This window comes from Pseudomonas sp. P39-UII1, from assembly GCF_039672635.1.
Taxonomy (GTDB): Bacteria; Pseudomonadota; Gammaproteobacteria; order Pseudomonadales; family Pseudomonadaceae; genus Aquipseudomonas.
The window spans coordinates 1-56,416 of record NZ_JBDFPP010000007.1; the positions used below are offsets into that span (position 1 = coordinate 1).

50 protein-coding genes and 7 tRNA genes (1 of these 57 cut by a window edge) are annotated in these 56,416 nt (G+C 62.0%); 45 read left to right on the forward strand and 12 right to left on the reverse strand.

Annotated elements, in window-relative coordinates:
- From ABEH27_RS11465 to ABEH27_RS11480, 4 genes are all read left to right on the forward strand, one after another.
- The coding region (locus tag ABEH27_RS11465) for a sugar-binding protein (RefSeq protein WP_346613698.1) at positions 1-3,043 on the forward strand (3,043 nt) is incomplete at its 5' end.
- A gap of 174 nt (positions 3,044-3,217) precedes the next feature.
- A complete protein-coding gene (locus tag ABEH27_RS11470; protein ID WP_346613699.1) occupies positions 3,218-5,170 on the forward strand; it encodes a hypothetical protein in 1,953 nt (650 codons plus the stop codon).
- A 185-nt stretch (positions 5,171-5,355) separates the two neighbouring features.
- Positions 5,356-7,491 (forward strand): autotransporter outer membrane beta-barrel domain-containing protein, encoded by a 2,136-nt coding sequence (locus ABEH27_RS11475; protein WP_346613700.1) that lies wholly within the window; start codon positions 5,356-5,358, stop codon positions 7,489-7,491.
- A gap of 63 nt (positions 7,492-7,554) precedes the next feature.
- On the forward strand, positions 7,555-9,006 hold the full coding sequence (locus ABEH27_RS11480; protein WP_346613701.1) for a hypothetical protein: 1,452 nt from the start codon (positions 7,555-7,557) through the stop codon (positions 9,004-9,006).
- An 8-nt stretch (positions 9,007-9,014) separates the two neighbouring features.
- On the opposite strand, the gene ABEH27_RS11485 is transcribed toward ABEH27_RS11480, so the two are convergent.
- From ABEH27_RS11485 to ABEH27_RS11500, 4 genes are all read right to left on the reverse strand, one after another.
- Positions 9,015-9,755: a molecular chaperone gene (locus tag ABEH27_RS11485; RefSeq protein WP_346613702.1), complete on the reverse strand. Its 741-nt coding sequence runs from the start codon at positions 9,753-9,755 to the stop codon at positions 9,015-9,017.
- A 59-nt stretch (positions 9,756-9,814) separates the two neighbouring features.
- Positions 9,815-10,363, reverse strand: a complete 549-nt coding sequence (locus ABEH27_RS11490; RefSeq protein WP_346613703.1) for a fimbrial protein — start codon at positions 10,361-10,363, stop codon at positions 9,815-9,817.
- 168 nt (positions 10,364-10,531) lie between these two features.
- The gene (locus ABEH27_RS11495) at positions 10,532-10,942 is read right to left on the reverse strand and encodes a PA2817 family protein (RefSeq protein ID WP_346613704.1); all 411 of its coding nucleotides are present in this window, start codon (positions 10,940-10,942) and stop codon (positions 10,532-10,534) included.
- Between the two features lie 78 nt (positions 10,943-11,020).
- Positions 11,021-13,468 carry an acyl-CoA dehydrogenase gene (locus tag ABEH27_RS11500; protein ID WP_346613705.1) on the reverse strand — a complete coding sequence of 816 codons (2,448 nt, stop codon included), beginning with the start codon at positions 13,466-13,468 and terminating at the stop codon, positions 11,021-11,023.
- Positions 13,469-13,731: 263 nt separating this feature from the next.
- On the opposite strand from ABEH27_RS11500, the gene ABEH27_RS11505 reads away from it, so the two are divergent.
- The 3 genes from ABEH27_RS11505 (at position 13,732) to ABEH27_RS11515 (ending at position 16,198) form a co-directional block, all read left to right on the forward strand.
- Entirely contained in the window at positions 13,732-14,355 is a 624-nt protein-coding gene (locus ABEH27_RS11505) for a glutathione S-transferase (RefSeq protein WP_346613706.1), read from the forward strand.
- Positions 14,356-14,489: 134 nt separating this feature from the next.
- Positions 14,490-15,422, forward strand: coding sequence for an ABC transporter ATP-binding protein (locus ABEH27_RS11510; protein ID WP_019473812.1), 933 nt, complete (start codon positions 14,490-14,492; stop codon positions 15,420-15,422).
- A complete protein-coding gene (locus ABEH27_RS11515; protein WP_016485472.1) occupies positions 15,419-16,198 on the forward strand; it encodes an ABC transporter permease in 780 nt (259 codons plus the stop codon). The genes ABEH27_RS11510 and ABEH27_RS11515 overlap by 4 nt, the downstream gene beginning before the upstream one ends.
- Here ABEH27_RS11515 and ABEH27_RS11520 read toward each other — a convergent pair.
- Positions 16,082-16,720 carry a DUF2062 domain-containing protein gene (locus tag ABEH27_RS11520; protein ID WP_346613707.1) on the reverse strand — a complete coding sequence of 213 codons (639 nt, stop codon included), beginning with the start codon at positions 16,718-16,720 and terminating at the stop codon, positions 16,082-16,084. The two genes, ABEH27_RS11515 and ABEH27_RS11520, sit on opposite strands and share 117 nt — an antisense overlap.
- Before the next feature lie 142 nt (positions 16,721-16,862).
- Between ABEH27_RS11520 and ABEH27_RS11525 the strand changes: the two genes are divergently transcribed.
- The 8 genes from ABEH27_RS11525 to murB all read left to right on the forward strand — a co-directional run bounded on the left by ABEH27_RS11525 (position 16,863) and on the right by murB (position 23,737).
- Positions 16,863-19,076: a DNA internalization-related competence protein ComEC/Rec2 gene (locus ABEH27_RS11525; protein ID WP_346613708.1), complete on the forward strand. Its 2,214-nt coding sequence runs from the start codon at positions 16,863-16,865 to the stop codon at positions 19,074-19,076.
- Positions 19,077-19,191: 115 nt separating this feature from the next.
- On the forward strand, positions 19,192-19,827 hold the full coding sequence (locus ABEH27_RS11530) for a MotA/TolQ/ExbB proton channel family protein (protein WP_028614013.1): 636 nt from the start codon (positions 19,192-19,194) through the stop codon (positions 19,825-19,827).
- Positions 19,824-20,258 (forward strand): biopolymer transporter ExbD, encoded by a 435-nt coding sequence (locus ABEH27_RS11535; RefSeq protein ID WP_346613709.1) that lies wholly within the window; start codon positions 19,824-19,826, stop codon positions 20,256-20,258. Before ABEH27_RS11530 ends, ABEH27_RS11535 begins: the two co-directional genes overlap by 4 nt.
- Positions 20,258-21,268 carry a tetraacyldisaccharide 4'-kinase gene (gene lpxK / locus ABEH27_RS11540; RefSeq protein WP_346613710.1) on the forward strand — a complete coding sequence of 337 codons (1,011 nt, stop codon included), beginning with the start codon at positions 20,258-20,260 and terminating at the stop codon, positions 21,266-21,268. The genes ABEH27_RS11535 and lpxK overlap by 1 nt, the downstream gene beginning before the upstream one ends.
- A 42-nt stretch (positions 21,269-21,310) precedes the next feature.
- Complete coding sequence (locus ABEH27_RS11545; protein WP_003247142.1) at positions 21,311-21,496, forward strand: Trm112 family protein; 186 nt, start codon at positions 21,311-21,313, stop codon at positions 21,494-21,496.
- The gene (gene kdsB / locus ABEH27_RS11550; RefSeq protein WP_346613711.1) at positions 21,493-22,257 is read left to right on the forward strand and encodes a 3-deoxy-manno-octulosonate cytidylyltransferase; all 765 of its coding nucleotides are present in this window, start codon (positions 21,493-21,495) and stop codon (positions 22,255-22,257) included. The genes ABEH27_RS11545 and kdsB overlap by 4 nt, the downstream gene beginning before the upstream one ends.
- Positions 22,257-22,721, forward strand: a complete 465-nt coding sequence (locus tag ABEH27_RS11555) for a low molecular weight protein-tyrosine-phosphatase (protein WP_346613712.1) — start codon at positions 22,257-22,259, stop codon at positions 22,719-22,721. The genes kdsB and ABEH27_RS11555 overlap by 1 nt, the downstream gene beginning before the upstream one ends.
- A complete protein-coding gene (gene murB, locus ABEH27_RS11560; RefSeq protein WP_346613713.1) occupies positions 22,718-23,737 on the forward strand; it encodes a UDP-N-acetylmuramate dehydrogenase in 1,020 nt (339 codons plus the stop codon). The genes ABEH27_RS11555 and murB overlap by 4 nt, the downstream gene beginning before the upstream one ends.
- Before the next feature lie 99 nt (positions 23,738-23,836).
- Here murB and rne read toward each other — a convergent pair whose 3' ends face one another.
- A complete protein-coding gene (rne, locus tag ABEH27_RS11565; protein WP_346613714.1) occupies positions 23,837-27,127 on the reverse strand; it encodes a ribonuclease E in 3,291 nt (1,096 codons plus the stop codon).
- A gap of 811 nt (positions 27,128-27,938) precedes the next feature.
- Here rne and rluC point away from each other — a divergent pair.
- Genes rluC through ABEH27_RS11580 form a run of 3 tightly spaced genes read left to right on the forward strand, consistent with a single transcriptional unit; the run spans position 27,939 to position 30,571 of the window.
- Complete coding sequence (rluC, locus tag ABEH27_RS11570; RefSeq protein ID WP_346613715.1) at positions 27,939-28,895, forward strand: 23S rRNA pseudouridine(955/2504/2580) synthase RluC; 957 nt, start codon at positions 27,939-27,941, stop codon at positions 28,893-28,895.
- 3 nt (positions 28,896-28,898) lie between these two features.
- Complete coding sequence (locus ABEH27_RS11575; protein ID WP_346613716.1) at positions 28,899-29,579, forward strand: HAD family hydrolase; 681 nt, start codon at positions 28,899-28,901, stop codon at positions 29,577-29,579.
- 2 nt (positions 29,580-29,581) lie between these two features.
- Positions 29,582-30,571 carry a S49 family peptidase gene (locus ABEH27_RS11580; RefSeq protein WP_346613717.1) on the forward strand — a complete coding sequence of 330 codons (990 nt, stop codon included), beginning with the start codon at positions 29,582-29,584 and terminating at the stop codon, positions 30,569-30,571.
- A gap of 38 nt (positions 30,572-30,609) precedes the next feature.
- On the opposite strand, the gene ABEH27_RS11585 is transcribed toward ABEH27_RS11580, so the two are convergent.
- Positions 30,610-31,188, reverse strand: a complete 579-nt coding sequence (locus ABEH27_RS11585; protein WP_346613718.1) for a nucleoside triphosphate pyrophosphatase — start codon at positions 31,186-31,188, stop codon at positions 30,610-30,612.
- A 96-nt stretch (positions 31,189-31,284) separates the two neighbouring features.
- Here ABEH27_RS11585 and ABEH27_RS11590 point away from each other — a divergent pair, with 96 nt between their 5' ends.
- The 12 genes from ABEH27_RS11590 (at position 31,285) to ABEH27_RS11645 (ending at position 41,121) form a co-directional block, all read left to right on the forward strand.
- A complete protein-coding gene (locus tag ABEH27_RS11590) occupies positions 31,285-31,812 on the forward strand; it encodes a YceD family protein (protein WP_346613719.1) in 528 nt (175 codons plus the stop codon).
- A 13-nt stretch (positions 31,813-31,825) separates the two neighbouring features.
- Positions 31,826-32,008 carry a 50S ribosomal protein L32 gene (rpmF, locus tag ABEH27_RS11595; protein WP_346613720.1) on the forward strand — a complete coding sequence of 61 codons (183 nt, stop codon included), beginning with the start codon at positions 31,826-31,828 and terminating at the stop codon, positions 32,006-32,008.
- A gap of 3 nt (positions 32,009-32,011) precedes the next feature.
- Positions 32,012-33,022: a phosphate acyltransferase PlsX gene (gene plsX, locus ABEH27_RS11600; protein WP_346613721.1), complete on the forward strand. Its 1,011-nt coding sequence runs from the start codon at positions 32,012-32,014 to the stop codon at positions 33,020-33,022.
- A gap of 127 nt (positions 33,023-33,149) precedes the next feature.
- A complete protein-coding gene (fabD, locus tag ABEH27_RS11605) occupies positions 33,150-34,088 on the forward strand; it encodes an ACP S-malonyltransferase (RefSeq protein WP_346613722.1) in 939 nt (312 codons plus the stop codon).
- Between the two features lie 16 nt (positions 34,089-34,104).
- Complete coding sequence (gene fabG / locus ABEH27_RS11610; protein ID WP_346613723.1) at positions 34,105-34,845, forward strand: 3-oxoacyl-ACP reductase FabG; 741 nt, start codon at positions 34,105-34,107, stop codon at positions 34,843-34,845.
- 203 nt (positions 34,846-35,048) lie between these two features.
- Entirely contained in the window at positions 35,049-35,285 is a 237-nt protein-coding gene (gene acpP / locus ABEH27_RS11615; protein ID WP_346613724.1) for an acyl carrier protein, read from the forward strand.
- A 173-nt stretch (positions 35,286-35,458) separates the two neighbouring features.
- Positions 35,459-36,703, forward strand: coding sequence for a beta-ketoacyl-ACP synthase II (gene fabF / locus ABEH27_RS11620; RefSeq protein WP_346613725.1), 1,245 nt, complete (start codon positions 35,459-35,461; stop codon positions 36,701-36,703).
- Entirely contained in the window at positions 36,703-37,518 is an 816-nt protein-coding gene (gene pabC / locus ABEH27_RS11625; RefSeq protein WP_346613726.1) for an aminodeoxychorismate lyase, read from the forward strand. Before fabF ends, pabC begins: the two co-directional genes overlap by 1 nt.
- 4 nt (positions 37,519-37,522) lie before the next feature.
- On the forward strand, positions 37,523-38,686 hold the full coding sequence (gene mltG, locus ABEH27_RS11630; protein WP_346613727.1) for an endolytic transglycosylase MltG: 1,164 nt from the start codon (positions 37,523-37,525) through the stop codon (positions 38,684-38,686).
- Between the two features lie 9 nt (positions 38,687-38,695).
- The gene (tmk, locus tag ABEH27_RS11635; protein WP_346613728.1) at positions 38,696-39,328 is read left to right on the forward strand and encodes a dTMP kinase; all 633 of its coding nucleotides are present in this window, start codon (positions 38,696-38,698) and stop codon (positions 39,326-39,328) included.
- A complete protein-coding gene (locus tag ABEH27_RS11640) occupies positions 39,321-40,307 on the forward strand; it encodes a DNA polymerase III subunit delta' (protein WP_346613729.1) in 987 nt (328 codons plus the stop codon). The genes tmk and ABEH27_RS11640 overlap by 8 nt, the downstream gene beginning before the upstream one ends.
- A 31-nt stretch (positions 40,308-40,338) precedes the next feature.
- The gene (locus tag ABEH27_RS11645; protein WP_346613730.1) at positions 40,339-41,121 is read left to right on the forward strand and encodes a TatD family hydrolase; all 783 of its coding nucleotides are present in this window, start codon (positions 40,339-40,341) and stop codon (positions 41,119-41,121) included.
- A 237-nt stretch (positions 41,122-41,358) separates the two neighbouring features.
- Here ABEH27_RS11645 and ABEH27_RS11650 read toward each other — a convergent pair whose 3' ends face one another.
- Positions 41,359-42,492 (reverse strand): aminotransferase class V-fold PLP-dependent enzyme, encoded by a 1,134-nt coding sequence (locus ABEH27_RS11650; RefSeq protein ID WP_346613731.1) that lies wholly within the window; start codon positions 42,490-42,492, stop codon positions 41,359-41,361.
- A 71-nt stretch (positions 42,493-42,563) separates the two neighbouring features.
- On the opposite strand from ABEH27_RS11650, the gene ABEH27_RS11655 reads away from it, so the two are divergent.
- From ABEH27_RS11655 to ABEH27_RS11675, 5 genes are all read left to right on the forward strand, one after another.
- Positions 42,564-43,199 (forward strand): TetR/AcrR family transcriptional regulator, encoded by a 636-nt coding sequence (locus tag ABEH27_RS11655; RefSeq protein ID WP_346613732.1) that lies wholly within the window; start codon positions 42,564-42,566, stop codon positions 43,197-43,199.
- Between the two features lie 106 nt (positions 43,200-43,305).
- On the forward strand, positions 43,306-44,274 hold the full coding sequence (locus ABEH27_RS11660; protein ID WP_346613733.1) for a radical SAM protein: 969 nt from the start codon (positions 43,306-43,308) through the stop codon (positions 44,272-44,274).
- A gap of 65 nt (positions 44,275-44,339) precedes the next feature.
- Positions 44,340-44,945, forward strand: a complete 606-nt coding sequence (locus ABEH27_RS11665) for a DUF4823 domain-containing protein (RefSeq protein ID WP_346613734.1) — start codon at positions 44,340-44,342, stop codon at positions 44,943-44,945.
- Between the two features lie 10 nt (positions 44,946-44,955).
- Positions 44,956-45,516, forward strand: coding sequence for a DUF1285 domain-containing protein (locus ABEH27_RS11670; protein ID WP_346613735.1), 561 nt, complete (start codon positions 44,956-44,958; stop codon positions 45,514-45,516).
- 108 nt (positions 45,517-45,624) lie between these two features.
- Positions 45,625-46,041 (forward strand): cupin domain-containing protein, encoded by a 417-nt coding sequence (locus ABEH27_RS11675; protein WP_346613736.1) that lies wholly within the window; start codon positions 45,625-45,627, stop codon positions 46,039-46,041.
- A gap of 57 nt (positions 46,042-46,098) precedes the next feature.
- Here ABEH27_RS11675 and ABEH27_RS11680 read toward each other — a convergent pair.
- A tRNA-Asn gene (locus ABEH27_RS11680) sits at positions 46,099-46,174 on the reverse strand.
- A 75-nt stretch (positions 46,175-46,249) separates the two neighbouring features.
- Positions 46,250-47,446 (reverse strand): amino acid aminotransferase, encoded by a 1,197-nt coding sequence (locus ABEH27_RS11685; RefSeq protein ID WP_346613737.1) that lies wholly within the window; start codon positions 47,444-47,446, stop codon positions 46,250-46,252.
- A gap of 287 nt (positions 47,447-47,733) precedes the next feature.
- Here ABEH27_RS11685 and uvrB point away from each other — a divergent pair, with 287 nt between their 5' ends.
- Positions 47,734-49,749, forward strand: a complete 2,016-nt coding sequence (gene uvrB, locus ABEH27_RS11690; protein ID WP_346613738.1) for an excinuclease ABC subunit UvrB — start codon at positions 47,734-47,736, stop codon at positions 49,747-49,749.
- A 125-nt stretch (positions 49,750-49,874) separates the two neighbouring features.
- Here uvrB and ABEH27_RS11695 read toward each other — a convergent pair whose 3' ends face one another.
- Both ABEH27_RS11695 and ABEH27_RS11700 read right to left on the reverse strand, forming a co-directional pair.
- Positions 49,875-51,365 (reverse strand): MDR family MFS transporter, encoded by a 1,491-nt coding sequence (locus ABEH27_RS11695; protein WP_346613866.1) that lies wholly within the window; start codon positions 51,363-51,365, stop codon positions 49,875-49,877.
- Positions 51,366-51,414: 49 nt separating this feature from the next.
- Positions 51,415-52,470 (reverse strand): HlyD family secretion protein, encoded by a 1,056-nt coding sequence (locus tag ABEH27_RS11700; protein ID WP_346613739.1) that lies wholly within the window; start codon positions 52,468-52,470, stop codon positions 51,415-51,417.
- A 143-nt stretch (positions 52,471-52,613) separates the two neighbouring features.
- Here ABEH27_RS11700 and gltX point away from each other — a divergent pair, with 143 nt between their 5' ends.
- The 9 genes from gltX to ABEH27_RS11745 form a co-directional block, all read left to right on the forward strand.
- Positions 52,614-54,095: a glutamate--tRNA ligase gene (gene gltX / locus ABEH27_RS11705; RefSeq protein WP_346613740.1), complete on the forward strand. Its 1,482-nt coding sequence runs from the start codon at positions 52,614-52,616 to the stop codon at positions 54,093-54,095.
- A gap of 236 nt (positions 54,096-54,331) precedes the next feature.
- A tRNA-Ala gene (locus tag ABEH27_RS11710) sits at positions 54,332-54,407 on the forward strand.
- Between the two features lie 72 nt (positions 54,408-54,479).
- Positions 54,480-54,555: transfer RNA gene (locus ABEH27_RS11715), tRNA-Glu, on the forward strand.
- Between the two features lie 53 nt (positions 54,556-54,608).
- Positions 54,609-54,684, forward strand: a tRNA-Ala gene (locus tag ABEH27_RS11720).
- Positions 54,685-54,726: 42 nt separating this feature from the next.
- Positions 54,727-54,802 (forward strand) — tRNA-Glu (locus ABEH27_RS11725).
- 65 nt (positions 54,803-54,867) lie between these two features.
- A tRNA-Ala gene (locus ABEH27_RS11730) sits at positions 54,868-54,943 on the forward strand.
- Between the two features lie 42 nt (positions 54,944-54,985).
- Positions 54,986-55,061: transfer RNA gene (locus ABEH27_RS11735), tRNA-Glu, on the forward strand.
- Between the two features lie 171 nt (positions 55,062-55,232).
- Positions 55,233-55,772 carry a TetR/AcrR family transcriptional regulator gene (locus ABEH27_RS11740; RefSeq protein ID WP_346613741.1) on the forward strand — a complete coding sequence of 180 codons (540 nt, stop codon included), beginning with the start codon at positions 55,233-55,235 and terminating at the stop codon, positions 55,770-55,772.
- A 23-nt stretch (positions 55,773-55,795) separates the two neighbouring features.
- A protein-coding gene (locus tag ABEH27_RS11745) for an alpha/beta fold hydrolase (RefSeq protein ID WP_346613742.1) crosses the window boundary here: on the forward strand, positions 55,796-56,416 show its 5' portion. The gene runs 213 nt beyond the window's last position; 621 of the gene's 834 nt are visible here — the first part of the coding sequence; it begins with the start codon at positions 55,796-55,798; the stop codon falls past the right edge of the window.

The following is a 56,416-nucleotide window of genomic DNA, read 5'->3' on the forward strand; positions in this document are numbered from 1 at the left end:
TGGCTCGACCGCCACTTACCTCGCTGGCGATACGCCGCTGCGCAGCATCACCCGCCGCTTCAACCGCTTCCACCTGCTGACCCTGCAAACGACCGAGCAGGCCCATGAGGTCTACGACGAACACGCCACGCAGCCACGGCGCGAAACCTGCGTCGAAGAGGTCGAGACCGTGTACCACGAAACCAGCGCCAGCTTCGAGCTGCAGCCGGCCGCCTTCCAGCTGCCCAAGCACCAGCTCAAGCGCTGGAAGATCAAGGAAGATGCCAGCCGGCTACGGGAAGAAGTGCTCATCACCCAGTACGACGAGCATGGCAACCTGGCCCTGGAGTCCCAGGCCGCAGCGCCGGTGTACCAGGGCGATGCGATCAACGAGGGCGCCACCCTGGCAACCACGATCCACACCCGGCACACCTACTACCCGCATACTGGCGAGGGCAGCGATTGCCCGCCCGACCCGCAGCTGTTCACCCGCAGCCGCAAGACCAGCACCGTGCACCCGGCCGCCAATGGCGAAGGCCAGGCGGCCACCCTGCAGACTCATTACCGTTACCAGTACCTGCAAGCCCTGAAAGAAGCAAGTGTGGGCAAGGGCTGGCTCGAGGCCCATGAGGAAGACGTGCTGGCGGTAGCAGGCGGGCAAGATGCTCCAGGCCAATACACGCTGCGTGAATATCAGGACTTACCTGAAGATGCGCTCCAGCACGGCCGCATGACCTTGCAGACGCAGATTCTGAATGGCCACCAAACGAAAACCGAGTACCGTTACGACAAGCGCCCCGAATTGGGTGCCGATGTGCTGAATGAAGTGCGCACCTTGACCGGTTTCGACCATGGTGAAAGCCTTGGTAATGGCGCGGTTCGCCATGCGCAGAAGGTCAATACCTTGCGCCATAGTGTGCTGATCAACCAGCCACTACTCAACTTCGACGAAAACGATGTGCAAATAGCTTACGCATACGATGCCTTGCGCCGCGTGACCAAGGAGACGGTCTCGCCAGATGACCCGGAGTTGAAAGCTGCACGCGAGTACACCTATACCTTGGTGAGCCAGGGCGGCGGGCAAGCTGCGCAAACGACCAAGGATGTCAAAGGCGTGACTACCCGCACACTGGTCGACGGGCTCAACCGCGTGGTCGAACAGTCACGTCAGGATGCCGACAGCCCTGATACGAACAAGCGTGCCGGCTGGCGGCCGACCTACGCTGCCCGCTACGACGAACTGGGCAACCTGGTAGCTGAAACCGATTTCGACTGGCTGGATTACCCAGGGCAGCAGCCCCGCGAGTTGGCGTTGCAGCGACAGATGGCGTTCGATGGCTGGGGCCAGCAATATTGCCAAATTGCAGTTGACCATGTACGTCATTATGACCGGTACGACCCGATCGGCACCTCGGCCTCGCAAGGGCCCACCCGAACTCATTGGCGCGAGTCCCCTGATGGCGAGCAGGCCACTGGCAAGACCGTCACCTGGCTTACGCTCTTCGATGAGCCGGCGCGTGTCGAAAGGTTCGACGCCGATGGCAAGTCGTACAGCATTAACCTGACGCTGTATGACGGTTTGCAACGCAAGGCGCGTGAGGTCAACGCTCGCGATGAAGTGAAGCGCTATGCCTATGATGTGTTCGACCGTCTGGTGGATGAAACCCTGGCCGATGATAGCGTGGTGCATCGCGACTATGCCCAGCATAGCCACGAGGACGTGCCTGTATTGATCAGCGTGAACGGCGTAGTGCTAGGGGAGCAGCGTTTCGATGGCCTGGACCGCATGGTCGAGTCGATCACCGGCGGGCGCGTGCGCGAATTCGGTTTCGAGCCAGGACAGATGAAGCCCAGCACGGTTCTGACCCCAAGCAAGCAGCTGATCGAATACCGCTATTTGCCTCAGCTGAGTGAAGAGCCGCAGCTGCGGCAGATTGCCGAGAAGGGTATCAAGGCCGACTACCAGTACGATACCCAGAATGCGCGCCTGCAGCGCTGCGAGGAGCAAGGGCTGGTAATCGCGCGCGAATATTTCAGCCACGGGGAGGTCAAAAGCGAAACCCGTGAGTATGAGGGTAAAACCTACACCATGCACTACCAGACCAGCTTGCTGGGGCGCCAGTTGGGCTACACCGACGTACTCGATGGCCAGCAATCGTACGAGTACGACCTTTACGGCAGGTTGAAGCAAACGGCCCTGGGCACAACGGTTGCCACGTTCGAATACGATGGCCTGGGGCGAATGTACAAGACCCTGACCCGGGAGGGGAGCCAATATCTGGAAACAGTACTGGCGTTCGATGAGTTCGACAGGGAAGTAAAACGTGAGTTCGATATTGGCGGTACGCTGCAGTCGCTGACGCAGGGCTACGATGTTGAAGATGCGATCGTCTGGAAGACATTGAGCGAAGGCGAGCAGGAGCTACGCCATGAAGTGTATCTATACGACCTGCGCGGCCGGCTGCGCCAGTATAACTGCAAGGGTGACCTGTGCCCTGAAGACCCATACGGTAAAGCCATACAGCAGCAGGTCTTCAGGTTTGACGCCCTGGATAATATAACCCGAGTCAGTACGGTATTTGCCGGAGGCAGCAACCAGGCCAGGTATTACTTCGAGGAGGAGGACCCCGCGCAACTGAGCCGCATCGAAAACAACCATCCGGATTACCCGAATTTAATCGAGCTCAAGTATGACCGTGATGGCAACCTCACGCTCGACGATGCCGGCCGCCAGTTGGCGTACGACGGGCTGGGGCGACTGATCAGTGTCGAGCCCCCCGCGCCGATTGGCGAGGCGTTCGACCAGCAGGGCAATCGTGTCTGGGATCAGGGCGGACGACGGTTCACTGCAGACGAGCAAGGCAAGGTGATCAGGGTCGATGTGCCGTCTGCAACGCGCTCGGTCAGTGACGTTGGGCCCATGCGTGGCCCTGGAGGAGAAGCATTGTCAGCCGTGCGTGAGACAGGTGGCAGGCTGTTGTGGTGCGTCACTTTGCACAACGCTGAAACTGCCAAGTATGGTTATGACCCCCTGGACAGATTGACCAGCCAGGAAACTGATTAGATCAATCGGGTTACTTGAGGCCCGCCGATAAAGGCGGGCTTTTTTTATGCCTGACGTTATTGTCAACCTGATAAAAATGCCAGTTGCTTGAGCGGGGAGGGGGTAGGAAGATGGACGAAGGATCCTGTTGGTTTTCGTACCTTAAAGCGGAATACTCCCTCCACGAGGTTACCTATGAATACGGTAGGCAAGTCAGGTTTCGATGGCGGCATGCGCAATGGCGGTTCACAGCCCAAGGCAATATTGGATGCCATGACTGTAAAAGATGAAGTGCTGGCGGACAAGGCCGATAATACGGTGCTTGTCAAATATCTCAGGGATGCCAACTTCCCACTGATTATCACCATTCAGAGTCCCTGGCAGCTGCCCACCTTTGCTGACGATGTCGATACATTGAAGGTTTATCATGCGGTAACAAGAACGGTGATCATGACTCAAGAAATCGTTATGGGGGATGAGGGCAAATTCCCATTTGATATTGAGGTGCCAAAAAGTCTTATTGATGTGTTGGGGGAGGGTCCTAATACTTTTATCTTTGAGGTTGATCACTACAATTTAGATTTCAGTTATTCACTTGACTTGACGCTTATTTTCGATCGTGTGGCACCCTACAACCAGACTCCACCAGTCAAAATGCCTGACATTACTCTCGTCACGGATGCCAATAAAAATACGGTCGAACTCGAGTTGCCCGAGTATTCGGACTTTCGACCTGGCGATCGAGTAGCCTACTGGTGGCAGGCGTCGATTCCGGAAGACCCGTGGAGTGTCCCGTACGTAGGTTTTGGGGAGATCACAGCACTACCCCAGAAGCTGATTGTTCCAGCTCCGGTTATTGACGGCGTTGGCGATGGTGGTGTCATGGCTGTCTACGTCTTGCTGGACAAGGCAGGCAACAACAGTCCCATGTCGGACATCACCCATATCGCAGTTGCCTTGGGCGCTCTGCCTGACAACCTCAAGGATCCTGTTGTGCCAATGGCTGCGGATGGGCTAATCAATCAGCAGGATGCTCATGATGGGGTCGTTGTGCAGGTCTTGGAGTTCGATAACTGGAAGCCCACTGACCAGCTGCGCGTCACTTGGGGTAATTACACCTCGCAATGGCGCCCGATCAGTGATACGGGCCGGTTTCCTCAGGAGTTCTCTATCCAGGCATCCATTCTGTTTGCTGAGTATGGTGCCGCCACTGCGGGAGATAAACCTACTCAGGTGACGTACGAGGTCCGGCGCGGCACCGCGCTGGTAGGTGACAAGAGCATCTCTGTGGTGGTTAACCTGGAGCGCATCGGCCCGGTAGATCCGGGTCCGGACCCGGAATGGCCAGACCCGGTAAACCCGCGACTGGAGAAAGTAACGATCACGGGTGATTCTGGTGAGGAAAACCACCTGAAAGACCCCGATGACGAATTCGAGGATGCAACGCTTGCGCTTGTCGTCAATAGTACCCTCAAAGAGAACGATGAGCTCACATTCTATTGGGGTGATGAGCATATTCAAGACATCGACCATACGGTCGCAGATGGGGAGCCCGGGGTCGAAATCACCAAGACGGTTAGCTGGGACGTTATCGAGGCGCGAGGCAATGACACCGTGCCCGTTCATTACCGGGTGCAACGCCCAGGTAATCCAAACCCGATTCGTTCGGTCAATACTGATGTGTTGGTAGAAGCTGTGGGTATTCATCCAGCTAAACCTGAATTCCTTGGGCTTGCTGCAAACGGTTGGTTGAACTGCTCATCGATTTATGAAGATGCCGCCGACCGGGAGCCAGCCGTGCGTGTGCAAATGGAAGACCTGACCCAGTATGGTCTGACGGCGGGAGACAGCGTGACCCTGCACTGGTCCGCAGTTCATGGGCGTACCGGTGAGGACCCCGTTGATGGAGCTGACCTGGATGAACCCATTGTGTTGGATGACACCACGAAAACGGGTTTTGTCTGGAAAGTGCCATTTGAAACCAATGTGAAGCAGATTTATGACCCGGTGAACGGCAAGCCTGATGGCCGCGGGCGAGTGAAGTATTCCTTTACTTTGAATAGCAGGACTTACGAGTCCGAAGTTCAGGAAACCGTCGTTTCCATGCACGATGGTAGGGACAGCTGCCCGTTGAGACCTAAGCCATGAGGTGGAATGGGACGAGATGCATAGGCAGTGTGAAGGATAAACCCTGTATAAATCAGAAATTTCCTACAGGTATTTCAGGGTTAGCCTTGTAGCCTGCTGACTTCGTCGTAACTGTTTATTTCTACGAAGGTAAATCAATGATTCTTGGATATTCAGGAATGCATCCGCTCGCCCAGGCTTTACTCTTGGCCTCGGCATTCACGGTGCCACAAGCCGCCCTGGCCCTGACGCAAGTCGATGGCGAACTGAGCATCGGTCAGGGTACGCCGGTTGACAGCTACCTGGTCAACCCAGGGGCGAAACTGATCGCCGAAAGTGCCACGACCGAAAGTATCGATGTGCGTGCCGGTGCGAGCCTGCAAATGACAGGCAGCACCGTAACGGGTAATGGTGCCGATGGCGTGGCGTTGGTCGCTGCCAATGCCAACATCTCGGGTAATTCGAGAATTGTCAGTGATCGCGCCGGCTTGCGTTTGCAGCGTAGCGACCTGGTGGGGTCCACGGCGACAGTGATCAACAGCCATGTGGAAGGCGCTCGAGGCGGGGCGCTGTTGTCGGGGAACTCGACCTTGAACCTGCAAGGCAGCACATTGGTAGGAGGGGGTACGTCCAGCGCCGCCTCGTTGTTCGGCAACGCCGTGCTGAACGCTCAGGGCAGTACCCTGACGGGGGCAGGCGCTGGCTTGCAGGTAACCGGTGACAGCGCATTCACTGACGCGGCCAAGATTACTTTGGTCGGCAGTACGGTGGAGGGCAAGGACGGGTCGGCAATCGTCGTTGGCGACTTTCCTGGCAGGCCGGCCAAGGCAGACATCCAGGTAGGGCCGGGTTCCAGCCTGATCGGCGCCAACGGCATCCTGCTGGAAGTGCTTGGCAACTCGGCCGCGACCATGGCCGTCGATGGCAGTGCTCTGGTGGGCGATGTGAAGGTGGGGGCCGGGTCCAGTGCGAGCATCAGCCTCGACAACCGGGCAAGCCTGACCGGGCGTCTGGAAAACGTCGAGGCCTTGTCCCTGGCCAACCAGGCGCGCTGGAACATGGTCGAAGACAGCAGCGTGGGCAGCCTGGCCATGAATGCGGGCTCGGTACGTTTTGGCGAGGCCGGAGAGTACCAGCGCCTGACGGTCGGAGAGCTGAGTGGCCAGGGCACCTTCATAATGGATGCCGATTTCAGCACCGGGCAAACCGACTTCCTTGAAGTGACGGGCTCTGCCACGGGCGAGCACAGCCTGCTGGTCGGCAGTAGCGGCGCGGACCCGGTGACGGAAAACCAGTTGCACCTGGTCCACACCGCCAGCGGCGATGCGCAGTTTTCGTTGCTCAACGGCCCGGTCGATCTCGGCGCGTTCTCCTATGAGCTGGTACAACGAGGCAATGACTGGTTCCTCGACGGTTCGAGAAAGATCATCAGCCCGGGCACGGCTTCGGTGTTGGCCTTGTTCAACACCGCCCCGACAGTCTGGTATGGCGAACTCACCACGCTGCGCAGCCGCATGGGTGAAGTGCGCCGGGACCAAGGGAAGTCGGGCGCCTGGGCCAGGGCCTATGGCAACAAGTTCAACGCCTCGCCTGCAGCCGGCAGTGACTACCAGCAGGTTCAGCAAGGTTTCTCTATCGGGGCCGATACGCCGTTGCCTGTCGGTGACGGGCAATGGCTTGCAGGGATCATGGCAGGCCATAGCAGTTCAGACCTGAACCTTGAGCGAGGCGCTTCGGCCGATGTGAAAAGCTACTACCTGGGCCTTTACGGTACGTGGCTCGATGCAGCGAGCGGTTATTACTTCGACGGCGTCGTCAAGCTCAACCGATTTGACAACTCATCCAATGTGACCCTCAGCGATGGCAAGCGCGCCAAGGGTGATTACGACAACCTCGGGCTGGGCGTATCTGCCGAATTTGGTCGCCATATCGAACTGGGCGATGGCTATTTCGTCGAGCCCTATACCCAGTGGTCCGCCGTCACCATCGAGGGTAAGGACTACCGTCTGGACAACGGCCTGCAGGCACGCGGTGACGATACCCGTTCGCTGCTGGGCAAGGTCGGCGCCACCGTGGGTCGTACGTATGACTTGGGTCAGGGGCGCTTCGCGCAGCCTTATGTACGCCTGGCTTACGCCCATGAGTTCGCCAGCGCCAACGACGTCAAGGTCAATGACAACCGTTTCGACAACGACCTGTCCGGTTCGCGCGGCGAGCTGGGTGCAGGGCTGGCAGTATCGCTGAACGATCGGTTGCAACTGCACGCCGATTTCGACTACAGCAATGGCGAACACATCGAGCAGCCCTGGGGGGCGAATGTCGGGGTGCGCTACAGCTGGTAGGACCTGAACATAGGGTAGGCATTGGGCCTACCCTTTTTTTTGCCCTTGGGCCGGGAGACGGTCATGCATGACACAAACGATTTTGGTGCAGGTATCACCGCCGAGTTACCCGCCCCCATCGCACCGGCTGCCTTGCCGGATATACCTGGCGGTGAGCCTAACCTGATGCCCATCAACGCATTGGCTAACCCTGTGCGAATCGAGTTCACCTTATGGGCTCATTCCCAGCCGACCCCGACTGAACCGGAGTCGGTAGATATCTACTGCAATGGCAACAAGGTAGGCGAAAAGGTATGGACGCAACCCCTGCCGGAAAGCGAGCGCTTTGTGGATATCCCAGCCACCCACTTCACCGAGGGCACATTGCAGTTCCACTATGTGGGGCATGTATACAACGCAAGCGAACTTCGCTCGGAGGAACTGACACTGACAGTCGACAAGACGCCTCCGACGCTAGGTGCCAGCAATGGGCGTTTGCAGTTTCCCGAGCTGGGCGAGGATGACCTGACGGAATATTTCCTGCTCACCCACGATGATCGCCTGCAGGCCCTGATACCCGACTATGTGGGCGCCGCGCCGGGGGATGTAATCATCTATTACTGGGACAGCAAGCTGTTCGAAAACAACGAGGTTGACCGATGGGTGCTCACCCGCGAGGACATTGGCAAACCCCTGCAGTTTCCCTATCTGGGCGATTTGATCCGTGAACGGGGGGATGGTGTGCGTTATGCGCAGTATGCCATCGAGGATCGCGCTGGCAATGCCAGCCAGGTCGCTGCACCGTTGGACCTGATGGTGGCTGCGCAACCGGCGCCACGTGTACTGCCGGCCTTGGAAATCCCTTCGCTGGGCACGCAACCGTCGGTCGACCTGAAGCTGCTGAACTTCAACGCAGCGCTTGATGTGATCGTTCCGCAGGCGGCAGTCATAAACCCTGGAGAAAGCTTCGAGCTAGTCTGGGGCGAGGAAGGCAGCTTCGCAAGCTGGCGCGAGCCTGGCCGGGATGGGCAGCGAGACTACGCGGTTCCGATGCGCAACGTTATAGCCATGAGCGGCAAGGTGGTGCAGTTGTACTACCGGGTTGTGTCACTAGGCACCACTCTGACCTCTGAGGTGCGTGAAGTGAGAGTACTGCCTATCCCTTTGGAGAATATGCAGACGCCACAGGTCAACGGGCGGACCGGAGGTGACCTCGAAGTAGCGAAATTGACGTCGGATGCTGTAGTCACCTTGGAAAAGTGGAGGCATATCGGTGTCGATCAGCGGGTATCGATACAGGCACTGGGCACATCTGATAACCAGCCAAGCCATCCCGTGCTGACCGATTACAAGTTGACCGATACAGATGTTGCCTCAGGTATCGGCAGCCAAGGGAATGTGACCATTCCTCTGTCATACCTGCGCCAGCTGTCGGTCAACCACACTCTGGAGGTCAGCGCCATGGTCAGCTATGACGACGGTGCAACCTGGCCACCTATCCCCAATTTCGGCAGGCTCACATTGACTATCAGATGAATGGCCCCTCAAGGTGTAGCGCTAAGCAGTGGTTGAGTGACCGCTGGCGTGACGCCGCCGTAATCATTGAGGGTGGTGAATGTTACTGTGAGGTTGGCCAACGCTGCGGTGCTCGCAAGCGCGTAAGTTTGACGCCCGAACGGACGCACCATTTCGCGGCCTTTCAACTGTTCTGTCTTACCGTTGCCGGTAACTTCGAGCAGGCCGAACGTGAAGTAAAACGGCGAGGGGTTGTCGACCACCAGCTGCTGTTTGCCCTCGATCCATTGCACTGACCACTTCAGGTCTTTGAGGTGGATTTGCGGGTTGCCCTTGAGCTGGCTTGGCCGGAAGAACAGTTTGATGCGTGTGCGCAACGCAATGTTCAGGGTGTTGCGCTCATTATCAGCGTCGGCCTGGGGAATTTCCTGCAGGTTGAAGAAGAACAGCGATTCGCGGTCTTGCGGCAGGTCGTTGGGCAGGCGGTTGATCTGCACCGATTGTTCATCGCCTGGCGCTAGGCGGAACAGGGCGGGCGCGGCGATCAAGGGTACGGCTGTGGTGGTGTCGTCCGCTTCGGTGTTGACCCAGGCCTGAGCCGCATAGGTTTTCTTGCTGGGATTGCCGACAGTGACTGAACTGCTGTTCTTGTCGCTTTCGTGGACGATGCGGTTGTTGCTCAGGGTAAGGGCTGCGTAGGCGGTGTTCAGGCAGCCGAGCAAGGCGAGTAGGCATGCGCCCGAGCGCATGCAGGTTGAAATGAAGGGCATGGTGTGGGCCTGGCAATGAACGGAGATGGCCCGGGTGCCTGGACACCCGGGATGCAACGTCAAGGAAGGTTGACGGTGAAATTCACGTTGGCCAGCGCAGATCCTTCGGCGACCGGTACTGCGATTGCCTCGTAATGCGCGGAAAACAGCATTCGAGTGGGGGCCAGTTCGTCCACCTGGTACTTCACCGAGTCGTCGCCTGGAGCAAGCCGAGTGTTGTCCTTGTCGAGAATCGAGACGGCCAGGTTCGCGGTAGAGCCCGGCAGTAGCTTGTATAGGTCGTTTGCCGGGCCAGTGGGCCCACCCAAGGATTCAAACGAGACATCCACTTCTGTGCCTGAAGGGATATCGCAAACGCCGGGGACAGGTGTAATTTGGAGGGCGAAAGTCCTGGCCGGAGTTTTGTCGCCTACGGTCTTGAATTGCGCTGCATACGGGAAGCCGAGCTCGACGCGGGTTGGGGCGCCCGTGGTCGGGTCGACTACCTCGATGGGGCATGGACCGGCAGCATTCACCGCACCATAGAAGTTGATGGTGCCGGTTTCCGGCGCGGCCAGGGCAGCAGTGCTGGCAAACGCCAGGGCCAGGGGGATGAAGGCTATCTTCATTGAATTACTTCCTACGCTGTTGGTTGGCGTGCGCCCTGCGCACGACACTGGACGTTTCCAGTGCGCCGCTCAGAGTAGGGATTGCGACTGCGTGTGGCTGTAAGCCGAGTCGCGCAAGTTGATGGGCATTTACCACAGTCCTCTGTCATTAAAAGAGGGCTGCCGAAGTCAGTGATTCTGGCTGTTGCCCGGCAGGCTCAGCAGCTGCTTCTGTTTGTGCCAGTCGAAAGGCTCGCCCTGCTCGCTGGCTTCAAAGCGTAGCTCTTCCAGTTGCTGGTACAGCTCGAGCTCTTCGTCGGGCATGTAGTGCAGGCAGTCGCCAGCGAAGAACCAAAGCAGGTCACGGGGTACCAGGTGTGCGATTTGTGGGTAGCGCTGGATGACCTGGCAGATCAGGTCCTGGCCCAGGTACTGGCTTTCCAGCGGGTCCTGCGGCAGCAGGGTCAGCAGTTCATCGAAGCGTTCGAGGAACAGAGCATGGCTTTCCTCCGGTACCTGCTCGGCATCACCCAAGGCCACCAGGATGGTGCGCAGGTGGTTCAGCAGTTGCAGGTGGTATTCCAGGTGGGGGGTGGCCATGGGATGGTCCTCGAGGTGGCTAAAACGGGGGCGGAGTATACGCCGGTGGGCAGGGGGCCGCAAAACGGCCCCCTGCCTTCAGCGCACCTTGCCTTGCTCAGGCAGTAATTGCTCCTTGTCGAATGCATCCACATCGATCACGGCCCTGCGTGCGTTTTCGGCTGCATGCAGCCGTTGCCCCTCTTCGACTTGCAGTGCACCACTCTGAACTGCCGCATCGATAGCCGATTGACCAGGTGCTGGCTGTACCTTGCCCTCCTTGATCGCCTGATGCAGCACTTTGTGCAGTGGCGCAGTCTCGTCCAGCAGGTTGCTAGCTCGTTGCAATGCCGCCACCGGGTCACCCTCGGCCTGTGGCCGGAAGCAGCCGGCGAGCAACTCCTCCAGCGCCGGGTCGCCCTCGCTGCGGCCGATCAGCGCCGCCACTTCGGCATCCAGTTCATCGCTCGGCCCGGTATGGCGGCGGCCGAAGGGGAATACCAGCACGCGTAGTGCGCAACCGACAAAGCGGTTGGGAAAGTTGTCGAGTAGCCGGTCCAGGGCTTTTTCCGCCTGACCCAGGCTTTCTTCCATGGCCCAGCGCAGCAGTGGCTGCATGTGCTCGGGTGACCCCAGGTCGTGGTAGCGCTTGAGTGCGGCGCTGGACAGGTACAGGTAGCTGAGCACATCGCCCAGGCGCGCGCTCAGGCGTTCGCGGCGCTTGAGCGCGCCGCCCAGCAGCATCATCGACAGGTCGGCCAGCAGGGCGAAGGCGGCGGCCTGGCGATTGAGGGCGCGGAAATAACCTTGGCTCAAGGCATCACCGGGTACTGGCTCGAAACGGCCTAGCCCCAGGTTGAAGACCAACGTGCTGGCGGCGTTGCCGGCGGCGAACATGATGTGCTTCATTAGCAGGTCGTCGAACTCCTTCAGCGCCTGGTCACGGTCCTCACGCCCGGCCAGGGCCATTTCCCTGAGCACGAACGGGTGGCAGCGGATGGCGCCCTGGCCGAAGATCATCAGGTTGCGCGAAAGGATGTTGGCGCCCTCGACCGTGATGAAGATCGGCGCCCCTTGCCAGTTGCGCCCCAGGTAGTTGTTCGGGCCCATGATGATGCCCTTGCCACCATGCACGTCCATGGCGTGCTGGATGCACTCGCGGCCGCGCTCGGTCAGGTGGTACTTGAGGATCGCCGATAGCACCGAAGGCTTCTCGCCCAGGTCCACGGCTTTGGCCGTCAACAGACGGGCGCTGTCCATCAGCCAGGCATTGCCGCCGATGCGCGCGAGCGACTCCTGGATACCCTCGAATGCCGCCAGCGGTACGTTGAATTGCTCGCGAATGTTCGCGTACTGGCCGGTCACCAGGCTGGTGTACTTGGCGGCGCCCGTGCCGACTGCCGGCAGGGAAATGGAGCGCCCCACCGACAGGCAGTTCATCAGCATCATCCAGCCCTTGCCAAGCATGGCCTGCCCGCCGATGAGGAAGTCCAGCGGCACGAACACGTCCTTGCCGCTGTTGGGGCCGTTCATGAAGGCGGCGCCCAACGGCAGGTGACGTTTGCCGATTTCAACACCGGGCGTGTCGGTGGGGATCAGGGCCAGGCTGATGCCGAGCTCCTCCTGTTCGCCCAACAGATGGTCGGGGTCGTAGGCTTTGAAGGCCAGGCCCAGCAGGGTGGCGACAGGGCCGAGGGTGATGTAGCGCTTCTCCCAGTTCAGGCGCAGGCCGACCACTTCCTCGCCGTTCCATTGGCCCCTGCAGACCACGCCGGTGTCGGGCATGGCACCGGCGTCGGAACCGGCCAGCGGGCCGGTGAGGGCGAAGCAGGGGATTTCCTCGCCACGGGCCAGGCGGGGCAGGTAATGCTTGCGTTGTTCGTCGGTGCCGTAGTGCAGCAGCAATTCGGCTGGGCCGAGGGAGTTGGGCACCATTACCGTGGAGGCCAAGTCACCGCTGCGGGTGGCGAGTTTCATCGCGACTTGGGAGTGGGCGTAGGCGGAGAAGCCCTTGCCGCCGTATTCCTTGGGAATGATCAGGGCGAAGAAGCCGTGTTCCTTGATGTGCTGCCAGGCTTCGGGCGGCAGGTCCAGGTCCTGGCCGATCTTCCAGTCGCTGACCATGGCGCACAGATCTTCGGTAGGGCCATCGATGAACGCCTGTTCTTCTTCAGTCAATTTAGGTGCCGGGTAAGCCAGCAAAGTGCGCCAGTCGGGGCGCCCGCTGAATAGTTCGCCGTCCCACCATACGGTGCCGGCGTCGATGGCTTCGCGCTCGGTTTGCGACATGGGCGGTAGGGTGCGCTGGAACCATTTGAACACCGGGCCCGTGAACACCTTGCGGCGCCACTCCGGCAGCGCGACCAGGGCGATTTTCAACGCCAGTACGATCCAGATCAGGGCCAGCAACCAGCCGGGCGCACTGCTGAAAATGCCCATCAGCAGCACATAGACCGCCATGGTGCCGAGAATCTGTAAGGGCGCCAGGCGCCGGTGCGTGAGGTACGCCGCGCCGATCACCAGCACTACCAACCACAACAGCAACATAATCGGTCCTCCTTGGAACCAGGGGGCTTGAGCCGTCCCAGACAGCTTAGACGCAATGCTGTGAACGGCAGCTTCAGAACAGTGACAGGGTGTGGCGGCGGGAGTTTCAGTTCATTGTTCGCCTGTACCGGCCTCTTCGCGGGTAAACCCGCTCCTACAGGTCGGTGGTGATCCCTGTAGGAGCGGGTTTACCCGCGAAGAGGCCGGTACAGGCGGCGAATGTCTGGAGTAGACTGGACCACCGCATTCATAAGGACGTTGTCATGCTGAAGATCTGGGGCCGCAAGAACTCAAGCAATGTGCGCAAGGCGCTTTGGATTGCCCAGGAGCTGGGCCTGGACTTCGAGTCCATCGACGCCGGGGGGGCCTTCGGCGTGGTCAACGAGCCGCACTACCGCGCCCGCAACCCCAACGGCCTGGTCCCCATGCTCGAAGACGGCGACCTGACCCTGTGGGAGTCCAACACCATCGTCCGCTACCTGTGCGCCGAGTACGGCGCCGAGCAGGGCTGGTACCTGGAGGACCCGCGCCAGCGCGCCCTGGGCGACAAATGGATGGACTGGACCACCTCGTCCTTCGCCGCACCGTTCCGTCCGCTGTTCTGGGGCCTGCTGCGCACGCCGGAAGACCAGCGCGACTGGGTGGCGATCAACGCCGCGCAGAAGCAGTGCGCCCAGCTGCTGGCCATTGCCGATGAAACCCTGGCCAAACAGCCGTACTTGTCCGGTGACCAGATCGGCATGGGCGACATCCCACTGGGTAGCTTCATCTATGCCTGGTTCGAAATGCCCATCGAGCGCCCGGCCATGTACCATCTGGAAGCCTGGTATGAACGCCTGAAACAACGCCCGGCCTATCAGGCTGCGGTGATGACCGCGCTCACTTGAACCTGCTTCGATAGTCATTATCAATAGATGTGACTGTACTTGTGCGGCCTGGCCTTGCACCATTGGCCGCACTCACTGCGCCAGTGACTTTACCTGGCGTGTCCTGCACCTTTTTCCTCGGTAAGTGACCCGCTATGAGTTCCGCCCTGTCCATCCGACAGCTCACCAAGACCTACGGCAACGGCTTCCAGGCCCTCAAAGGCATCGACCTCGATGTTGCCGAAGGCGACTTCTTCGCCTTGCTCGGCCCCAACGGCGCCGGCAAGTCCACCACCATCGGTATCCTCTCGACCCTGGTGAACAAGACCAGCGGCACGGTGAATGTATTCGGCCACGACCTCGACCGCGAGCCTTCAGCGCTCAAGCGCTGCCTGGGCGTGGTGCCGCAGGAATTCAACTTCAACCAGTTCGAGAAAACCTTCGACATCGTCGTCACCCAGGCCGGCTACTACGGCATCCCGCCGAAGCTTGCCAAGGAGCGCGCCGAGCAGTACCTGACCCAGCTGGGCCTGTGGGACAAGCGTGATGTGCAGTCTCGTTCGTTGTCTGGCGGCATGAAGCGCCGCTTGATGATTGCCCGCGCGCTGATTCACGAGCCGCGCCTGCTGATCCTCGACGAACCCACCGCAGGTGTGGACATCGAACTGCGCCGCTCGATGTGGAGCTTTCTCACCGAGCTGAACCAGAAGGGCATCACCATCATCCTCACCACCCACTACCTGGAAGAGGCTGAGCAGCTGTGCCGCAACATCGGCATCATCGACCACGGCACCATCGTCGAGAACACCAGCATGCGCCAGTTGCTGGGCAAGCTGCATGTCGAAACCTTCGTGCTTGACATCAAGCAGGACCTGGCCAGCGCGCCGGTGCTGCAAGGCTACCCGTGCCGGCTGCTGACCCCGCACACCCTTGAGGTGCAAGTGGAAAAGGACATCGGCATTACCGCGCTGTTCGGCCAGTTGGCGTTGCAGAACATCGAAGTGCAAAGCCTGCGCAACAAGACCAACCGACTCGAGGAGCTGTTTGTGTCCCTGGTGGAAAAAAACCTGTCGAAGGTGGCTGTATGAGTGTGGAATTGCGCACCAACTGGGTCGCCCTGAACACCATCGTCTACCGTGAAGTGCGGCGCTTCTTGCGCATCTGGCCGCAAACCTTGCTGCCGCCGGCGATCACCATGGTGCTGTACTTCGTGATCTTCGGTAACCTGATTGGCCGGCAGATCGGCGACATGGGTGGCTTCACCTACATGCAGTACATCGTGCCGGGGCTGATCATGATGTCAGTGATCACCAACTCCTACGGCAACGTGGTGTCGAGCTTCTTCGGCAGCAAATTCCAGCGCTCGATCGAAGAGTTGATGGTGTCACCGGTATCGCCGCACACCATTCTTGTCGGCTATGTGCTGGGTGGCGTGCTGCGCGGTCTGGCGGTCGGGGTGATCGTGACCATCCTGTCGATGTTCTTTACCGATCTGCAGGTGCACCACCTGGGCGTGACCGTGGTCGTGGTGCTGCTGACGGCCACCATCTTCTCGCTGCTGGGCTTCGTCAACGCCGTGTTTGCACGCAATTTCGACGATATCTCGATTATCCCGACCTTTGTGCTGACGCCGCTGACTTACCTGGGCGGGGTGTTCTACTCGATCAACCTGCTGCCGCCCTTCTGGCAGACTGTGTCGTTGGCCAACCCGGTGCTGCACATGGTCAACTCGTTCCGCTACGGTATTCTAGGGGTGTCGGATATCAGCATTGGTACGGCGATCACCTTTATGCTGGTCGCCACTGCGGTGCTCTACGCGTTGTGCATCCGCCTGCTGGTCAGCGGCCGCGGCATGCGTGCATGAGCCCTGTTGTGAACATCTGAGCTTGCGCCGGCGCCACTGCCGGCCAATCCACCAGCGCCAGTACAGCAGGGTGGTGAAGTAGGCGGCAATGCCCAGCACCACCCCGCACACCACCGAGCCCAGCAGGAAGGGCTGCCATACCGTCGACAGCTGGTCGGTGATCCATTCGAACGTGAGGTTGTCGGGCAACGTGCGCGGTGGTGTCTGCAATAGCCAGGCGCCGGTCATGTAGGTGACGAAGAATACCGGCGGCATGGTCAGCGGGTTGGTCAGCCAGACCAGGCTGACAGCGATTGGCAGGTTACCGCGTACCGGGATTGCCAGTGCTGCCGCCAACAGCATCTGCATGGGGATGGGGATCAACGCTGCGAACAGGCCCACACCCATGGCCCTGGCCACCGAGTGGCGGTTGAGGTGCCAGAGGTTCGGGTCGTGCAGCAGCTTGCCGAAAAAGCGTAAGGACTTGTGTTCCCGAATGCTGGTCGGGTCCGGCATGTAGCGTTTGAACAGACGGCGCGGCATGTAGGCTCCCGGAGCGTTGATCGGGGAAGTATGCCTTGATTCCAGCTCAGCCTCTTTCAGAGTTTGTGACAATTGTTGAGCGAGCCAGGCCCGGTTTTAGGCTATGCCTCTCTAAGCGATTGTGCTTCGGGAGCTCTACCTCATGCGCACAGGGATGTTTGCGCTCGCGCTCGGGCTGCTGTGCCTAGGCTTTCTCCCCGTATTGCCATCGGTCGGATGGTTGCTGGCGCTGGCGGCCTTCGCTGTCGTTAGCCTGTTTTCCCGCGCTTGGCCGTTGGGCTGCTTTCTGCTGGGCCTGTGTTGGGCCTGCTGGTCTGCTCAGAACGCCCTGGATGATCGCCTGGCTGCCGGCCTGGATGGCCGCACCTTGTGGCTGGAGGGGCGGGTGGTTGGCTTGCCAGCCCGAACGGCGCAAGGCGTGCGTTTCGAGCTGGAGGCAGCACACTCGCGGCGGGCCGAGCTGCCGCAAAGGTTGCAACTGAGTTGGTTCGACGGGCCGCCGCTGCGCGCGGGTGAGCATTGGCGGCTGGCCGTGACCTTGCAGCGTCCGGCCGGGCTGCTCAACCCACATGGGCCCGATCGGGAGGCGCAACTGCTGGCACGGCGGGTGGGCGCCACCGGTACGGTAAAAACCGGGCAGCTACTGGCGCCGGTGACCGGTGGTTGGCGCGATGCGCTGCGCCAGCGCTTGCTGGCGATCAAAGCCAATGGCCGGGAGGCCGCATTGGTGGCACTGGTGCTTGGTGACGGCGCCGGCCTGGCCCGCGAGGACTGGCAGACGCTGCAGGCCACCGGCACGGTGCACCTGCTGGTGATTTCTGGCCAGCACATTGGCCTGGTGGCCGGTTTGCTGTACGGCTTGGTCGCCGGACTGGCACGTTGGGGGCTGTGGCCTGCAAGGTTGCCGTGGCTGCCGTGGGCGTGTGGCCTGGCCATGGTGGCGGCGCTGGCTTACGGCTGGCTGGCCGGTGCTGGTGTGCCGGTGCAGCGTGCCTGCCTGATGTTGGCGGTCGTGTTGCTGTGGCGCCTGCGCTTTCGCCACCTCGGCGCAATGTTGCCGCTATTGCTGGCGCTGGTCGCGGTGCTGCTGGTCGAACCGCTGGCGGCGCTGCTGCCTGGGTTCTGGCTGTCGTTTGCCGCCGTGGCCACGCTCCTCTATTGCTTCAGTGGCCGCTTGGGTGGTTGGCGACCCTGGCAGGCCTGGACGCGTGCGCAGTGGGTCATTGCCATTGGTTTGCTACCGGTGCTGCTGGCTACAGGCTTGCCGGTGAGCCTGAGTGCGCCGCTGGCGAATCTTGTAGCGGTGCCATGGGTCAGCCTGGCGGTGTTGCCGTTAGCGTTGCTGGGCACGCTGTTGCTGCCGCTGGGCGGGATAGGGGAGGCGCTGCTGTGGCTGGCGGGCGGCCTTCTGGATGGGCTGTTCCGGCTGCTGGCGCTGGTGGCCCAGCAGCGCCCGGCTTGGGTGCCGCCGGCTCTGCCGTTGTGGGCCTGGCTGCTGGTGTGTCTGGGCGCTCTGTTGGTTTTGCTGCCCCGTGGTGTGCCGTTGCGCGGGTCGGGAGGGCTGATGCTGCTGGCCCTGTGGGTGCCCAGGGAGCCGGTGCCGCTCGGGCAGGTCGAGGTCTGGCAGCTGGACGTTGGCCAGGGCCTGGCGGTGTTGGTGCGTACCCGGCATCACAACCTGCTGTACGACGCCGGGCCAGCCAGAGGCGAAAGCGACCTGGGCGAGCGGGTGGTGCTGCCGACCCTGCGTAAGCTGGGGGTGGGCAGCCTGGACCTGATGGTGATCAGCCATGCGCATGCCGACCATGCGGGTGGTGCTGCGGCCATAGAGCGTGGTCTGCCGGTCAGGCGGCTGATCGGCGGGGAAGCGCTGGAGCATGTGCCATTGCAGCCTTGCGCCAGTGGCGAACAATGGGACTGGGATGGGGTGCGCTTTTCGCTGTGGCGCTGGGCGCAGGGACAAAGCAGCAATGATCGCTCCTGTGTGCTGTTGGTAGAGGCGCAGGGCGAGCGCTTGCTGCTGGCGGGGGATATGGAAGCTGCTGCCGAACGGGCCTGGCTGGCGGACACCGAAGCGCCGCGTATCGACTGGTTGCAGGCACCGCACCATGGCAGCCGCAGTTCGTCCACCGAAGCGTTCATCCGGGCTACCGCTGCGCGTGGGGTATTGATCTCGCGAGGGCGCAACAACAGCTTCGGGCACCCGCATGTTCAGGTGATGGAGCGTTATCAGCGGCATGGGCTGGCGGTGCATGACACGGCGGTGGAGGGGGCGTTGCGGGTGGTGCTGGGGCGGTATGGGGAGGTTGAAGGTATGAGGGGGCAGCGGCGGTTTTGGCGGGTTCGAGCTGAGTGAGGGGGATGCTGGCATGCACCTCCCAGCTCTGCACGCCAATTCCCTGACCTTCGGCAGATGAGGCCCCTGCGCGCGTATGGTAGAGTGGCGGCCTTTTTCCAAAGGGGCGTTTACTGTGTGGGAATTGGTCAAGTCCGGTGGTTGGATGATGCTGCCGATCATTCTGAGTTCCATCGCTGCCATGGCTATCGTCGTCGAGCGCCTGTGGACCCTGCGCGCCAGTCGCGTTACCCCGCCGCACCTGCTGGGCCAGGTATGGATGTGGATCAAGGACAAGCAACTTACCAGTGACAAGCTCAAGGCCTTGCGCGCCGATTCGCCGTTGGGTGAGATCCTTGCGGCGGGCCTGGCCAACTCGCGCCATGGCCGCGAAATCATGAAAGAGTGCATCGAGGAGGCCGCCTCGCGTGTCATCCACGAGCTCGAGCGCTACATCAGCACCCTCGGCACCATTGCCGCCATGGCTCCGCTGCTTGGCCTGCTGGGCACCGTGCTGGGCATGATCGACATCTTCAGTGCCTTCATGGGCTCGCAGATGACTGCCAACGCCTCGGTACTGGCCGGCGGTATCTCCAAGGCGCTGGTGACCACTGCAGCCGGCCTGATGGTGGGTATTCCGGCGGTGTTCTTCCACCGCTTCCTGCTGCGCCGCATCGATGAGCTGGTGGTGGGCATGGAGCAAGAGGCGATCAAGCTGGTGGAAGTCATCCAGGGCGACCGCGAAGTCGAAGTGGCCGGAGGCAAGGCGTGAAGTTTCGGCGCAATCGCCAGCGGGAGAACGTCGACATCAACCTCGCGTCGCTGATCGACGTGGTGTTCGTCCTGCTGCTGTTCTTCGTGGTCACCACCACCTTTACCCGCGAAACCCAGCTGCGCGTCGAGCTGCCCGAGGCCGCCAGTGCCGAGCAGCCGTCAGCCGACCAGGACAAGCTGGTGGAAGTCACCATCAGCGCCGACGGGGTGTATTCGGTGAACAACCACCTGCTGCCCAAGAGCGACCTGGCTACCCTGACCGAGGCGATCGAGCGTGAGTCCGGTGGCGACAACAAGCTGCCGCTGGCGATCAGTGCCGACGGCAAAACCCCGCACCAGGCCGTGATCACTGCAATGGATGCCGCCGGCAAGCTCGGCTTCAGCCACTTGCGCATGACCACCGTCGAGGCAGCCCAGGGGACACCTTGATGGCGCTTGCCGACCGTCTGCTTGCCGCCTGGTACGCCGGGCACCCGGCCCTGGCCCTGCTGCGCCCGCTCGAGGCACTGTACCGCCGCGTGGTGCTGCGCAAACGCGCGCGTTTTCTCAATGGTGAAAGTGCCAGCTACCGTGCCCCGGTGCCGGTCATCGTGGTGGGGAACATCACTGTCGGGGGTACCGGCAAGACACCGATGATCCTCTGGCTGATCGAGCATTGCCGCCGTCAGGGGCTGAAGGTCGGTGTGGTCAGCCGTGGTTATAGCGCCAAACCACCGCAGTTCCCCTGGCGCGTCGAGGCGCAGCAGGGTGCCGAACAGGCCGGCGATGAACCCTTGCTGATCGTCCAGCGCACGGGCGTGCCGCTGATGATCGACCCGGACCGTTCCCGCGCCGTGCAAGCCCTGCTGGCCAGTGAACCGCTGGACCTGATCCTGTGCGATGACGGCATGCAGCACTACCGCCTGGCGCGTGATCTTGAGTTGGTGCTGATCGACGCCGCCCGCGGCCTGGGCAACGGCCGTTGCCTGCCAGCCGGGCCGCTGCGCGAGCCGGCCGAGCGCCTGCAGGCGGCTGATGCGGTGCTGTTCAACGGAGCCAGCGGCGATCGCCCCGAGGGTTTTGCCTTGCGCCTGCAGCCCAGTGCCTTGGTCAACCTGCGCAGCGGTGAGCGCCGCGCGCTCGACCATTTCCCTGCAGGCCAGCGCCTGCACGCGGTTGCCGGCATCGGCAACCCGCAACGTTTCTTCAATACCCTGCTGGGGCTAAACTGGCAGCCGGTGCCGCACCCGTTTGCCGACCACGCACAGTTCAGCGCGCAAAGCCTTGCGTTCAGCCCGCCGCTGCCGCTGGTGATGACCGAGAAGGATGCGGTGAAATGCCGGGCCTTCGCCGCCGATGACTGGTGGTACCTGGCCGTTGAAGCACAGCCTGGGCCAGCCTTCAGCGCCTGGTTCGACAGCCAGCTGCAACGCTTGCTGCCAGGGCACCTAACGCCCTGAGCCCTATTCAATTTCCGGCCACCTGGCCTCAAGGAAGCTTTCATGGACACCAAACTGCTCGATATCCTCGCCTGCCCGATCACCAAGGGCCCGCTCAAGCTCAGCGCTGACAAGACCGAGCTGATCAGCAAGGGCGCAGGCCTGGCCTACCCGATCCGCGACGGCATCCCGGTGATGCTGGAAAGCGAGGCGCGTACCCTGACCGACGACGAGCGTCTGGACAAATGAGCCTGAATTTCACCGTGGTCATTCCTGCCCGGCTGCGTTCCACGCGCCTGCCAGGCAAACCGTTGCTGCTGATCGCTGGCAAGCCGATGGTCCAGCACGTCTGGGAGCAGGCGCGCAAGAGCGGCGCCAGCCGTGTGGTCATCGCCACCGACGACGCCAGTATTTTCAAGGCCTGCCAGGCCTTTGGCGGTGAAGTGCTGATGACCCGCGTCGACCATGAGTCGGGCACCGACCGCCTGGCCGAAGTGGCCGCGCAGCTCGGTTTGAGCGCCGATGAGATCGTGGTCAACGTGCAAGGTGACGAGCCGTTGATTCCGCCGGTAATCATCGACCAGGTCGCCGCCAACCTGGCCGCGCACCCGCATGCCGGTATCGCCACTCTGGCCGAGCCGATCCATGACCCGGAAACCGTGTTCAACCCCAACGCGGTCAAGGTTGTCAGCGACAAGAACGGTCTGGCCTTGACCTTCAGCCGTGCGCCACTGCCGTGGGCGCGCGATGCCTTCGCCAACAAGCGTGATCAACTGCCCGAGGGTGTGCCGTATCGTCGCCACATCGGCATGTACGCTTACCGTGTCGGCTTCCTCCAGGACTTCGTCAGCTGGGGGCCGTGCGGGCTCGAGCAGACCGAGGCACTGGAGCAGTTGCGGGCGCTGTGGCACGGCGTGCGTATCCATGTAGAAGACGCCATCGAGGCGCCGGCCGTGGGTGTCGACACACAGGAAGACCTGGAGCGCGTCCGGCGCTTGCTGGAGGCCTGATGCGCGTCCTGTTCGTTTGCCTGGGCAATATCTGCCGTTCGCCCACCGCCGAGGGTGTGCTGCGCCATCAGCTGCAGGCTGCTGGCCTGGGCGATCAGGTTCACGTGGCCTCCGCCGGTACCGGTGACTGGCACGTGGGCAAGGCGCCCGACAGCCGTACCTGCAAGGCCGCGCTGGCGCGGGGGTATGACCTTTCGCAGCAGCGCGCCCAGCAGGTCAAGGCGGCGCATTTTGCCGAGTACGACCTGATTCTGGCCATGGATGAAAGCAACCTGAACCACCTGCGCGCCATGCGCCCGCACACTGCGCAGGGCGAACTCGACCTGTTCCTGCGTCGTTATGGCGCTGCCCTCGATGAGGTCCCAGACCCGTACTACGGGGGGGCTGACGGCTTCGAGCAGGTACTCGACCTGGTCGAGGCGGCCTGCCGTGAGCTGGTCGTGGAAATCAAGGGGCGGTTATGACGGCGCGCTGGCAGGAGCAGGTTTCGCTCAAGCCTTACAACACCTTCGGCATCGATGTGAAAGCCCGCTATTTCACCCAGGCACACAACGACGATGAGCTGCGTGAGGCATTGTCGCAGGCGCGCCAGCGTGGGGTTGCGGTGCTGGTGATGGGGGGTGGCAGCAACCTGCTGCTGACCCGTGATGTCGATGCACTGGTGCTGCACGTGGCCAGCCGCGGTCGCCGGGTGCTCAGCGATGATGCGGGCCGGGTGGTGGTCGAGGCTGAAGCCGGTGAGCCTTGGCACCCGTTCGTGCAGTGGTCGCTGCAGCAAGGCTTCTGCGGCCTGGAGAACCTCAGCCTGATCCCTGGAACCGTGGGTGCTGCGCCGATGCAGAACGTGGGCGCCTACGGGGTCGAGATCAAGGATGTATTTGCCGGGCTGACGGCGCTTGATCGGGAGACCGGCGAGCTGCGTGATTTCAGCCTGGAGGATTGCGCTTTCGGTTACCGCGACAGCCTGTTCAAGCGTAACCCTGGGCGCTGGTTGATTCTGCGTGTGCGGTTTGCCTTGAGCCATAGCCTGCAGGCCCATCTGGACTACGGCCCGGTGCGTCAACGCCTGGCCGAACAGGGCGTGCAGGCACCGACTGCGCAGGCCATCAGCGATGCCATTTGCAGTATTCGCCGTGAGAAGCTGCCAGACCCCGCCGAGCTGGGTAATGCCGGCAGCTTTTTCAAGAACCCGGTGGTGCCCGCTGATCAGGTGGTGCGCATTCGCGCGGCGTATCCAGGGGTGGTGGCGTATCCCCAGGGTGATGGCTGGGAGAAGCTGGCGGCAGGCTGGCTGATCGAGCAGGCGGGGTGGAAGGGCTATCGTGATGGCGATGCCGGGGTGCACCGTTTGCAGTCGTTGGTGCTGGTCAACCATGGCCAGGCGAGCGGGGCGCAGTTGCATGCCCTGGCGCAGCGCATCCAGGCGGATATCCTGGCGAAGTTCGGGGTTGAGCTGGAGATGGAGCCCAACCTGTACTGAGCCTCCTGCAGGAGCAGGCGCCGACACTGATAAAAAAGCCCGCCAAGAAAAAGCCCCGCCAGTTCGCACTGGCGGGGCTTTTTCATTCAGCCGTGGCTATCAACCGTGATGAGGCTTGTGCTCATCGGCGGTTTCCAGCGCTGGCTCGGCGGCGGCAGCTTCCTGCGCAGCCTTGGCGGCAGCTTCGGCTTCACGCTTGCGGCGACGCACTTCACGTGGGTCGTTAGGCGCGCGGCCGTTTGCCAGCATCACGGTAGCGGCTTCGACCACGGCCGGTGTTTCGACCGGGGCGGGCTCGGCAACCACAGGTGCTACCTCGGCAGCGACAGGTGCTGGTTCGACAGCGGCTTCAGGCTGAGCTTCGACGACCGGAGCAGGTTGCTCGGCAGCCGGCGCTTGTTCGACGACAACTGGAGCTTTCTCGGCTTCACCGGCCTCGACGGCTGGCGCTTCGACCGCGGCCTCGACAGGTACCTGGGTAGCGACAACTGGCTCAGCTGCTGGGGCTTCTTCGACCACAGGCTGCGGCGCTACTTCGACCACAGGCTCGGCAGTCACTTCAACCGCGGCGACTGGCTCGCTGACCGGCTGCTCAACCACGGGCGCGATGGCAACGTCTTCAGCCTGGGCAACAGGTTCAACCTGCTCGGCAACTTGCGCAACTTCGCTGTTGTCGGTGGCAGCCGTTTCGGCGCTGGCGCGTTCGGCTTGCTGGTTGGCTTCGGCTTCGGCACCGGCACTGATGTTGCTGGTGGCGACTGCGGCGGTGACGGCCAGGCCGGCGGCCAGTTCGGCACCCAGCTCGGTAGCCTGGTGCTGTTGTGGTTGCTCCTCGCTGCCTTCTTCGTCGCTGCCGTCGATCAGGTCACCATTGGCATTGCGCTGGCGCTCACGACGGTTGCTGCGACGACGCTGGCCACGGGAGCGGCGGCGTGGACGTTCGTCATCCGAACCTTCCTGCTCGTCCTGCTGCAGCTCTTCGTTTGGCAGTTGCTCTTCGGCAAGCTCGGCAGCTTTTTCTGCGGCCTGTTCGGCTTCGAGCGGCTGACGTTCTTCGCGGGCAGGGCGTGGCTGGCGTTCTTCACGTGGGGCGCGCTCTTCGCGAGGTGCGCGTTCTTCACGTGGCGCGCGCTCTTCGCGAGGTACGCGTTCTTCACGTGGCGCGCGCTCTTCGCGAGGTGCGCGTTCTTCACGTGGAGCACGCTCTTCGCGAGGTGCACGCTCTTCGCGTGGGGCACGTTCTTCACGCGGTGCACGCTCTTCGCGAGGTGCGCGTTCTTCCCGTGGCGCGCGCTCTTCGCGGGCTACCGGTGCTGCGTCCAGAGGTTCGCGCAGTTCGCGGACGCGTTCCTCGCGGTTGCCGCGGCGGTCTTCGCGTGGCTGGCGTGGTGCGCGTTCCTCGCGAGGTGCGCGCTCTTCACGGGGTGCGCGTTCTTCGCGTGGGGCACGTTCTTCACGAGGGGCGCGCTCTTCGCGTGGCGCACGTTCTTCGCGTGGCGCACGTTCTTCGCGCGGGGCGCGTTCTTCACGTGGCTTGCGCTCTTCGTCACGACGGCCGTTGCGGTTGCGGCTCTGCTGGCGGCCGTTGCGACGCTCTTCGTTGCGTTGAGTGCGCTCGGCAGCTGGCTTCTCGGCAGCGACGACAGGCGCGGCGGCAGGCTCTTCCTTGCCTGCGAACAGGCTGACCAGCGACTTCACCAGGCCTTTGAACAGGCTTGGCTCCGGCACGCTTGGTGCTGGCGCTGCAGGCGCAGCAGGCTGTTGCTCTTCTGCGGCGCTCGGTACCGGCGCATTGGTGCGCGGCGGGGCAGTCTTGACGGCAGCTTCCTGGCGAACCAGGGTGCGCGTGGCGGCCTGCTGCGGCACTTCTTCGGTTTCGGTGGCGGCGATTTCGTAGCTGGACTGGTTGTTCAGCACTTCGGGGTTGTCGTCGCGCAGGCGCTGGACTTCGAAGTGCGGGGTTTCCAGGTGATCGTTCGGCAGAATGATGATGCGCGCACGGGTGCGCAGCTCGATCTTGGTGATCGAGTTGCGCTTCTCGTTGAGCAGGAACGCGGCCACCGGGATCGGCACCTGGGCACGCACCTCGGCGGTACGGTCCTTCAGGGCTTCTTCTTCGATCAGGCGCAGGATTGCCAGCGACAGCGACTCGACGTCACGGATGATGCCGGTGCCCGAGCAGCGTGGGCAGACGATACCGCTGCTTTCGCCCAGCGATGGGCGCAGGCGCTGGCGGGACATTTCCAGCAGGCCGAAGCGCGAGATGCGGCCAACCTGGACGCGGGCGCGGTCGGCCTCGAGGCACTCGCGCACACGCTCTTCGACGGCGCGCTGGTTCTTCGCCGGGGTCATGTCGATGAAGTCGATGACGATCAGGCCGCCGATGTCACGCAGGCGCAGCTGGCGGGCGATTTCTTCGGCCGCTTCCAGGTTGGTCTGCAGGGCGGTTTCCTCGATGTCGCTGCCTTTGGTGGCGCGCGCCGAGTTGATGTCGATGGATACCAGGGCTTCGGTCGGGTCGATCACGATCGAGCCGCCGGACGGCAGGTCGACGACGCGCTGGAAGGCGGTTTCGATCTGGCTTTCGATCTGGAAGCGGTTGAACAGCGGCACGCTGTCTTCGTACAGCTTGACCTTGCTGGCGTACTGCGGCATCACCTGGCGGATGAAGGTCAGGGCTTCTTCCTGGGCATCGATGCTGTCGATGAGCACTTCGCCGATGTCCTGGCGCAGGTAATCGCGGATGGCGCGGATGATGACGTTGCTTTCCTGGTAGATCAGGAACGGCGCGGCACGGTCCAGGGACGCTTCCTTGATGGCGGTCCACAGCTGCAGCAGGTAGTCGAGGTCCCACTGCATTTCTTCGCTGCTGCGGCCAAGGCCGGCAGTGCGCACGATCAGGCCCATGTCGCCCGGCACGGTCAGGCCGTTGAGGGCTTCACGCAGCTCGTTGCGCTCTTCGCCTTCGATGCGGCGGGAGATGCCGCCTGCGCGCGGGTTGTTCGGCATCAGCACCAGGTAGCGGCCAGCCAGGCTGATGAAGGTGGTCAGGGCGGCGCCTTTGTTGCCGCGCTCTTCCTTCTCGACCTGGACGATGACTTCCTGGCCTTCGCTCAGGACTTCCTTGATGTTGACGCGGCCTTCAGGGGTTTTCTTGAAGTATTCGCGGGAGATTTCCTTCAGCGGCAGGAAGCCGTGACGTTCGGAGCCGAAGTCGACGAAGGCGGCTTCGAGGCTGGGCTCGATCCGGGTGATCTTGCCTTTGTAGATGTTGGCCTTTTTCTGCTCACGCGCACCGGACTCGATGTCCAGGTCGTAGAGACGTTGGCCGTCCACCAGGGCTACACGCAACTCTTCGGGTTGAGTTGCGTTAATCAGCATTCTTTTCATGTTGTACCGTCGGTTTCCGGGCTGCCGGAAACGGCGTTCGGCACACACGACTTCTCATGGTCGGTGCCAAGGTGCGCAAAGGGTGGCCGGGCCACCCCCGTGTCGAGCAACGTTCGGCACCAGCCGGTTGCCCAGCCTGCCGTTGTCGCGACGACGCGTCCTGTTTGCTGCGGTGCCAAGAGGCCCCTGCGGTATCTGCAGAGATATCCGAATCGATATCCGAATCAACCCAGCAGGCCTCGTGCACTCAGTCAGGAGGAGGAATCAACCGTCAGCCGTGGACGCCCGAGGGGCATCTGTTCAGGACCTTATCCGCTCGCCGGCCATTCACTGGGCCGGTGGCCGGACGCGGTGCTACACGGTCCGAGGGCTGTGCATCTCCACCCTGCACGTATCCCTGATAATTCGGGTGCTGCCGCGCGCTGAATCCGCAACGGGTTGCATTTTTCGCCAGCGCTGGTTTGGCGCTGACGCCATTCATGTCCAAGGCAGGTATTTCCGAAGTATTCGCCGTGCGTTGCGTGGAAGCGACGGGCGGGCAGAGGTACAGCGAAAAGAATCGGGTAAGCAGGTGAAACACCGCACTTGTCGTTTTTTTTCGGTCTTCTCTACACAGCGCTGGTGGCGATTCCAGGCAATTCGGTAAACTGGCGAAAACCCCGTAGGACGGCCTCGCGTCCTGCAGAATTGCGTAGGTCAGGGACCGGCTAAGGGCCTGGTGCCGCTGGCCTGCCGCTTTTGGCGGCGTTCGCGACTATAGCAGCAATGATTAAGTGCTTCAATTCCATAAAAAATTGTTATCATTCCCGCCATGACGACCAATACCCCTCCGACTTCCGGCGTGCAGCTGATCGAAGTCGCGCCGGAGCTTGCCGGCCAACGCATCGACAATTTCCTTATCACGGCGCTCAAAGGCGTGCCCAAGACGCTGGTCTACCGCATCCTGCGCAAAGGCGAGGTGCGGGTCAACAAGGGCCGCGTCAAACCTGAGTACAAGATCCAGGCCGGCGACATCGTGCGCGTGCCGCCTGTGCGCTTGCCTGAGCGCGACGAGCCGGCGCCGGTGGCCCAAGGGCTGCTGCAGCGCCTGGAAGCCGCCATTGTCTACGAAGACAAGGCGCTGATCGTGATGAACAAACCTTCTGGCATTGCCGTGCATGGCGGCAGCGGCCTGAGCTTTGGTGTGATCGAGGCGCTGCGCCAGCTGCGCCCGGACGCCAAGGAGCTGGAGCTGGTGCACCGCCTGGACCGTGACACGTCGGGCCTGCTGATGATCGCCAAAAAGCGCAGCATGCTGCGCCACCTGCACGCCGCCTTGCGCGGCGATGGCGTTGACAAGCGCTACATGGCGTTGGTGCGCGGCCATTGGCCTACCGCCAAAAAGCAGGTCAATGCGCCGCTGCTCAAGAGCAACCTGCGCTCAGGCGAGCGCATGGTCGAGGTGAATGACGAAGGCAAGGAAGCGCTGACCCTGTTCCGCGTGCTGCGCCGTTTCGGTGAGTTCGCCACTATTGTCGAGGCGCGGCCGATCACTGGGCGTACCCACCAGATCCGCGTGCACGCGCTGCACGCCGGCCACATGATCGCCGGCGACAGCAAATACGGCGATGAAGACTTCAGTCGCGAGATTCGCGAGCTGGGTGGCAAGCGCTTGTTCCTGCATGCCTATGCCCTGACCGTGCCGCTGCCCGATGGGGGTGAGCTCAAGCTGGAAGCGCCGGTGGATGAGGTGTGGGCAAAAACCGTGGAACGTCTGAGTGCGACCTGATTCATGAAAAAGCCTTATGAGCTGCTGATCTTCGACTGGGACGGCACGCTGGCCGACTCGATTGGCCGTATCGTCGAAGCGATGAATGCCGCCGCCGAGCGGGCAGGCGAGGCGCCAAGCCCTGAAGCAGCGGTCAAGGGCATCATCGGCCTGGCCCTCGGTGAAGCTATCTCGACCCTGTATCCTCACCTCGATACCGTGCAGGTCGAAGCCTTCCGTCAGCACTATGCCAACATCTATATGGCGCTCGATCAGCAGCCTTCGCCGCTGTTCGAGGGTGTGGTCGAATCGCTGGATGCCTTCCGGGCCGAGGGCTATCGCCTGGCGGTGGCGACCGGCAAGGCGCGCCGCGGGCTCGACCGGGTGCTCAAGGCTAATGGGTGGGAGCAATTCTTCGACATCACTCGGGCTGCCGACGAAACCCGTGGCAAGCCGCACCCGCTGATGCTCGAGGAGATCCTCACGCACTGTGGCGTCGAACCTGGCCGAGCGGTGATGGTCGGAGATTCGGCGTTCGATCTGCAGATGGCCAGCAATGCCGGTATGCATTCGGTGGCGGTGGGTTATGGGGCCATGTCGCTTCAGGCATTGTCCGAATTCGGTCCGCAAGTGTGCATCGATCATTTTTCCCAGCTGCGCGAGTGGCTGGGTGGTTCTGCGCAAATCCAAATCCAAGGTAGGTGAGCATGGCTGAAGAGTGGAAGGCACCTGAGTCTGAACCCGAAGAGCGCGAAGAGCGCAAAAGCTGGAAGCTGCTGGAGAAGACCCTGCTGGCCGGTGTCCAGGAGCAGCGCCGGGCGCGGCGCTGGGGGATTTTCTTCAAGCTGCTGACCTTCGTCTACCTGTTCGGCATGTTGGCGCTGTTCCTGCCGTTCACGGACATGGACAAGGCCGCCTCGCGCAGTACCAACCATACGGCGCTGGTAGAGGTGCGCGGGGTTATCGCCGACCAGGAGGCCGCCAGTGCCGACAACCTGGTCAAGAGCCTGCGCGAAGCGTTCAAGGACCCCAAGACCAAAGCGGTGATCATGCGTATCAACAGTCCGGGCGGCAGCCCGGTGCAGGCGGGTTACGTGTATGACGAAATCCGCCGGCTGCGCGCCGAGTATCCGGCTATCAAGCTGTATGCGGTGATTGCCGACCTGGGTGCGTCTGGCGCTTATTACATTGCCAGTGCGGCCGACGAGATCTATGCCGACAAGGCCAGCCTGGTGGGCTCCATTGGTGTGACCGCGGCCGGTTACGGTTTTGTTGGGTCGATGGAGAAGCTGGGTGTCGAGCGGCGTACCTACACCGCGGGTGAGCACAAGGCGTTCCTGGATCCGTTCTCGCCGGAGAAGCCGGAAGAGCGTGCGTTCTGGCAGGGTGTGCTGAATACCACGCATCAGCAGTTCATTGCCATGGTCAAGCAGGGCAGGGGTGATCGCCTGAAGGATAAGGAGCATCCCGAGTTGTTCAGCGGCCTGGTGTGGTCTGGCGAGCAGGCCAAGGCGCTTGGCCTGGTGGATGGGCTGGGCAGTGCCAGCTACGTGGCGCGTGAGGTTGTGGGGGAGAAGGAGCTGGTCGATTTCACCGTTCAGGAATCGCCGTTCGATCGCTTCTCCAAGCGCATTGGTGCCAGTGTGGCGGAGCATCTGGCCCTGTACATGGGGCTTCAGGGCCCCACTCTGCGCTGATATGCGTTATGGGGCCGCCAGTCGGCCCCATCTTTATATCAAGGGATCACCACGCCCTCTGCGGTCAGCATATCCACCAGCCGAATCAGCGGCAGGCCGATCAGGCTGGTGGCATCGCACCCGTGGGTGCTCTTGAACAAGCTCACGCCGAGCCCTTCGGCCTTGAAGCTACCTGCGCAATCGAGCGGCTGTTCTGCGGTCACGTAGCGCTCCACCCGCTCCCGGTCCAGTTCCCGCATCGTCACGGTAAACGGCACGCAATCGACCTGGCATTGCCCTGTGGCGCTGTTTAGCAGCGCCAGGCCGGTCAGAAAGGTAACTTGCTGCCCGCTGGCCTCGAGCAACTGCTCGCAGGCGCGCTCAAAGCTATGGGGCTTACCGAGGATCTGTTCACCCAGTACCGCGACTTGGTCGGAGCCGATGATCAAGTGCCCTGGATGGCTGCTGGCCAGTGCTTCGGCCTTTTGCTGTGCCAGGCGCCGCACCAGTGCCGTGGCGGGCTCGTTATCCAGGCGCCGCTCGTCTAGATCGGGGCTTGCGCAGGTAAAAGGCAGGCGCAGGCGTGCGAGCAGTTCGCGCCGATAAGGTGAGCTGGAAGCCAGCAGCAAAGGCAGCATGGTAGACTCCTGTTGAAGTAACCCAAATTCTAACATGCAAGATGCCGCCTAATTTCCTTTGACAGAGGCGGGGGGCATCCCTAGAATGCTGCGCCTATGTTGAATGACCCGATTCCACCTCACGTTGACCCGCGCAAATTAGCCGATCGTGGCGTAACCCTTAATGGTTCGCTGCAACTCGCTGATTTGGAAAGACTCTGCGACCCGCTTTCCGACAATGTCGGTACGGTGCAGGCGAAGTTCGATTTTGAACGAGACGAACAGCACGTTGTGGTTATCCACAGCGAACTGGATGTCGAAGTCAAAATGGTTTGCCAGCGTTGTCTTGAGCTGGTCACCCTGCCGATTCACAGCGAATGTTCATACGCTGTGGTGAAGGAGGGTGCGAATACCCAGTCGTTGCCGAAAGGCTATGACGTGCTGGAACTGGGCGAAGATCCATTGGATCTGCAGGCCTTGATCGAGGAGGAGCTTCTGCTCGCCTTGCCCATTGTGCCTGCTCATCATCCGGAAGAATGCCAGCAGCCGGCGGGCGCAGACGAGCCCGATTCGAGCAAGGACGAGGTATCGCGGTCCAACCCGTTCAGTGTTTTGGCGCAGTTAAAGCGTGACCCAAACGTTTAGGAGTTAATCAATTATGGCTGTTCAGCAGAACAAAAAATCCCGCTCTGCCCGTGACATGCGTCGTTCGCACGACGCCCTGTCGGAAAACGCACTGTCGGTAGAAAAAACCACCGGTGAAATGCACCTGCGTCACCACGTTTCGCCAGAAGGCGTATACCGTGGTCGCAAAGTGATCGACAAGGGCGCTGACGAGTAATCCTTGTCCGCTCAGATCATCGCGATCGACGCAATGGGCGGGGACTTCGGTCCCCGCAGCATTGTCCAGGCTAGCATTGCCTGCCTTTCGGCTACCCCCTCGCTGCACCTGACCCTCGTCGGTCAACCCTCCCTTCTGGAAGATCTTGTCAGTGGCCTTGCGGCTACGGATCGCGCACGTCTGCAGATTGTTGCGGCGAGTGAGGTGATCGGTATGGACGAGCGGCCATCCCAGGCGTTGCGCGGCAAGCCGGACTCGTCGATGCGCATTGCCCTCGAGCTGGTGCGTGATGGCAAGGCTCAGGCCTGCGTCAGTGCCGGCAATACCGGTGCACTGATGGCGCTGTCGCGCTTTGTGCTCAAGACCCTGCCGGGCATCGATCGGCCGGCCATGGTGGCGGCTATCCCGACCCAGGCGGGTTACTGTCAGTTGCTCGACTTGGGTGCCAATGTCGACTGCAGCGCCGAGAATCTCTACCAGTTCGCCGTGATGGGCTCGGTGGCCGCCCAGGCCCTGGGTATTCATCGGCCGCGGGTGGCGTTGTTGAATATCGGTACCGAGGACATCAAGGGTAACCAGCAGGTCAAGCTGGCCGCCACACTGCTGCAGAATGCACGCGGCCTCAACTATGTCGGCTTCGTCGAAGGTGATGGCCTGTACCGCGGTGAAGCGGACGTGGTGGTGTGCGACGGCTTTGTCGGCAACATCCTGCTCAAATCCAGCGAAGGGCTGGCGACCATGATCGGCGCCCGCATCGAGAAGCTGTTCAAGGGTGGTGTGCTGGCGCGTGCTGCCGGGGCCATGGCCATGCCGTTGCTCAAGCGCCTGCAGGCCGACCTGGCGCCGGCGCGGCACAATGGTGCAAGTTTTCTCGGGTTGCAGGGTATCGTCATCAAGAGCCATGGCTCGGCCGGCGTGCAGGGGTTCCAGAGCGCCATTCAGCGCGCGCTGATCGAGATCCAGGAAAACCTGCCGCAGCGCCTGCATGGGCGCCTTGAAGACCTGTTGCCTTAGGCATTTCGCCGATGAAGTGCTTAAATGTGACCGCTTGGTCTGTGTTTCCATCCAAGTTTTCAGATTCTGCGTCTAGCCTCGGGCTCGGCGCACCCTATCCGACGACAAGATCATAAGGGCTTGTTCAATGTCTGCATCCCTCGCATTTGTCTTTCCCGGTCAAGGTTCCCAGTCGCTGGGCATGCTCAATGAACTCGGCGCCGAGAAGCCGGTAATCGTCGAGACCTTCAAGGAAGCGTCCGAAGCTCTGGGCTACGACCTGTGGAAGCTGGTCCAGGAAGGGCCGGAAGAGCAACTCAATCAAACCGACAAGACCCAGCCGGCGATCCTCACTGCCTCCATCGCGCTGTGGCGCCTGTGGCTGGAGGAGGGCGGCGCGAAGCCGGCCTTCGTTTCCGGCCACAGCCTGGGTGAGTACAGTGCGTTGGTCGCGGCTGGCAGCCTGTCGCTCAAAGATGCAGTGAAGCTGGTCAAGCGCCGCGGCGAACTGATGCAAGAGGCTGTGCCTGCCGGTCACGGTGCCATGGCCGCGATTCTTGGGCTTGACGACGCAGTCGTTGTCGATATCTGTGCCAAGGCTGCCGAAGACGAAGTGGTCAGCGCAGTGAATTTCAACTCCCCAGGCCAGGTCGTGATCGCCGGTAACAAGGCGGCGGTAGACCGCGCCATGGCGCTGTGCAAAGAGGCCGGTGCCAAGCGCGCGCTGCCTCTGGCGGTCAGCGTGCCGTCGCACTGCGCACTGATGAAGCCGGCTGCCGAGCGTTTTGCCGAATCGGTCAACGCCATCGAATGGAAGGCCCCACAGATTCCGGTGGTGCAGAACGTCACCGCCGCCATCGCCGCCGACCTCGATGCGCTCAAGCATGACTTGCTAGCGCAGCTGTACCAGCCGGTACGCTGGGTCGAATGCGTGCAGACGCTCGCCGCAAATGGCGCGGTCAACCTGGTCGAGTGCGGCCCGGGCAAGGTGCTGGCTGGCCTGAACAAGCGTTGCGCCGACGGCGTGACCACCTACAACCTCAATACCCCTGACGCCGTCGCCGCCACCCGCGCGGCGCTGGCCTGAATTTGGAGAAGCTTGCATGAGCCTGCAAGGTAAAGTTGCACTGGTTACCGGCGCCAGCCGTGGTATCGGCCAGGCCATCGCCCTTGAGCTGGGCCGCCAGGGCGCGACCGTGATCGGCACCGCCACCTCGGCCTCCGGTGCCGAGCGTATCGCCGCCACCCTCAAAGAGCACAGCATCACCGGTACCGGCATGGAGCTGAACGTGACCAGCGCCGAGTCCGTCGAAGCGGTGCTGGGCGCCATTGGCGAACAGTTCGGTGCGCCGACCATTCTGGTCAACAACGCCGGCATCACCCGCGACAACCTGATGCTGCGCATGAAGGACGACGAGTGGTTCGACGTGATCGACACCAACCTGAACAGCCTCTACCGTTTGTCCAAGGGCGTGCTGCGTGGCATGACCAAGGCGCGTTGGGGTCGTATCATCAGCATCGGCTCGGTCGTTGGTGCAATGGGTAACGCTGGCCAGGCCAACTACGCGGCCGCCAAGGCGGGCCTCGAAGGCTTCAGCCGCGCGCTGGCGCGTGAAGTGGGCTCGCGCGGTATCACCGTCAACTCGGTAACCCCGGGCTTCATCGACACCGACATGACCCGCGAACTGCCAGAAGCTCAGCGCGAAGCGCTGCAGACCCAGATTCCGCTGGGCCGCCTGGGCCAGGCTGACGAAATCGCCAAGGTGGTTTCCTTCCTGGCGTCCGACGGCGCAGCCTATGTCACCGGCGCTACTGTGCCGGTGAACGGCGGGATGTACATGTAATACTGCAACTCAATGTGACGGATTGCTTAAAAAAAGAGTCATACTCCGAGCCTAAAATCCGTTATAAAGCTGCAACCAGATTCCGGACAGAGGGTCGGGTGACTGAACTGAAGGTGTGTTCCGCTTGAAAAGCGAACGTCTTTCTATAAACTTGGTCACCGGCCAGCTGCCTGACATATGTCCATTAGGAGTGAAAACTAGGTATGAGCACCATCGAAGAACGCGTCAAGAAAATCGTCGCCGAGCAACTGGGCGTCAAGGAAGAGGAAGTGACCACCGAGAAGTCCTTCGTCGATGACCTGGGTGCCGATTCGCTTGACACCGTTGAGCTGGTGATGGCTCTGGAAGAGGAATTCGAGACCGAAATCCCTGACGAAGAAGCCGAGAAGATCACTACCGTTCAAGCTGCAATCGACTACGTCAACAGCCACAAGGCCTAAGACGCTGTAGTCGTCGCTTCTTGACGAGAAAAACCGCACTGCCTTTACCGGCGTGCGGTTTTTTCTTTGCGAACGCCCTGCGTCGATCTGCGGGCTTCGAGAGCCTGTTGCCATTTCATTCCATTGCCTGAATGCAATGGCAAGAGACTCTGTTATTAGAAAAGGAGAGTACTGTGTCGCGTAGACGCGTCGTGGTCACCGGTATGGGTATGCTGTCGCCACTGGGTACCGATGTACCGAGCACCTGGCAGGGCATTCTGGCTGGCCGCAGTGGCATTGGTCCGATCGAGCACACGGATCTGTCTGCCTACTCCACCCGTTTTGGCGGCTCGGTGAAGGGCTTCGAGGTTGAGCAGTACCTGTCGGCCAAGGAAGCTCGCAAGCTCGACCTGTTCATACAGTACGGCTTGGCGGCCGGTTTCCAGGCAGTGCGTAACGCCGGCCTGGAAGTCACTGACGCCAACCGTGAGCGCATCGGCGTGGCCATGGGCTCGGGCATTGGTGGCCTGACCAACATCGAAGAAACCAGCCGTACCTTGCACGAGCAGGGCCCGCGGCGTATTTCGCCGTTCTTCGTGCCGGGTTCGATCATCAATATGATTTCCGGTTTCCTGTCGATCCACCTGGGGCTGCAGGGGCCGAATTACGCCATTGCCACGGCCTGCACCACCGGTACGCACTGCATCGGTATGGCCGCGCGCAACATCGCCTACGGTGAAGCGGACGTGATGATCGCCGGTGGCGCCGAAATGGCGGCCTGCGGTCTCGGCATGGGCGGCTTCGGAGCTTCGCGCGCGTTGTCGACCCGCAACGATGAGCCAATGCGTGCCAGCCGTCCGTGGGACAAGGGCCGTGATGGCTTCGTGCTGTCTGACGGCGCCGGTGCCCTGGTGCTCGAAGAGCTGGAGCACGCCCAGGCTCGCGGTGCGACCATCTACGCCGAGCTGGTCGGCTTCGGCATGAGCGGTGATGCCTATCACATGACTTCGCCACCCGACAGCGGTGAAGGCGCTGCCCGCTGCATGGCCAACGCCCTGCGTGACGCCGGCGTTCAGCCAAATGAAGTCAGTTACATCAATGCCCACGGTACCTCGACCCCGGCTGGTGATATCGCCGAAGTCGCTGCGATCAAGCGTGTGTTCGGTGACCACGCCTACAAGCTGGCAGTCAGCTCGACCAAGTCGATGACCGGCCACCTGCTGGGCGCCGCTGGCGCGGTAGAGGCGATCTTCAGCGTGCTGGCAATCAACAGCCAGATGGCGCCGCCGACCATCAACCTCGATGAGCCGGATGAAGGGTGCGACCTCGACTTCGTGCCGCATCAGGCGCGCAGCATGCCGATCGACGTGGTGCTGTCCAACTCGTTCGGCTTTGGTGGCACCAACGGCTCGCTGGTGTTCCGCCGGTTCGCCGGTTGATGCACAGCTGGATCGACGGCCAGCCTGCGACTGCAGTCAACCTGCAGAACCGCGGCCTGGCCTATGGCGATGGCCTGTTCGAGACCATCGCTGTGCGCAATGGCCAGCCCAGCTTGCTGGATGGCCACTTGGCGCGCCTGGCACTGGGTTGTCAGCGCTTGGCAATCGACGCCGACCTGGCATTGGTGCGTGACGAAATTCTGCGCTATGCCAGCCAGCTCGGCGACGGTGTCGCCAAACTGATCCTCACCCGCGGCGACAGCCAGCGTGGCTACGCCCCGGTTGCCGGTGCCGCGCCGCGCCGTATCCTTCAGGGCAGCCCACTGCCCAGCTATCCTGCCGAACACGCAGAACACGGCGTGCGCCTGTTCCCTTGCCAGACCCGGCTTGGGGAACAACCCCTGCTGGCCGGCCTCAAACACCTCAACCGCCTGGAGCAAGTGCTGGCCCGTGCCGAATGGCAGGACAGCGAACATGCCGAGGGCCTGATGTGTGACGGGCAGGGCAGGGTGATCGAAGGCGTGTACAGCAATCTTTTCCTCGTGCGCGACGGCGTGCTGCTGACTGCCGAGCTCAGCCGCTGCGGCGTTGCCGGTGTGATGCGCGGCGCCTTGTTGCAGCAGGCTTACGCACTGGAAATCCGGGTGCAGGTGTGTGACTTGCCATTTGCAGCACTGGAGCAGGCAGACGAAGTGTTTCTCTGCAACAGTGTCTATGGCGTTTGGCCTGTGCGGGCATTTACTGCACTGAACTGGTCGCCGGGCCCGCTCACCCGTAAACTGCAGGCCGTTGCCCGTACGTTACTGGATACCTGAATTCGTGAGACGCAAATTCCTGCTGCTGCTGGAAATGGGGTTGATCCTGGCCGGCCTGGCTTTGGGCTGGTCGGCCTGGAAGGTCAACTCGGTGCTGGAGCAGCCGCTGCACGTGACGCAGGAGCGCCTGCTCGACGTGCCCAACGGCACCAACCCCAACCGCATGTTCTACCGCATGCAGAACGAGGGGTTGCTCGATGACGCCTTCTGGCTGCGCTTGTACTGGCGCTTCAACATGGCTGGCACGCCGCTGAAAACCGGTGAATACCGCATCACGCCTGGCATGACCGTGGAAGACCTGTTCGATGCCTGGCGCCGCGCTGACGTGGTGCAGTACAACTTGACCCTGGTCGAGGGCTGGACCTTCCGTCAGGTCCGTTCGGCGATCGCCAAGCATGAAAAGATCAAGCATACCCTCGACGGCCTTTCCGATTCGGAGGTCATGGACAAGCTCGGCCATACCGGGGTGTTCCCCGAGGGCCGCTTCTTCCCTGACACTTACCGCTTCGTGCGGGGCATGACGGATGCCGAGCTGCTGCAGCAGGCCTACATGCGCCTCGATGAAGTGCTGGCCAAGGAATGGGCCGAGCGCACCACCGACCTGCCGTACCGTGACCCTTACCAGGCACTGATCATGGCCTCGCTGGTGGAAAAAGAGACCGGCATCCCCCAGGAGCGCGGCCAGATCGCCGGCGTATTCGTGCGTCGCCTGCGGCTGGGCATGATGCTGCAGACTGACCCTACGGTGATCTACGGCATGGGTGAGCGCTACAACGGCAGGATCACCCGCGCCGACCTGCGTGAGCCAACCCCGTACAACACCTACACCATCAGTGGCCTTCCGCCCACGCCGATCGCCATGGTCGGGCGCGAGGCGATCCACGCTGCGCTCAACCCGTCCGATGGCACCAGCCTGTATTTCGTCGCCCGTGGCGATGGCAGCCATGTGTTCTCCGACGACCTTGACGATCACAACTCGGCGGTGCGCGAGTTTCAGCTCAAGCGGCGGGCCGACTACCGGTCCAGCCCGGCACCCCAGGTGCAAGAGGGTGCCGAGCAGGCGCCGGCTGAAGCGCCCCCCGCGCCGAGCGAACCTTCTGCAGACGACCCGGCACCGGCCAGCGAACCCGCCCCGGCCGAAACGCCGACGCCTGACGAACAACATTAAGGACTGCCTGTGAGCGGCTTGTTTATTACCCTTGAGGGCCCCGAAGGCGCGGGCAAGAGCACCAACCGCGACTACCTGGCCGCACGCTTGCGTGAGCAAGGGCTGGACGTGGTGTTGACCCGCGAGCCCGGCGGTACGCCGCTGGCCGAGAAGGTCCGTGAACTGCTGTTGGCACCGAGCGATGAAGCGATGGCGGCCGACACCGAGCTGCTGTTGGTGTTCGCCGCCCGTTCACAGCACCTGGCGCAGGTGATTCGCCCGGCGCTGGCCCGCAGTGCCGTGGTGCTGTGCGATCGCTTTACCGATGCCACCTACGCTTATCAGGGCGGTGGCCGTGGCTTGTCGGTCGAGCGTATCGCCACCCTTGAGCAATTCGTTCAGGGCGACCTGCGCCCAGACCTGACCCTGGTGTTCGACCTGCCGGTAGAGATCGGGTTGGCCCGTGCCGCCGCACGTGGCCGCCTGGACCGTTTCGAGCAGGAAGGCCAGGCCTTCTTCGAGGCCGTGCGCCAGGCCTACCTGCAGCGCGCCCAGCGCGAGCCGCAGCGCTACCAACTGCTGGATGCCGCGCAATCGCTGGAAGCCGTACAGCGCGCCATTGATGCACTGCTGCCTGGTATCCTGGAGCGTTGCCGTGGCTGAGGCCTACCCCTGGCAGCAGGCGCTTTGGCAGCAATTGGCGGGGCGTGCCCAGCATGCCCACGCCTATTTGCTGCACGGCCCGCAGGGTATCGGCAAGCGCGCCTTGGCCGAGCGCCTGATGGCAAGCCTGCTGTGCCAGCAGCCGCAAGGGCTGGATGCCTGCGGGCAGTGCAAGTCGTGTTTGCTGCTCAAGGCAGGCAGCCACCCGGATAACTTCGTGCTCGAGCCTGAAGAGGCAGACAAGCCGATCAAGGTCGACCAGGTGCGCGAACTGGTGTCCTTCGTGGTGCAGACCGCGCAGCTTGGCGGGCGCAAGGTGATCCTCATCGAACCGGTGGAGGCGATGAACGTCAACGCCTCCAACGCCTTGCTCAAAAGCCTGGAAGAGCCCTCCGGCAATACGGTGCTGCTGCTGGTGAGCCACCAGCCCAGCCGGTTGCTGCCGACCATCAAGAGCCGATGCCAGCAGGTCGTGTGCCCGCAGCCTAGCCTGGCCCAAAGCCAAGCCTGGCTGGCGACGGCGCTTGCCGACAACGACGAGGCCGAACGCGACGAGCTGCTGACGCTTGCCGCTGGCTCACCGTTGATGGCAGTGAAGCTGCAGGCTCAGGGCGTGCGCGAGCAGCGTACGCTCGTCACCGATGGGGTAAAGAAGCTGCTCAAGCAGCAGCAATCGCCCACGCAACTGGCAGAAGCCTGGAACAGCGTGCCATTGTTGTTGCTGTTCGACTGGTTCTGCGATTGGTCGCACCTGATCCTGCGTTATCAATTGACCCAGGACGAGGAGGGGCTAGGCTTGGCCGATATGCGCAAGGTGGTGCAATACCTTGCACAGAAGAGCCGGCAAGCCAAGGTGCTCGAAGTTCAGGCGTGGATCCTCGAGCAGCGCCAGAAGGTGCTGGGCAAGGCCAACCTCAACCGCGTCCTGCTGCTGGAAGCCTTGCTCGCCCATTGGGTGCAGCTGCCGGGTTCCCGCTGATTTCTCCATTTATTCACGTGTGCCGTCTCCCATGCTCGTAGATTCCCATTGCCACCTCGACCGTCTTGACCTCAGTGCCCACCAGGGCTCCCTCGATGCCGCCCTGCAGGCGGCGCGCGAGCGAGGGGTGGGGCATTTTCTGTGTATTGGCGTTAGCGCCGAAAATGCCGGTGCGGTGAAGGCGCTGAGCGAGCAGTACACCGATGTCGATTGTTCCGTGGGTATACACCCGCTCGACCTGGCGCCGGGCGAAACCCCGGCGCTGGAGTGGTTGTTGCGCGAACTGGCGCACCCGCATGTGGTGGCGATTGGTGAAACCGGGCTGGACTATCACTACGAGCCAGAGGCTGCCGAGCTGCAACAGGCGTCGTTCCGCTTGCACCTGGAAGCGTCGCGGCAGACCGGCAAGCCGGTGATCGTGCATACCCGCGCGGCCCGTGCGGACACCCTGGCGCTGCTGCGCGAAGCCAGCCTGCCCCAGGCCGGCGTGCTGCACTGCTTCACAGAAGACTGGGAGATGGCCAAGGCGGCGCTGGACCTGGGCTACTACATCTCGCTGTCCGGCATCGTCACCTTCCGCAATGCCGACGCGTTGCGCGAGGTGGCGCGGCAGGTGCCGGCAGACCGCCTGCTGGTTGAAACCGACTCGCCCTACCTGGCGCCCATTCCCTACCGTGGCAAGCCGAACCTGCCGCAGTATGTGCGGGAGGTGGCGGAGTATGTGGCATCGCTACGCGGCGTGAGTTACACACAGCTGGCCGAGCAGACCACCGCCAACTTCAAGCGCCTGTTCCCCCTGGCCCGGGTTGCCTGAGCACCCGCCGGGGCATTCGATCAGGCAAAAAAAACCCGGGTTCTGGGGGAGGAATCCGGGTTAAGACCATTAGGAGTAAAACAAAGGTACGCGGTCCCTGAGCACCTTTATCGGCGCGCCACTTGGGGGGGATGCGCCGCGCCAACACTTCAAGTATTGGTCAGGTTTGGCACAGTGCCAGTGCGTGCTGGTCGTTTTTTAAACAGATTTGGAATACGCCCGGTGTTCCTTCCTTCCTCAATGCATGGCAAGCCGTCTTACTTGCTGTACAGCTTCATCGATAAGCCGCTCATTGGTATAGAAATGTGGCGAAAAACGCACACCGGGGCCCCTCAGTGCGCAAATCGTGCTTTCAGCCGTCAAGCTGCGATGGATAGCGGCGCTGTCTTGCCCTGAAATGCTGAAAGTGACAATGCCCGCCCGCCGTTGCGCAGCCCCTGGGCTATGCAGTTGCACGCCATGAATATTCGCCAAGCCTTGGTACAACTGCTCGACCCGCTGTTGCAAAAGCCGGGCAACCTCATCCATGCCGATTTCCTCCAGCAATGACAGGCTTGCCTCCAGCGCACAGGCGCCGAGCATGTTCGGGCTGCCGCACTCGAAGCGCCGGGCGCTGCGCGCCGGTTGCCACTGGCGGCGCTCGAAGTCGCCCAAATGCTCCAGCATGTGCCAGCCATAGGCATTGAGCCTCAGTTGCGGGCGCACTGCGGCGCGGCAGTAGAAAAGGCCGAGGCCCTCGGGGCCAAGCATCCACTTGTGGCCGTCGGCCATGGCGAAATCGCACTGATAGTGCTGCACGTCGAAGGGCAGGGCGCCGATCTGCTGGATGGCATCGACGCAGAACAACACCTGGCGCACCCTGCAGCCCTCGCCGAGGCGCGCAAGGTCCAGGCGCAGGCCACTACCGAACTGTACGGCGCTGACTGCCAACAGGCGTGTGCGCGGGCCGCAGGCCGCCAGCAGCGAAGCTTCGGGGTCGGCGCCGGCCAGGCTCGCCTGAACCACCTCGACACCTCGATGGGCCAGCGCCTCCCACACCACCCGGTTGGAGGGGAATTCCTCGTCACTGATCACCACTTGGTCGCCGGCTTGCCAGTCGAGGCCGAATGCGACCAGAGAGAGCGCTTCGGATGTGTTCTTGACCAGTGCGATATCGCCGCGTGAAGGTGCATTGATCAGCCGCGCCAGGCGATCGCGCAGGCGCCGCTCGGTGGCCAGCCATGCCGGATAGTCGCTGGCACCCTGTTTGACGTTGTCTCGCGCAAAGCGCGCCACCGCGTCGCTGGCCCGCCGTGGCCAAGGGGCGATGGCCGCATGGTTCAGGTAACGCAGCCCCGGCGCCTGGTCGAACTCATCATGAAACATAGACATGGTTGGATGATCCGTGCAATTTGCTGCAAGTTAGGCATAATAAACCGCTTCAATGTCATCCAGTCCTTCCCATGCAGAAAGAACCTCGTAAGGTCCGTGAGTTTCGCCGTCGCGAACAGGAAATCCTCGATACTGCGCTCAAGCTGTTTCTCGAACAGGGTGAAGATAGCGTCACCGTCGAGATGATCGCTGACGCCGTAGGTATCGGCAAAGGGACGATCTACAAGCACTTCAAGTCCAAGGCGGAGATCTACCTGCGCCTGATGCTCGACTACGAGCGTGACTTGAACGCGCTGTTGCACTCGGCCGATGTCGACCGCGACAAGGAGGCGCTCTCGCGCGCCTATTTCGAGTTCCGCATGCGCGACCCGCAGCGTTACCGCTTGTTCGATCGCCTGGAAGAAAAGGTGGTCAAGGGCAACCAGGTGCCGGAGATGGTCGAGGAGCTGCACAGCATTCGTGCCTCCAACTTCGATCGGCTGACTCAGCTGATCAAGGGCCGCATCAGCGAAGGCAAGCTCGAAGACGTACCGCCGTACTTCCATTACTGCGCTGCCTGGGCGCTGGTGCACGGTGCCGTGGCGCTGTACCACTCGCCGTTCTGGAGCAATGTGCTGGAGGATCAGGAAGGCTTCTTCCAGTTCCTCATGGACATCGGCGTGCGCATGGGCAACAAGCGCAAGCGCGACCCGGAACCCGCGGCCTAAGCGTCTCGTATCGCTTGACTGAAACCGGTGTGGTGACGGGGCTTGCAAAAACCTGAATTTTGAGTCAGGTTTTGCCAGCCCCGATTCACCCATGCCGGAGTCATTCATGATTGTCGATCGTCAAGGCAGGCGTTTTCGCAACCTGCGCGTCAGCCTGACGGCTGCCTGTAACTATGCCTGCAGCTACTGCGTGCCCAATGGCAAACGGCTGGTTGCGGCGCAGGATGAGCTGTCGGGTGAGGCGTTGGCGCGTGGCGTGGCATACCTCATCGAGGCCGCCGGCATCGAGCGCCTGCGCATCACCGGCGGCGAGCCACTGATCAGCCCCCGGCTGGACGGGTTTCTGGCCGCAGTGGCCAGGCTCGGCCTGCAAGACATCACCCTGACCACCAATGGCCAGCTGCTCTCACGCAAGTTGGCGCTGCTGCAGGCGGCAGGCATTCGCCGTTTGAATGTATCCCTCGATACCCTCGACCCCGAGGCCTTCCGGCGCATCGCCCGCGGAGGTGACCTGGCCAGCGTCCTGGCTGGCATGCAACAGGCCAGTGCCATGGGCATGCAGATCAAGGTGAACATGGTGCCGATGCGCGGGCAGAACCTGGATCAGGTGCTGCCATTGCTGGACTACTGCCTGGCCCGTGGTTTCGAGTTGCGTTTCATCGAGCTGATGCGCATGGGGCATCTCGCCCGTGACCCTAATGCGTTCCTGCAGCAGTTCGTCGGGCTCGATCAGCTGCTGGCCCTCATCGGCCGCGAGCATGGCTATCAGCAAGTCGATGCGCCGCTGGACGCCACCGCACTGCGCTACCAGGTTCCAGGGAAAGGCCATTTCGGCGTGATCGCCAACGAGACTGTGCCGTTCTGCCGGACGTGCTCGCGGCTTAGGTTGTCCTCCACCGGTTGGCTGCATGGCTGCCTGTCGTCGAGCAATCGTCACTTTGTCGGCGACCTGCTGGAACAGCCGCGTCATCAGGCGTTGCCTGCCTTGCAGCGGCTACTGGTCAGCGCCTTGGCAGACAAGCAGGAGGTGGCGTTTTCCGGGGATGTGATGGTGATGAAGGTGATTGGCGGTTGATCTGGCGCAAAAGCTGCATCCGCCGGCTATTCGCCGGTTTTTCGTCACCGGCCACTGGAGGAAAGATGCGTAGCCTGGTCTTGCCCCTGGCGCTGTTGGCGCTGGGCGGCTGCATGAATGTCAGCGATATGGGCGAAGGCGTCCGTTACCACATGAGCGATGCTGGCCTGCTGGACCACAGCGACACCCGCCGCACGCTGTCGATCCGCCTGCAGCCCGATTCGTTCATCTTCATTGGCCAAGGCGCATTCATGCCGCCGGGCAAAGGCCCTGTGCCGAAGCAGAACGTGGTGGCCGAAGAGGCATTCAAGAGCTTCGTCGAGTATTTCCCGCTGGTGCGCCGCGCCCAAGGCCCGTTGGGGCTCGAGGAAGCGATCGCACAAGCGCGTTCGGTCGGCGCCGACTATGTGTTGTATACCCGTTTCGCCCGCACCGACGACCGTATCGGCAATGGCGATGAGTGGTATGACGAACAGGCAGTCGACCGGCTGGGTTGGGACACCGGTGTGGTGCAGATGATGCTGATCGAAACCAGTACCCGTTACTTGATCGACACCGCCAGGATCAAAAGCCGTGGCGGTTTGTTGACGTTCCACGACAACACCCCTCAGGATTTGCTCGCAGCACCGATGCGCGAGTACGCTCGTAGCCTTCTGGGCATGAGTCAGTGAGGGCAGGGTGATGACGGATTCCGGCAAGGCCAACGATATTCTGGCGCAGATCCCCAAGCACAAAGGGTTGCCGCCGGTGCATCTGTGGAACCCGGATTTTTGCGGTGATATCGACATGCGCATTGCGCGCGATGGCACCTGGTACTACCTGGGCACGCCAATCGGGCGCAAGCCCATGGTACGCCTGTTCTCAACGATCATCCGCCGGGATGGTGATGACTACTTCCTGATCACGCCGGTGGAAAAGGTCGGCATCCGTGTCGATGATGCGCCGTTCGTTGCCGTGACGCTGGACGTGCAGGGCAGTGGTGAGCAGCAGGTGTTGAGCTTTACCAGCAATGTCGAGGATCAGGTGGAGGCGGGCCCTGAAAATCCGTTAAGGGTTGAGACAGACCCCGTGACCCAGGAGCCATCGCCCTACGTGCTGATGCGCAACAATCTCGAAGCGTTGATCCATCGTAATGTGTTCTACCAGCTGGTCGAACTGGCGGTGCCGCGTGAGATCGATGGCGAAGAATGGCTTGGCGTCTGGAGCCATGGCGCGTTCTACCCAATCGGCCGTAGCAGCTGAATCACCGGGGCGCGGCGACGCGGCCCCCTGCTTTTTCCCTGAATTGGCCATTTGTCTGCGGTGCCCTAGGGCCTAACCTGCTGGCAGATGCCAATCAGGAGAAGCCCCATGAAACCCTCGATTCTTTCCCTTGCCTTGCTTGTCGGTGCCGGTCTGCTCGCCGGGCAGTCCTGCGCTTGGGCGCATGGCGATGCCGCGGACCAGGTCAAGGTCCTGCAACAGCAGCAACCCAGCAACGCGCCCGGCAAGAGCGCCGTCATGCTTACCGTCAGCTATGCGCCTGGCCAGGCATCGCCCGCTCACCAGCATCCAGGCGCGGTGATGGCCTATGTGCTTGAGGGTGCAGTGGTGTCGAAGCTCAATGATGAGCAGGAAAAGACCTACAAGGCCGGTGAGTACTGGTACGAAGCACCGGGCACGGTGCACAGCGTGTCGCGCAATGCCAGCCAGTCGAAGCCAGCCAAATTGCTGGTCTGGAGCCTTGTGGATGAAGGCAAGCCGGTGACCGAGCCGCTGCAGAAATAGCGGGTGCGGAAATAAAAAAACCTCCAGTGCTTGCGCAGCTGGAGGTTTTTCAGAATTTGGCTCCGCGACCTGGACTCGAACCAGGGACCCAATGATTAACAGTCATTTGCTCTACCGACTGAGCTATCGCGGAATCTGCGCATATCTTACTGATTGCCGAGGGCAAGTCAACCCCGCCCTTGGCAATTCAGCGAGCCAAATCAAGCAGTTACAGCACTTCGACGATGGCCTTGGTGACCACGTGGATGTTGCTCTGGTTCAGCGCGGCGACAGCGATACGGCCGGTGTCCAGCGCGTAGATGCCGAACTCGTTCTTCAGGCGTGCCACTTGCTCGACGGTCAGGCCCGAGTAGGAGAACATGCCCGCCTGGCGGCCGACGAAGCTGAAGTCGCGCTTGGCGCCGTATTCGGCCAGCAGGCTGACCATCTGCTGGCGCATGCCGTGGATGCGCTGGCGCATCTCGCCCAGCTCCGCTTCCCACATGCTGCGCAGCTCGGCGCTGTTGAGCACGGTGGCGACGATGGTCGCGCCGTGGGTCGGCGGGTTGGAGTACGTGGTGCGGATGACGCGCTTGACCTGCGACAGTACGCGGGTGCTTTCGTCCTTGCTGCCGGTGACGATCGACAGCGCGCCTACGCGCTCACCGTACAGCGAGAACGACTTGGAGAACGAGCTGGAAACAAAGAAGTCCAGGCCAGACTCGGCGAACAGGCGCACAGCGAAGGCATCTTCGGCGATACCGTCACCAAAGCCCTGGTAGGCCATGTCGAGGAATGGCACGTGGCCTTTGGCCTTGACCACTTCCAGGACGTTTTTCCAGTCATCCAGGCCCAGGTCGACGCCGGTCGGGTTGTGGCAGCAGGCGTGCAGCACGACGATCGAGCCGGACGGCAGGGCGTTCAGGTCTTCGAGCATGCCGGTGCGGTTGACGTCGTTGCTCGGCGCGTCGTAATAGCGGTAGTTCTGTACCGGGAAGCCGGCGGTTTCGAACAGCGCGCGGTGGTTTTCCCAGCTCGGGTCGCTGATGGCAACGACGGCGTTCGGCGACAGGCGCTTGAGGAAGTCGGCGCCGATCTTCAGAGCGCCGGTGCCGCCAACGGCTTGCACGGTAACCACGCGGCCAGCGGCCAGCAGTGGCGACTCGGCGCCGAAAATGAGTTTTTGCACGGCCTGGTCGTAGGTGGCGATGCCGTCGATCGGCAGGTAGCCGCGCGAGGCGTGCTGTGCGGCACGCTGGGTTTCGGCTTCGATCACGGCGCGCAGCAGCGGAATGCGGCCTTCCTCATTGCAGTACACACCCACGCCCAGGTTGACCTTGTCGGTACGTGGGTCGGCGTTGAATGCTTCGTTGAGGCCCAGGATAGGGTCGCGGGGTGCCAGCTCGACAGCGGAAAACAGGCTCATTGTTACCTTGGCTCTGAATGGAGAGTGATAGGGCGTACACGCTCCAGCCGAATGCACTGAAGCGGTGCACAAACGGGGAGTCAGTATAGTGATACCGACCGGTCACTGCGACAGTGTGGCGCAGCTTTTCCGGTGTTTTGCGTAAATTTTTTTCAACCATTGGTCGATTTGCCGTGTCCATCGCAATGAGCGCTCACACCTGGGGCTTGAATCCGGCACCAGGCGGGCGCATTTGGGTATAGACTACTGGCTAAATTTACAGTTACGGCGTTACCGCGAGGTCCGACATGTCCGAGTTCCAGCTCGTCACCCGTTTTCAGCCGGCCGGCGATCAGCCCGAGGCCATCCGCCAGATGGTCGAGGGTATCGAGGCGGGCCTGTCGCACCAGACCCTGCTGGGCGTCACCGGTTCGGGCAAGACCTTCAGCATTGCCAACGTCATTCAGCAGGTGCAGCGCCCCACGCTGGTGCTGGCGCCGAACAAGACCCTGGCCGCGCAGCTGTACGGCGAATTCAAGGCATTTTTCCCGAACAACGCGGTGGAGTATTTCGTTTCCTACTACGACTACTACCAGCCCGAGGCCTACGTGCCATCGTCGGACACCTTCATCGAGAAGGACGCGTCGATCAACGACCACATCGAGCAGATGCGCCTGTCTGCGACCAAGGCGCTGCTGGAACGGCGCGATGCGATCATCGTCACCACCGTGTCGTGCATCTATGGCCTGGGCAGCCCCGAGACCTACCTGAAAATGGTCCTGCACGTCGACCGCGGCGACAAGCTCGACCAGCGCGCACTGCTGCGCCGCCTGGCCGACTTGCAGTACACCCGCAACGAGATGGACTTCGCCCGCGCCACCTTCCGAGTGCGCGGTGACGTGATCGATGTGTTCCCCGCCGAATCCGACCTCGAAGCCATCCGCATCGAGTTGTTCGATGATGAGGTAGAGAACATTGCCGCGTTCGACCCGCTGACTGGCGAAGTCTTCCGCAAGTTGCCGCGTTTTACCTTCTATCCCAAGAGCCACTACGTCACCCCGCGGGAAACGCTGATGGAGGCCGTGGAGGGCATCAAGGAGGAACTCAAGGACCGCCTCGAATACTTGCACAAGGCCAACAAGCTGGTAGAGGCCCAGCGTCTGGAGCAGCGCACCCGCTTCGACCTGGAGATGATTCTGGAGCTTGGGTATTGCAACGGCATCGAAAACTACTCGCGCTACCTTTCCGGGCGCCCGGCCGGCGCGCCACCACCCACCCTCTACGATTACCTGCCGGACGATGCGCTGCTGGTGATCGACGAATCCCACGTCAGCGTTCCCCAGGTCGGTGCCATGTACAAGGGCGACCGCTCGCGCAAGGAAACCCTGGTCGAGTACGGCTTCCGCATGCCGTCGGCGCTGGACAACCGGCCAATGCGTTTCGACGAATGGGAAGCGGTGAGCCCGCAAACCATTTTCGTTTCCGCCACCCCGGGGCCCTACGAAGCCGAGCATGCTGGCCGTGTGGTCGAGCAGGTAGTGCGCCCGACCGGCCTGGTCGACCCGCAGGTCGAGGTACGCCCGGCGCTGACCCAGGTCGACGACCTGCTGTCGGAGATCCGCAAGCGCGTTGAGGTGGGCGAGCGGGTGTTGGCCACCACGCTGACCAAGCGCATGGCCGAAGACCTCTCCGATTACCTGGCCGATCATGACGTGCGGGTGCGTTACCTGCACTCGGACATCGACACCGTGGAGCGGGTCGAAATCATCCGCGACCTGCGCCTTGGTACCTTTGACGTGCTGGTGGGCATCAACCTGCTGCGCGAGGGCCTGGACATGCCAGAGGTGTCGCTGGTAGCAATCCTCGATGCCGACAAGGAAGGTTTCCTGCGCTCCGAGCGCTCGCTTATCCAGACCATCGGCCGCGCTGCGCGAAACCTCAATGGCCGGGCGATCCTCTACGCCGACCAGGTGACCGGGTCCATGCAGCGTGCCATCGACGAGACCGAGCGGCGCCGCGAGAAGCAGGTCGCGTTCAACCAGGCCAACGGCATCGTGCCCAAGGGCGTGGTCAAGGACATCACCGACATCATGGAAGGCGCAAACGTGCCGGGGTCGCGCAGCAAGAAGCGCAAAGGCATGGCCAAGGCCGCGGAGGAGAGCGCCCGCTACGAGGCCGAACTGCGTACGCCGGGCGAGATCACCAAGCGCATCAAGCAGTTGGAAGAGAAGATGATGCAGTTTGCCCGCGACCTGGAGTTCGAGGCGGCGGCGCAGTTGCGCGACGAGATCACTCAGCTTCGGGAGCGGTTGATCACCAGCTGAGTGTTCTTCAGTTGTTGCCCCATCGCCGGCAAGCCGGCTCCCCCAGGTACCTCACGGTTTTCAGGCCATGTGCAGCCCTCTAGGAGCTGGCTTGCCGGCGATAGGGCTGCACAGGCAGCATCGATTCAATGTGCTTCACCCGCCTTGAGCCCCTCCGGCAGCTTGCGGGTGAGCAACACCGCCACCATGCTCACCGCCAACCCGATCCCCACAAAATGGAAGGCGTCGTTATAGGCCATGATCAGCGCCTGCTGGTGGGTGATCTCGCTCAACTTGCCCAACGCCGCATTGTCATTGCCCAGCCGCTCCGCCAGTTGCGCCAGGCGTTCGGCCACCTGTGGGTTGCTCGGCACCACTGCCTCACGCAGGTAGTCGAAATACACCTTGGTCCGCGCATCCAGCAGGGTGGCGAGCAAGGCGATGCCGATGGCGCCCCCCAGGTTGCGCAGGATATTGAACAGGCTCGACGCCGACCCGGCATCCTGCTGCTGGATATACGCCGTGGCAATCAGTGAAATGGTCACCATGATCATGGGTTGGCCAAGGGCGCGGATGATCTGGATGTGGTTGAACTGCTCGCCGGCAAAGTCGGGGTTCAACACGCCGGAACCGAAACTGGCGACGCCGAACAGGCAAAAGCCCAGCGCGCAGAGTAATTTTGGTGGGATCACCTTCATCAACTGCGGCACCAGCGGGATCAGGAACAGCTGCGGCACGCCCATCCACATGATCACCTCGCCGATCTGCAGCGCGTTGTAGCCCTGGATTTGCGCAAGGTATAGCGGTAGCAGATAGATCGACCCGTACAGCCCAACGCCCATGCCCAGGCTGGCGATGCTCGACAGGCCGAAGTTGCGGTTGCCGAGAATGCGCAGGTTTATCAGCGGGTGCGCCTTGGAAAACTGCAGGATGACAAAGGTGATCAGGCTGACCAGGGCAATGCTGCCCAAGGCGACGATCAGGTTCGACTCCAGCCAGTCCTTGCGGTGGCCTTCTTCAAGGAACACCTGCAGGCACCCCAGGCCGACCCCAAGGGTTACGATGCCCGCGTAATCGGTGCTTTTCAGCAATTCCCAGTGCGCTGCTTTCTTCTCCAGGCCGTACATCAGCCCAGCGATCATCACCAGGCCAGGTGGGATGTTGATGTAGAAGATATATTCCCAGCCCCAGTTCTCAGTCAGCCAGCCGCCCAGTGTGGGGCCGATGGAAGGGGCGAACGTGGCGGTCATGGCGAACATGGCCATGCCCTTGGCGCGATGATGCTCGGGCAGCTTGATCAGGGTCAGGGTGAAGGCCAGCGGGATCAGCGCGCCGCCGGTAAAGCCCTGCAGGGCGCGGAAAAGGATCATGCTCTCCAGGTTCCAGGCCATCGAGCAGAGCAGCGACGACACCAGAAAACCTGCCGATACCCACACCGCCAGGCGCCGGGCGGACAGCAGCTGCACCAGCCAGGCGGTCAGCGGAATCATGATGATCTCCGCCACCAGGTAAGACGTGGAAATCCACGAGCCTTCCTCCAGGGTTGCCGACAGCGCTCCCTGGATGTCCTTGAGCGAAGAGTTGGTGATCTGGATGTCCAGCACTGCCATGAAGGCGCCGAGCATGACGCTCATCACTGCAATCCAGTCGCGCCGGGTAGGCTCCGCAGTTGGCCGGAGCAGCTGATCACCAGCCATCCTGGCCATCATCCTCGGTGCGCAGGTCGACAGTGGCGGTCACCGACATGCCCGGGCGGATGCGGCCATGCAGCGGGTTGTCGGCAGCGAACGTCAGTTTGACGGGGATGCGCTGCACCACCTTGGTGAAGTTGCCGGTGGCGTTGTCCGGTGGCAACAGGCTGAACTGCGCTCCCGAGGCAGCGAACAGGCTGTCGACGCGGGCCTCGATCGGGGTGTCGGGGTAGCTGTCGAACAGCAGCTCGGCGCGCTGGCCGGGTTGCATGTGGCCAATCTGGGTCTCCTTGAAGTTGGCCTGCACCCAGATGTCCGCGTCGGGCACGATCGACAGCAAGTAGGCGCCAGCCTGCACCACTTGGCCAGTGCGGGCATTACGCTGGCCGATCATGCCGCTGATGGGCGCGCGGATTTCGCAGCGGGTCAGGTTCAGCTCGGCCTGGGCAAGCTCGGCACGGGCATTGGCGATTTGTGCATCCAGGCGCTTGAGGTCGGCGCTGAGGGCGTTGACCTGCTGGCGCTGGCTTTGCAGGTCGGCACGTGCCTTGTCGACCTGGGAGCCGGCAACGTGGCTCTCAGCCGACAAGGTGGTGACTTGCTGTTCAGAGACGAAGCCTGGCTTGCGCAGCTTTTCTACCCGGTTGAGGTCGAGCCGCGAGCGGTCGAATGTTGCCTGGTTGGCGGCCACCTGCGCCTGGCCTGCGGCAATCAGGCTGCCTTGCTGGGTCAGGCGGCTTTCAGCCTGGGCGTGCTCGGCTTCGCGGGTGGCCAGGGCGGCGCGGGCACGCTCCACGGCCAGTGCAAAGTCGGCGACCTCAAGGCGCACCAGCAAGTCGCCTTTGCGCACATGCTGGTTGTCTTCCACGCGCACGTCGTCGATACGTGCGCCGAGCTGGCTGGAGATCCGCGTGATCTCGCCTTGCACGTAGGCATTGTCAGTGCTCTCGTAGAAGCGGCCCTTGAAATACCAGTGGGCCAGGAAGGCGAGGGCGATGAGCGCGACCAAGGTGAAGAAGATCAGCAGGCGGCGTTTGAGTTGAGCAGGCATGGGTACTATCGTTCCAGAAATGTAAGCAAATTTAACAGCGATACACCGCCCGCCCACAAGTGACGTTAGCGCCATTGCTGGAGCCCGATGCCCGCTCCCTGCTAACATCCCGCCTTTGTTTCATCTTTCGTTCGAGACTCTCCATGACCACCGTACGCACGCGTATCGCGCCATCGCCTACCGGCGACCCCCATGTCGGCACTGCCTACATCGCCCTGTTCAACTACTGCTTCGCCAAGCAGCATGGCGGTGAGTTCATCCTGCGCATCGAAGACACCGACCAGTTGCGCTCGACCCGCGAGTCGGAGCAGCAGATCTTCGACGCCCTGCGCTGGCTTGGCATCGAATGGAACGAAGGCCCGGATGTCGGCGGCCCGCATGGCCCTTACCGGCAGAGCGAGCGCGGCGAGATCTACGCCGAGTACGCCAAGCAACTGGTCGACGCCGGCCATGCGTTCTACTGCTTCTGCACCGCCGAAGAGCTGGAGCAGATGCGCGCCGAGCAGATGGCCCGTGGCGAAACCCCGCGCTACGACGGCCGTGCGCTGCTGCTGAGCGACGAGGAAGTGCAGCGCCGCCTGGCTGCTGGTGAGCCCCACGTGATCCGCATGAAGGTGCCAAGCGAAGGTATCTGCGTGGTTCCGGACATGCTCCGTGGCGACGTCGAGATCCCATGGGACCGCATGGACATGCAGGTGCTGATGAAGAACGACGGCCTGCCGACGTACTTCCTGGCCAACGTGGTTGACGACCACCTGATGGGCATCACCCACGTGCTGCGCGGCGAAGAGTGGCTGCCGTCGGCACCGAAACTGATCAAGCTGTACGAATACTTCGGTTGGGAGCAGCCCAAGCTGTGCTACATGCCGCTGCTGCGCAACCCCGACAAGAGCAAGCTGTCCAAGCGCAAGAACCCGACGTCGGTGACCTTCTACGAGCGCATGGGCTTCATGCCCGAGGCGATGCTCAATTACCTCGGCCGCATGGGCTGGTCGATGCCGGATGAGCGCGAGAAGTTCTCCCTGGCCGAAATGGTCGAGCATTTCGACCTGTCGCGTATCTCGCTGGGCGGCCCGATCTTCGACATCGAGAAGCTGTCGTGGCTCAACGGCCAGTGGCTGCGCGAACTGCCGGTGGAAGAGTTCGCCGCACGCGTGCAGAAGTGGGCGTTCAACAGCGACTACATGATGAAAATCGCCCCGCACGTGCAGGGCCGGGTCGAGACCTTCAGCCAGGTCGCTCCGCTGGGTGGTTTCTTCTTCGAAGGCGCGCTCAAGCTCGACGCCAAGCTGTTCGAAAGCAAGAAGCTGTCCGCCGACCAGGTGCGCCAGGTCATGCAGTTGATCCTGTGGAAGCTCGAGAGCCTGCGCCAGTGGGAAAAAGAGCGGATCACCGGTTGCATCCAGGCCGTTGTCGAAGCGCTGGAACTCAAACTGCGTGATGCCATGCCGCTGATGTTCGCTGCCATCACTGGCCAGGCCAGTTCGGTCTCGGTACTGGACGCCATGGAAATCCTTGGCCCGGACCTGACCCGCTACCGCCTGCGCCAGGCACTCGACCTGCTGGGCGGCGTGTCGAAGAAAGAAAACAAAGAGTGGGAAAAGCTGCTGGCGAACATCGCCTGATTCAGCTTTACACCTGACCTGTGGGGGCGGGCTAGCCCGCTCCCACAGGCACAGCTAACCCTGAAGAACCGGGGCAGGGCGGTAAGTGATTGTTATCTGTGAAAAAACTTTTGAATAATTTCAAAATTTCGTTTGACAGCTTTGCAATCCGATCTTAATATGCGCCCCGTCCACAGCGATGAACGAAAACGAAACGCCAGGCACCCAGCCGGTGATTCGGTTCAAAGCGACATAGTGGGGCTATAGCTCAGCTGGGAGAGCGCCTGCATGGCATGCAGGAGGTCAGCGGTTCGATCCCGCTTAGCTCCACCAAATTCCGCTTGGCAGCCAAGGCTGTCGAGCAAGACCGGGTACAGCAACCGGGTCTTGAAGGTAAGAAGGTTCGTCCCCTTCGTCTAGTGGCCTAGGACACCGCCCTTTCACGGCGGTAACAGGGGTTCGAGTCCCCTAGGGGACGCCAGTTTTGCACAAGCGATGTTTCACTATGTCGCTGGGCCGAGAGGCTAGAAATCCGGGGCTATAGCTCAGCTGGGAGAGCGCCTGCATGGCATGCAGGAGGTCAGCGGTTCGATCCCGCTTAGCTCCACCAATTTAGCCAGGGTTCGCATCAGCGAATCTTCGCGAAGGTTACGTCCCCTTCGTCTAGTGGCCTAGGACACCGCCCTTTCACGGCGGTAACAGGGGTTCGAGTCCCCTAGGGGACGCCACTTTTACCCGCGCTTTGCGGGACTTAAAGAGGCTCATTCGCATATTGGATGAGCCTTTTGTTTTCGGGGCTATAGCTCAGCTGGGAGAGCGCCTGCATGGCATGCAGGAGGTCAGCGGTTCGATCCCGCTTAGCTCCACCAATTTAGCCAGGGTTCACATCAGTGAATCTTCGCGAAGGTTACGTCCCCTTCGTCTAGTGGCCTAGGACACCGCCCTTTCACGGCGGTAACAGGGGTTCGAGTCCCCTAGGGGACGCCACGTTTACCCGCGTTTTGCGGGACTTTAAAGGCTCATTCGCTTATTGAATGGGCCTTTTGTTTTTCTATCCCTCCGAAAAGTGCACGCCGATAAACGGTCTCAATTTCTGCTTGCCAAAAAATATGATGAGTATCATATTTCAATCATCATATTTTGCACGTTGAGCTGGCCATGAGTGACAAGAAAACCAGAACCCGCGAACGCATCCTCGAAGCCGCCCGTAGCGCGCTGATCCAGCACGGTCCGGCCGAGCCGAGTGTCAGCCAGGTGATGGGCGCGGCAGGCCTGACCGTTGGAGGCTTCTACGCGCACTTCGACAGCAAGGACGAGCTCATGCTCGAAGCGTTCCGCCAGTTGCTCAGCGAGCGCCGGGCCTTGTTGGCCCAGGTTGACCCAAGCCTGGACGGCGAGGGGCGCCGGGCGCTGGCAAGCGCCTTTTACCTGTCGCGCAAGCACCGTGATGCCGAAGTGCATGCCTGCCCGCTACCCAATTCGATTGGCGAGATGCAGCGCCTGCCAGAGGTGTTTCGCGAGGTGCTGGCCGAGCACATCGAGCTGATGACCGCAGCCATGGTTGATCGCCCCGAAGATGCCGACAAGGCATTGGCCGACCTGGCCCTGATGATTGGTGGTCTGGCGCTGGCCCGTGCCCTGGGCACCGGCGAGTTGTCCGACCGTATTCTGCGCGCCGCCAAGTCGGCGGTTATCTGAGCCTCAGACCCTGGAGCAAGGCGATGACTACCCTGAGCTGGATTCGTGGTGTGAATGGCACCCTCGGCCGACTGGCCCCCGAACATGTCGCCGGCAAGATGCGCCGCGCCTTCATGACCCCGCGTAACCTGCCGCCCAGGCAATGGGAGCTGCCGCTGCTGGCGAACGCGGAGCGCATTACCTTGCGTTTTGGGTTGTCTGCCTTGCGTTGGGGTAAAGGCCCGACCGTGCTGCTGATGCACGGTTGGGAAGGGCGCCCCACCCAATTTGCCGCGTTGATCGAAACCCTGGTGAAGGCCGGGCACACCGTGGTCTCCCTGGAAGGCCCGGCGCACGGTCGCTCCCCCGGGCAGCAGGCGCATGTGGTGCTGTTTGCCCGGGCGCTGCTGGAGGCTGCTGCCGAACTGCCGCCATTGCGTGCGGTGATTGGTCATTCCATGGGCGGTGCCAGTGTCATGCTGGCCCTGCAGATGGGGCTGCGCGCCGAGGCGGCAGTGAGTATCGCCGCGCCCGCCCAGCTGCTCGGTGTGTTGCGTGGTTTCGCCCGGCGGCTGGGCTTGCCGGCCCGGGCCAGGGCGGCCTTCATTCGCCAGGTCGAACGAGATGTCGGCATGCAAATCAGTCGCCTGGATGTCAGCGGTTAT

What these genes read in the sequence shown, in the direction of transcription:
- ABEH27_RS11470 (WP_346613699.1), top strand. Translation starts at nt 3,218, where the DNA reads ATGAATACGGTAGGCAAGTCAGGTTTCGATGGCGGCATGCGCAATGGC.
- ABEH27_RS11480 (WP_346613701.1), top strand. Translation starts at nt 7,555, where the DNA reads ATGCATGACACAAACGATTTTGGTGCAGGTATCACCGCCGAGTTACCC.
- ABEH27_RS11485 (WP_346613702.1), bottom strand. Translation starts at nt 9,755, where the DNA reads ATGCCCTTCATTTCAACCTGCATGCGCTCGGGCGCATGCCTACTCGCC.
- ABEH27_RS11490 (WP_346613703.1), bottom strand. Translation starts at nt 10,363, where the DNA reads ATGAAGATAGCCTTCATCCCCCTGGCCCTGGCGTTTGCCAGCACTGCT.
- ABEH27_RS11495 (WP_346613704.1), bottom strand. Translation starts at nt 10,942, where the DNA reads ATGGCCACCCCCCACCTGGAATACCACCTGCAACTGCTGAACCACCTG.
- ABEH27_RS11500 (WP_346613705.1), bottom strand. Translation starts at nt 13,468, where the DNA reads ATGTTGCTGTTGTGGTTGGTAGTGCTGGTGATCGGCGCGGCGTACCTC.
- ABEH27_RS11505 (WP_346613706.1), top strand. Translation starts at nt 13,732, where the DNA reads ATGCTGAAGATCTGGGGCCGCAAGAACTCAAGCAATGTGCGCAAGGCG.
- ABEH27_RS11510 (WP_019473812.1), top strand. Translation starts at nt 14,490, where the DNA reads ATGAGTTCCGCCCTGTCCATCCGACAGCTCACCAAGACCTACGGCAAC.
- ABEH27_RS11515 (WP_016485472.1), top strand. Translation starts at nt 15,419, where the DNA reads ATGAGTGTGGAATTGCGCACCAACTGGGTCGCCCTGAACACCATCGTC.
- ABEH27_RS11520 (WP_346613707.1), bottom strand. Translation starts at nt 16,720, where the DNA reads ATGCCGCGCCGTCTGTTCAAACGCTACATGCCGGACCCGACCAGCATT.
- ABEH27_RS11525 (WP_346613708.1), top strand. Translation starts at nt 16,863, where the DNA reads ATGCGCACAGGGATGTTTGCGCTCGCGCTCGGGCTGCTGTGCCTAGGC.
- lpxK (WP_346613710.1), top strand. Translation starts at nt 20,258, where the DNA reads ATGGCGCTTGCCGACCGTCTGCTTGCCGCCTGGTACGCCGGGCACCCG.
- ABEH27_RS11545 (WP_003247142.1), top strand. Translation starts at nt 21,311, where the DNA reads ATGGACACCAAACTGCTCGATATCCTCGCCTGCCCGATCACCAAGGGC.
- kdsB (WP_346613711.1), top strand. Translation starts at nt 21,493, where the DNA reads ATGAGCCTGAATTTCACCGTGGTCATTCCTGCCCGGCTGCGTTCCACG.
- ABEH27_RS11555 (WP_346613712.1), top strand. Translation starts at nt 22,257, where the DNA reads ATGCGCGTCCTGTTCGTTTGCCTGGGCAATATCTGCCGTTCGCCCACC.
- murB (WP_346613713.1), top strand. Translation starts at nt 22,718, where the DNA reads ATGACGGCGCGCTGGCAGGAGCAGGTTTCGCTCAAGCCTTACAACACC.
- rne (WP_346613714.1), bottom strand. Translation starts at nt 27,127, where the DNA reads ATGAAAAGAATGCTGATTAACGCAACTCAACCCGAAGAGTTGCGTGTA.
- rluC (WP_346613715.1), top strand. Translation starts at nt 27,939, where the DNA reads ATGACGACCAATACCCCTCCGACTTCCGGCGTGCAGCTGATCGAAGTC.
- ABEH27_RS11575 (WP_346613716.1), top strand. Translation starts at nt 28,899, where the DNA reads ATGAAAAAGCCTTATGAGCTGCTGATCTTCGACTGGGACGGCACGCTG.
- ABEH27_RS11580 (WP_346613717.1), top strand. Translation starts at nt 29,582, where the DNA reads ATGGCTGAAGAGTGGAAGGCACCTGAGTCTGAACCCGAAGAGCGCGAA.
- ABEH27_RS11585 (WP_346613718.1), bottom strand. Translation starts at nt 31,188, where the DNA reads ATGCTGCCTTTGCTGCTGGCTTCCAGCTCACCTTATCGGCGCGAACTG.
- ABEH27_RS11590 (WP_346613719.1), top strand. Translation starts at nt 31,285, where the DNA reads ATGTTGAATGACCCGATTCCACCTCACGTTGACCCGCGCAAATTAGCC.
- rpmF (WP_346613720.1), top strand. Translation starts at nt 31,826, where the DNA reads ATGGCTGTTCAGCAGAACAAAAAATCCCGCTCTGCCCGTGACATGCGT.
- fabD (WP_346613722.1), top strand. Translation starts at nt 33,150, where the DNA reads ATGTCTGCATCCCTCGCATTTGTCTTTCCCGGTCAAGGTTCCCAGTCG.
- fabG (WP_346613723.1), top strand. Translation starts at nt 34,105, where the DNA reads ATGAGCCTGCAAGGTAAAGTTGCACTGGTTACCGGCGCCAGCCGTGGT.
- acpP (WP_346613724.1), top strand. Translation starts at nt 35,049, where the DNA reads ATGAGCACCATCGAAGAACGCGTCAAGAAAATCGTCGCCGAGCAACTG.
- pabC (WP_346613726.1), top strand. Translation starts at nt 36,703, where the DNA reads ATGCACAGCTGGATCGACGGCCAGCCTGCGACTGCAGTCAACCTGCAG.
- ABEH27_RS11645 (WP_346613730.1), top strand. Translation starts at nt 40,339, where the DNA reads ATGCTCGTAGATTCCCATTGCCACCTCGACCGTCTTGACCTCAGTGCC.
- ABEH27_RS11650 (WP_346613731.1), bottom strand. Translation starts at nt 42,492, where the DNA reads ATGTCTATGTTTCATGATGAGTTCGACCAGGCGCCGGGGCTGCGTTAC.
- ABEH27_RS11655 (WP_346613732.1), top strand. Translation starts at nt 42,564, where the DNA reads ATGCAGAAAGAACCTCGTAAGGTCCGTGAGTTTCGCCGTCGCGAACAG.
- ABEH27_RS11660 (WP_346613733.1), top strand. Translation starts at nt 43,306, where the DNA reads ATGATTGTCGATCGTCAAGGCAGGCGTTTTCGCAACCTGCGCGTCAGC.
- ABEH27_RS11665 (WP_346613734.1), top strand. Translation starts at nt 44,340, where the DNA reads ATGCGTAGCCTGGTCTTGCCCCTGGCGCTGTTGGCGCTGGGCGGCTGC.
- ABEH27_RS11670 (WP_346613735.1), top strand. Translation starts at nt 44,956, where the DNA reads ATGACGGATTCCGGCAAGGCCAACGATATTCTGGCGCAGATCCCCAAG.
- ABEH27_RS11675 (WP_346613736.1), top strand. Translation starts at nt 45,625, where the DNA reads ATGAAACCCTCGATTCTTTCCCTTGCCTTGCTTGTCGGTGCCGGTCTG.
- ABEH27_RS11685 (WP_346613737.1), bottom strand. Translation starts at nt 47,446, where the DNA reads ATGAGCCTGTTTTCCGCTGTCGAGCTGGCACCCCGCGACCCTATCCTG.
- uvrB (WP_346613738.1), top strand. Translation starts at nt 47,734, where the DNA reads ATGTCCGAGTTCCAGCTCGTCACCCGTTTTCAGCCGGCCGGCGATCAG.
- ABEH27_RS11700 (WP_346613739.1), bottom strand. Translation starts at nt 52,470, where the DNA reads ATGCCTGCTCAACTCAAACGCCGCCTGCTGATCTTCTTCACCTTGGTC.
- gltX (WP_346613740.1), top strand. Translation starts at nt 52,614, where the DNA reads ATGACCACCGTACGCACGCGTATCGCGCCATCGCCTACCGGCGACCCC.
- ABEH27_RS11740 (WP_346613741.1), top strand. Translation starts at nt 55,233, where the DNA reads ATGAGTGACAAGAAAACCAGAACCCGCGAACGCATCCTCGAAGCCGCC.